This is a genomic window from Desulfomicrobium norvegicum, assembly GCF_900114595.1.
GTDB lineage: Bacteria > Desulfobacterota > Desulfovibrionia > Desulfovibrionales > Desulfomicrobiaceae > Desulfomicrobium > Desulfomicrobium macestii.
On record NZ_FOTO01000001.1, the window covers coordinates 572,483 to 630,153 of the forward strand.

46 protein-coding genes and 1 pseudogene (1 of these 47 cut by a window edge) are annotated in these 57,671 nt (G+C 60.8%); 18 read left to right on the plus strand and 29 right to left on the minus strand.

The annotated features are described in order from the left end of the window. Positions 1–346 precede the first annotated feature (346 nt). The 3 genes from BMZ24_RS02625 to BMZ24_RS19955 all read left to right on the plus strand — a co-directional run bounded on the left by BMZ24_RS02625 (position 347) and on the right by BMZ24_RS19955 (position 1,972). Positions 347–1,261: an AEC family transporter gene (locus tag BMZ24_RS02625; protein WP_092188978.1), complete on the plus strand. Its 915-nt coding sequence runs from the start codon at positions 347–349 to the stop codon at positions 1,259–1,261. A 254-nt stretch (positions 1,262–1,515) separates the two neighbouring features. Next, positions 1,516–1,833 (plus strand): DUF4143 domain-containing protein, encoded by a 318-nt coding sequence (locus tag BMZ24_RS19950; RefSeq protein ID WP_208599793.1) that lies wholly within the window; start codon positions 1,516–1,518, stop codon positions 1,831–1,833. Then, on the plus strand, positions 1,820–1,972 hold the full coding sequence (locus BMZ24_RS19955; RefSeq protein WP_208599794.1) for a hypothetical protein: 153 nt from the start codon (positions 1,820–1,822) through the stop codon (positions 1,970–1,972). Before BMZ24_RS19950 ends, BMZ24_RS19955 begins: the two co-directional genes overlap by 14 nt. A 179-nt stretch (positions 1,973–2,151) precedes the next feature. Here BMZ24_RS19955 and BMZ24_RS02635 read toward each other — a convergent pair whose 3' ends face one another. From BMZ24_RS02635 to speA, 8 genes are all read right to left on the minus strand, one after another. Continuing rightward, entirely contained in the window at positions 2,152–2,433 is a 282-nt protein-coding gene (locus tag BMZ24_RS02635; RefSeq protein ID WP_092188980.1) for a type II toxin-antitoxin system RelE/ParE family toxin, read from the minus strand. Next, positions 2,426–2,680 (minus strand): prevent-host-death protein, encoded by a 255-nt coding sequence (locus BMZ24_RS02640; RefSeq protein WP_092188982.1) that lies wholly within the window; start codon positions 2,678–2,680, stop codon positions 2,426–2,428. Before BMZ24_RS02640 ends, BMZ24_RS02635 begins: the two co-directional genes overlap by 8 nt. Positions 2,681–2,958: 278 nt before the next feature. Next, positions 2,959–3,696, minus strand: coding sequence for an amino acid ABC transporter ATP-binding protein (locus BMZ24_RS02645; protein WP_092188984.1), 738 nt, complete (start codon positions 3,694–3,696; stop codon positions 2,959–2,961). An 82-nt stretch (positions 3,697–3,778) separates the two neighbouring features. Next, positions 3,779–4,435: an amino acid ABC transporter permease gene (locus BMZ24_RS02650; RefSeq protein ID WP_092188986.1), complete on the minus strand. Its 657-nt coding sequence runs from the start codon at positions 4,433–4,435 to the stop codon at positions 3,779–3,781. A 77-nt stretch (positions 4,436–4,512) separates the two neighbouring features. Next, complete coding sequence (locus BMZ24_RS02655) at positions 4,513–5,298, minus strand: ABC transporter substrate-binding protein (protein WP_092188988.1); 786 nt, start codon at positions 5,296–5,298, stop codon at positions 4,513–4,515. 405 nt (positions 5,299–5,703) lie between these two features. Continuing rightward, positions 5,704–6,873, minus strand: a complete 1,170-nt coding sequence (gene nspC, locus BMZ24_RS02660) for a carboxynorspermidine decarboxylase (RefSeq protein ID WP_092188990.1) — start codon at positions 6,871–6,873, stop codon at positions 5,704–5,706. Next, positions 6,873–8,063 carry a saccharopine dehydrogenase family protein gene (locus BMZ24_RS02665; RefSeq protein WP_092188992.1) on the minus strand — a complete coding sequence of 397 codons (1,191 nt, stop codon included), beginning with the start codon at positions 8,061–8,063 and terminating at the stop codon, positions 6,873–6,875. Before BMZ24_RS02665 ends, nspC begins: the two co-directional genes overlap by 1 nt. Before the next feature lie 34 nt (positions 8,064–8,097). Further along, a complete protein-coding gene (gene speA / locus BMZ24_RS02670; protein ID WP_092188994.1) occupies positions 8,098–10,065 on the minus strand; it encodes a biosynthetic arginine decarboxylase in 1,968 nt (655 codons plus the stop codon). A gap of 216 nt (positions 10,066–10,281) precedes the next feature. On the opposite strand from speA, the gene BMZ24_RS02675 reads away from it, so the two are divergent. After that, the gene (locus BMZ24_RS02675) at positions 10,282–10,842 is read left to right on the plus strand and encodes a manganese efflux pump MntP (protein WP_092188996.1); all 561 of its coding nucleotides are present in this window, start codon (positions 10,282–10,284) and stop codon (positions 10,840–10,842) included. A 5-nt stretch (positions 10,843–10,847) separates the two neighbouring features. Here BMZ24_RS02675 and BMZ24_RS19370 read toward each other — a convergent pair whose 3' ends face one another. Both BMZ24_RS19370 and BMZ24_RS02685 read right to left on the minus strand, forming a co-directional pair. Further along, on the minus strand, positions 10,848–11,510 hold the full coding sequence (locus tag BMZ24_RS19370) for a hypothetical protein (RefSeq protein ID WP_143077820.1): 663 nt from the start codon (positions 11,508–11,510) through the stop codon (positions 10,848–10,850). Between the two features lie 407 nt (positions 11,511–11,917). Then, positions 11,918–12,511 (minus strand): hypothetical protein, encoded by a 594-nt coding sequence (locus BMZ24_RS02685; RefSeq protein WP_092189000.1) that lies wholly within the window; start codon positions 12,509–12,511, stop codon positions 11,918–11,920. Positions 12,512–12,645: 134 nt separating this feature from the next. On the opposite strand from BMZ24_RS02685, the gene BMZ24_RS02690 reads away from it, so the two are divergent. The 11 genes from BMZ24_RS02690 to BMZ24_RS02740 all read left to right on the plus strand — a co-directional run bounded on the left by BMZ24_RS02690 (position 12,646) and on the right by BMZ24_RS02740 (position 32,236). Continuing rightward, a complete protein-coding gene (locus BMZ24_RS02690) occupies positions 12,646–14,589 on the plus strand; it encodes an aldehyde ferredoxin oxidoreductase family protein (protein ID WP_092189002.1) in 1,944 nt (647 codons plus the stop codon). 271 nt (positions 14,590–14,860) lie between these two features. Continuing rightward, complete coding sequence (locus tag BMZ24_RS02695; protein ID WP_092189004.1) at positions 14,861–18,133, plus strand: PAS domain S-box protein; 3,273 nt, start codon at positions 14,861–14,863, stop codon at positions 18,131–18,133. Between the two features lie 75 nt (positions 18,134–18,208). Next, positions 18,209–19,297 carry an HD-GYP domain-containing protein gene (locus BMZ24_RS02700; RefSeq protein ID WP_092189006.1) on the plus strand — a complete coding sequence of 363 codons (1,089 nt, stop codon included), beginning with the start codon at positions 18,209–18,211 and terminating at the stop codon, positions 19,295–19,297. 24 nt (positions 19,298–19,321) lie between these two features. Next, positions 19,322–20,458 carry an FIST signal transduction protein gene (locus tag BMZ24_RS02705; RefSeq protein ID WP_092189008.1) on the plus strand — a complete coding sequence of 379 codons (1,137 nt, stop codon included), beginning with the start codon at positions 19,322–19,324 and terminating at the stop codon, positions 20,456–20,458. Further along, positions 20,455–23,931 carry an EAL domain-containing protein gene (locus tag BMZ24_RS02710; RefSeq protein WP_092189009.1) on the plus strand — a complete coding sequence of 1,159 codons (3,477 nt, stop codon included), beginning with the start codon at positions 20,455–20,457 and terminating at the stop codon, positions 23,929–23,931. The genes BMZ24_RS02705 and BMZ24_RS02710 overlap by 4 nt, the downstream gene beginning before the upstream one ends. Continuing rightward, positions 23,907–24,668: a UPF0280 family protein gene (locus BMZ24_RS02715; protein ID WP_244150269.1), complete on the plus strand. Its 762-nt coding sequence runs from the start codon at positions 23,907–23,909 to the stop codon at positions 24,666–24,668. Before BMZ24_RS02710 ends, BMZ24_RS02715 begins: the two co-directional genes overlap by 25 nt. Positions 24,669–25,081: 413 nt before the next feature. Next, positions 25,082–27,757: an intermembrane phospholipid transport YdbH family protein gene (locus tag BMZ24_RS02720; protein ID WP_092189011.1), complete on the plus strand. Its 2,676-nt coding sequence runs from the start codon at positions 25,082–25,084 to the stop codon at positions 27,755–27,757. A 1-nt stretch (position 27,758) separates the two neighbouring features. Continuing rightward, entirely contained in the window at positions 27,759–27,959 is a 201-nt protein-coding gene (locus BMZ24_RS02725) for a YnbE family lipoprotein (RefSeq protein WP_092189013.1), read from the plus strand. Positions 27,960–27,972: 13 nt separating this feature from the next. After that, positions 27,973–28,344 (plus strand): YdbL family probable chaperone protein, encoded by a 372-nt coding sequence (locus BMZ24_RS02730; RefSeq protein ID WP_092189014.1) that lies wholly within the window; start codon positions 27,973–27,975, stop codon positions 28,342–28,344. A gap of 312 nt (positions 28,345–28,656) precedes the next feature. Then, entirely contained in the window at positions 28,657–29,532 is an 876-nt protein-coding gene (locus BMZ24_RS02735; protein ID WP_092189016.1) for a DMT family transporter, read from the plus strand. 295 nt (positions 29,533–29,827) lie between these two features. Then, the gene (locus tag BMZ24_RS02740) at positions 29,828–32,236 is read left to right on the plus strand and encodes a PAS domain S-box protein (RefSeq protein ID WP_092189018.1); all 2,409 of its coding nucleotides are present in this window, start codon (positions 29,828–29,830) and stop codon (positions 32,234–32,236) included. Positions 32,237–32,275: 39 nt separating this feature from the next. On the opposite strand, the pseudogene BMZ24_RS02745 reads toward BMZ24_RS02740, so the two are convergent. The 6 genes and pseudogenes from BMZ24_RS02745 to BMZ24_RS02770 all read right to left on the minus strand — a co-directional run. Beyond that, positions 32,276–32,746, minus strand: a pseudogene (locus BMZ24_RS02745) (rhodanese-like domain-containing protein); the annotation flags it as partial. 107 nt (positions 32,747–32,853) lie between these two features. After that, positions 32,854–34,152 (minus strand): rhodanese-like domain-containing protein, encoded by a 1,299-nt coding sequence (locus BMZ24_RS02750; protein WP_092189022.1) that lies wholly within the window; start codon positions 34,150–34,152, stop codon positions 32,854–32,856. Positions 34,153–34,234: 82 nt separating this feature from the next. After that, the gene (locus tag BMZ24_RS02755) at positions 34,235–34,957 is read right to left on the minus strand and encodes a formate dehydrogenase subunit gamma (RefSeq protein WP_092189024.1); all 723 of its coding nucleotides are present in this window, start codon (positions 34,955–34,957) and stop codon (positions 34,235–34,237) included. A gap of 8 nt (positions 34,958–34,965) precedes the next feature. Continuing rightward, the gene (locus BMZ24_RS02760) at positions 34,966–35,721 is read right to left on the minus strand and encodes a 4Fe-4S dicluster domain-containing protein (RefSeq protein ID WP_092189026.1); all 756 of its coding nucleotides are present in this window, start codon (positions 35,719–35,721) and stop codon (positions 34,966–34,968) included. Continuing rightward, positions 35,721–37,910: a molybdopterin-containing oxidoreductase family protein gene (locus tag BMZ24_RS02765; protein WP_092189028.1), complete on the minus strand. Its 2,190-nt coding sequence runs from the start codon at positions 37,908–37,910 to the stop codon at positions 35,721–35,723. The genes BMZ24_RS02760 and BMZ24_RS02765 overlap by 1 nt, the downstream gene beginning before the upstream one ends. Before the next feature lie 95 nt (positions 37,911–38,005). Next, a complete protein-coding gene (locus BMZ24_RS02770) occupies positions 38,006–38,347 on the minus strand; it encodes a c-type cytochrome (RefSeq protein ID WP_092189030.1) in 342 nt (113 codons plus the stop codon). A gap of 266 nt (positions 38,348–38,613) precedes the next feature. Here BMZ24_RS02770 and BMZ24_RS02775 point away from each other — a divergent pair, with 266 nt between their 5' ends. Continuing rightward, positions 38,614–40,038, plus strand: a complete 1,425-nt coding sequence (locus BMZ24_RS02775; protein WP_092189032.1) for a sigma-54 interaction domain-containing protein — start codon at positions 38,614–38,616, stop codon at positions 40,036–40,038. Positions 40,039–40,194: 156 nt separating this feature from the next. Here BMZ24_RS02775 and BMZ24_RS02780 read toward each other — a convergent pair whose 3' ends face one another. The 9 genes from BMZ24_RS02780 to BMZ24_RS02820 form a co-directional block, all read right to left on the minus strand. Next, a complete protein-coding gene (locus tag BMZ24_RS02780; protein WP_092189034.1) occupies positions 40,195–41,514 on the minus strand; it encodes a (Fe-S)-binding protein in 1,320 nt (439 codons plus the stop codon). Positions 41,515–41,609: 95 nt separating this feature from the next. Continuing rightward, complete coding sequence (locus BMZ24_RS02785) at positions 41,610–42,524, minus strand: universal stress protein (RefSeq protein ID WP_092189036.1); 915 nt, start codon at positions 42,522–42,524, stop codon at positions 41,610–41,612. Between the two features lie 21 nt (positions 42,525–42,545). Further along, on the minus strand, positions 42,546–43,463 hold the full coding sequence (locus tag BMZ24_RS02790; RefSeq protein WP_092189038.1) for a CoB--CoM heterodisulfide reductase iron-sulfur subunit B family protein: 918 nt from the start codon (positions 43,461–43,463) through the stop codon (positions 42,546–42,548). After that, entirely contained in the window at positions 43,460–44,026 is a 567-nt protein-coding gene (locus tag BMZ24_RS02795) for a 4Fe-4S dicluster domain-containing protein (RefSeq protein ID WP_092189040.1), read from the minus strand. The genes BMZ24_RS02790 and BMZ24_RS02795 overlap by 4 nt, the downstream gene beginning before the upstream one ends. 18 nt (positions 44,027–44,044) lie before the next feature. After that, positions 44,045–47,473 (minus strand): FAD-dependent oxidoreductase, encoded by a 3,429-nt coding sequence (locus tag BMZ24_RS02800; protein ID WP_092189042.1) that lies wholly within the window; start codon positions 47,471–47,473, stop codon positions 44,045–44,047. 16 nt (positions 47,474–47,489) lie between these two features. After that, the gene (locus BMZ24_RS02805; protein ID WP_092189044.1) at positions 47,490–48,632 is read right to left on the minus strand and encodes a 4Fe-4S dicluster domain-containing protein; all 1,143 of its coding nucleotides are present in this window, start codon (positions 48,630–48,632) and stop codon (positions 47,490–47,492) included. Positions 48,633–48,652: 20 nt separating this feature from the next. After that, the gene (locus tag BMZ24_RS02810; RefSeq protein ID WP_092189046.1) at positions 48,653–49,078 is read right to left on the minus strand and encodes a hydrogenase iron-sulfur subunit; all 426 of its coding nucleotides are present in this window, start codon (positions 49,076–49,078) and stop codon (positions 48,653–48,655) included. A 10-nt stretch (positions 49,079–49,088) separates the two neighbouring features. Continuing rightward, entirely contained in the window at positions 49,089–51,098 is a 2,010-nt protein-coding gene (locus BMZ24_RS02815) for a CoB--CoM heterodisulfide reductase iron-sulfur subunit A family protein (protein WP_092189048.1), read from the minus strand. A gap of 21 nt (positions 51,099–51,119) precedes the next feature. Next, positions 51,120–51,389, minus strand: a complete 270-nt coding sequence (locus tag BMZ24_RS02820; protein ID WP_092189050.1) for a transposase — start codon at positions 51,387–51,389, stop codon at positions 51,120–51,122. Positions 51,390–51,844: 455 nt separating this feature from the next. Between BMZ24_RS02820 and BMZ24_RS02825 the strand changes: the two genes are divergently transcribed. Next, entirely contained in the window at positions 51,845–53,251 is a 1,407-nt protein-coding gene (locus BMZ24_RS02825) for a sigma-54-dependent transcriptional regulator (protein WP_092189052.1), read from the plus strand. Between the two features lie 147 nt (positions 53,252–53,398). Further along, the gene (locus BMZ24_RS02830) at positions 53,399–54,994 is read left to right on the plus strand and encodes an aspartate:alanine exchanger family transporter (RefSeq protein WP_092189054.1); all 1,596 of its coding nucleotides are present in this window, start codon (positions 53,399–53,401) and stop codon (positions 54,992–54,994) included. A 22-nt stretch (positions 54,995–55,016) separates the two neighbouring features. Here the strand turns inward: BMZ24_RS02830 and BMZ24_RS02835 are convergent, their stop codons facing one another. The 4 genes from BMZ24_RS02835 to wtpA form a co-directional block, all read right to left on the minus strand. Further along, positions 55,017–55,469, minus strand: a complete 453-nt coding sequence (locus tag BMZ24_RS02835; protein WP_092189056.1) for a PaaI family thioesterase — start codon at positions 55,467–55,469, stop codon at positions 55,017–55,019. An 87-nt stretch (positions 55,470–55,556) separates the two neighbouring features. Next, positions 55,557–56,597 carry an ABC transporter ATP-binding protein gene (locus BMZ24_RS02840; RefSeq protein ID WP_092189057.1) on the minus strand — a complete coding sequence of 347 codons (1,041 nt, stop codon included), beginning with the start codon at positions 56,595–56,597 and terminating at the stop codon, positions 55,557–55,559. Next, positions 56,594–57,385 carry an ABC transporter permease gene (locus tag BMZ24_RS02845; protein ID WP_225940185.1) on the minus strand — a complete coding sequence of 264 codons (792 nt, stop codon included), beginning with the start codon at positions 57,383–57,385 and terminating at the stop codon, positions 56,594–56,596. Before BMZ24_RS02845 ends, BMZ24_RS02840 begins: the two co-directional genes overlap by 4 nt. Positions 57,386–57,424: 39 nt before the next feature. Then, a protein-coding gene (gene wtpA, locus BMZ24_RS02850) for a tungstate ABC transporter substrate-binding protein WtpA (RefSeq protein ID WP_092189060.1) crosses the window boundary here: on the minus strand, positions 57,425–57,671 show its final stretch. Its footprint extends 731 nt past the window's final position; the window shows 247 of its 978 coding nt (coding positions 732–978); its start codon lies off the right edge, out of view; it ends in the stop codon at positions 57,425–57,427.

Below are 57,671 nucleotides of genomic sequence, written 5' to 3' on the forward strand. Positions count from 1 at the left end.
ATGATTTCATGAAAATAGCTCAAAACATTTAAACCGGATCATTTTAATATGATTAATACGCGCAGCAAATTGCACAAGAGCCCTGCACAAAATAGCGGCACCACGAATTCTGCACACCTGAAGCGGACTCTGCGCCCGAACAAGGCCGTCATCGAGCGTATCCGGATGGATGTATCGATAAAAAGGCTTCAAAAGCATAGATGCACATGATGCTTCTGGCCAGAAAAAAGTCTGAAAGGCGAAGCGGTGCAAATAAAATGAAAAAAGCAGGAAGGTTCCGGTCCTGAGCAATCCTTCTTTACAGCCGCCCTTAGCGCATCTACGGTACGCGCTGCGGAGGTGCCAGGTGAACGTTCTTCAGACCATCCTGCCGATTTTCATACTTATTCTGACGGGCTTCGTGCTCCGCAAGGCGGAATTTCCAAGTGCGGCCTTCTGGCCTCAAGTCGAACGCCTGACCTACTACGTACTTTTCCCGGCCCTGCTCGTGGGCAAGCTGGCCACTCTGCATATCGCAGATCAGCCGGTGCTGTTCATGTCCGTCACGCTGGCGCTGTCCATAACCGTGATCGCCGGGCTGCTCATGTTCATGCGACCGTTGGTGCAAAAAGACGGACCGGCCTTCACCTCCATCTTTCAGGGCGCCATCCGGCCCAACACGTATCTTGGCCTCTCTGCCGCCGGAGGTCTCTTCGGCGACGAGGGGCTGACCCTTTCCGCGGTTGCGCTCATGACCATCATCCCGCTGGTCAATGTGCTTTGCGTGCTGATTCTGTCCAGGCATGGACGCGACACCAGCATTCGCGGATTACGGGAGACGCTGGTGCAACTCGGCCGCAATCCGCTCATTCTGTCCTGCATCGCCGGTTTCACCCTGCAATTCTTGAACATCGGCCTGCCCGCCCCGGTGCTGGAAGGCTTGCACCTCCTGGGCAGCGCCTCGTTGCCGCTGGGACTTTTGGCCGTAGGCGCAGGGATGTCGTTCACGGCGGCTCTTCAAGGCTGGAAGGACATCGGCGTCGGCTCGGTCTTCAAGCTTCTGCTGCTACCGCTGCTTGCCTTCGGCATCGGACGAACCCTGGGTCTTTCAGGAACGCCCATGGGCGTCTGCCTGGTCTTCGCGGCCGTCCCGGTCTCTGTCTCCTCCTACATCCTGGCCCGGGTCCTCGGCGGCGACCACGACCGCATGGCCGCCATCATCACCATCCAGACCCTCCTCGCCCTGCTGACGCTGCCCCTCGTGCTGGGCCTGCTGCTTTAAACGGCTCATGCGCGGTCCGCGCTGAAGGGCGTGGGGTATTTCAAGGGATGGAAGAAGATGAACAAACCTGACGGGCGGCATCCCGAACCCAGGAATTTTGCGCTGGAAAGGAAGCAGGTGAAGCCGTTTTGTGTTTCGCGAACGAATCGAAGCACAAAAATCTATTTATCTGAATTCATTCAATTTTAAATTGAGTTCGCACTATAAAACTTACAATTGGACGAGCATCAACTTACAATTGGACGAACAAAAACTTGCAGTTTCAAACCCCCACCCCCTGGCCCAGGCGGAACTCGCCGGAAGAAAGTCCCCGCAGTTCCTACCCGCATTGCTGCAAAGGCCTGGCCTGCGCGCTACTCGGCCTGGGTGCCGACGCTCTCTGGAAAGACCGCGTCGTGATTGGCCGGATACTGGCAACATTCATCTGTCTGGAACTCAAACACCAGGCAGACTGGCTGGATGATGCGGTCTCGTTCAGGCATTTCCGGGACAAGGACAAGATGGAAGTGGATCTGCGGGGGGAGGATCGCCGGGGTAGAGATGAAGGTGTCATCGACCGTGACCGGCGATGATTTCAAGGGTCTGCGAAAACTCCAGCAGGCCGTGGAAAACCGGTTTGTGGCCGGGGTTGTGATGTACGACGGCGAGGCAGTTGTTCCCTTTGGAAACCAGCTTTATGCCGTACCGATATCGGGCCTCTGGGAGAAATGATACACGAGGAAAATCGAGGGTCAGACAATCGGAAATACTTTCTCTTGACCTGGGTCCTTTTGATGGGCGCCCCCGTGTTCCCTCAAACGACAGTGAGACCGGCCTCAGGAGGAACCAGCCCGGGCTACTGGCTCTAGGAGTATCCGTGAGACTGGGCAGCATCGACAAAACCGCCGTGATCAACCATAAACCTGATCGTGGGTCCCAATATTGACCGGGATGATCTCCTTGTCTTCAATCAGAAATTCGATGGTCAGCCTGTAGCTCATGGTGATGGAAATGGAATGAAGTCCGGCCAGCCGGCCTTGCAGTGGATGAATGCGAAGGGATGGGTGGAAAGGATTTGCCTCCATGAGGAACAGGCATTTTTCGTATTGGCCGAGGAGTTCCGGATGCGCCTTGAAGAATTTTCTCGCTCTCCGGGAGTAGCTCTCAGTAAAGATGATCGCAAATTTATTCATGGCCCAGGCTTTCGATGTGCTCGGCGACGGATCGATGAGCTATCGCGCCTTGGGCCTTGTCCCGCCGCGTTTCGAGCAGGGCCGCTTCGAGTTCGCACTCGCGCAGGTGGTTATACTGTTCCACGCTCATGACGACATACGCGTTCTTGCCACGCACGGAGATGGCCACCTCCGGAGCATGAACCAAACTTTCAGCGATACACGCCACGCCCCTGCGTTTGATTTCATTTGCTGTAATCACGGACATTCCGAACTCCTTTAATGCTTTGATAAGTACTTTTTTAGGCGCTATAAAAAGCACTGTCAACAATACTTCAAACCAAAGTAGATACATCACCTCGAGTTGTGGCCCTCACTCCGGCCTGCCAAGCATCCCATCTTCTGGGCAGCCTGTCCCTAACATCCTCGTATCCAAAGCCCCGCTCGACCGACCTACCCGACTCTTTTCAGACCAGGAAAAACTAGAAACTGTTTTTTTTCACAGCCAAGAGGTCTGCGCCCGACATGGACAGCCTGCCTCCGGGATTACAGTATCTGGCCGAGGAACTCCCTGGTGCGGGGCATCTTCGGGGCGTCGAAAAAGGAGTCCGGGCGGCTCTGCTCCAGGATCACGCCTTCATCCATGAAGGCCACCGAGTCCGCCACCTCGCGGGCAAAGCCCATTTCGTGCGTGACCACCATCATGGTCATGCCGTCGTCGGCCAGCCTGCGCATGACGGACAGCACCTCGCCCACCAGCTCAGGGTCCAGGGCCGATGTGGGCTCGTCGAAAAGCATCACCTCCGGCTCCATGGCCAGGGCTCGCGCAATGGCCACGCGCTGCTTTTGGCCGCCCGAAAGGTTCTGGGGATAGGCGCCCTCCTTGTCCCCAAGGCCTACCTTGTCCAGATAGTAGCGTCCAAGCTCCCGGGCCTTGGCCTTGGACATCCCGCGTACCTGAGTCGGGCCTTCGGTGACGTTGCCGAGCACTGTCATGTGCGGAAACAGGTTGAAGTGCTGGAAAACCATGCCCACCCGCGACCGCAGGGCGTTGATGAACCGTTCGTCGCCGTGGACGAGCTGCCCGCCAACGCGGATCTCGCCCTGATCGTAAGTCTCCAGATAGTTGACGCAGCGAAGCAAAGTGCTCTTGCCCGACCCGCTGGCCCCGATGACGCAGACCACGTCGGACGGCATGATCGCCATGTCGATGCCCCTGAGCACATGCTGGTCGCCGAACCACTTGTTCAGCCCCTGTATTTCAATGACCGGCGTCTGTTGCACCGCTTCCTCCCGTGGTTTGAAAATTTTCCGCTACCGGACTTGCGCCGTGACGCCACGCGCCAACTCCGCATTACGGCCAGGACTACTGCGTCGAGACATCGAGCCGGGCCTCCAGGGCCCGGAACAGCCAGCTGAACACGGCCGTGTAAAGCAGATAGAACACCGCCGCGAGAAGCAGCATCTCCATCATCATGAAATTGGATGATGCCAGCTGCTGCGACTTGAGCAGCAGTTCGTTGATGGTGATGGTACTGGCCAGGGATGAATCCTTGAGGGCGATGATGAACTGGTTGCCCAGCGACGGCACCGCGCGCTTCAGGGCCTGGGGCAGAATAATGCGCACCATGGCCCTGGAATAGGGCATGCCCAGGCTGCGCGCCGCCTCCATCTGCCCGCTTGAGATGGAGACGATGGCCCCCCTGAATATCTCGGCGATGTACGCGCCGTTGTGGATGCCAAGAGCGAGCACGGCCGAGGTCAGGGCAGTCAGCCCGGCCAGACTGCGCAGGCCGAAATAGATGAACAGCAATTGCAGCAGCAGCGGCGTTCCGCGCACCACGTAGATGTAGGCGCGGGCGGGAATGCTCAGCAAACGGCGCTTGGAGATGCGCATGAAGGCCGTGCCCAGGCCCAGGGCCACGCCCAGCACGATGCCAAGGGCCGAGACCTTGAGCGTCATCCACGCCGCCGGAAGAAAATAGGGAAGATACTTGGGCAGAGCCGCAAAGTCGAAATACATGCGAGTGTCCGATTTCTTGAAGGTTGGGACCGTCCGGGGCGTAATGCCCCGGACGCAGTGTCATTGCCGTGAGGCGTCTACTTGGTGGTAATGTCGGTGCTCAGCCACTTGACGCTCAATCGCGCCAGGGTCCCGTCTTCGTGCATGCCCCGCAGGATCTGATCGACGGCTTCAAGGAGGGTCTGGTCATTCTTGTTGAATGCCACCGCTATGTTCTCGCTGCGTAGGGGCGGGCCCAGAGGGGCGATTTCGAACCTGTCGGAATTCATGGCGTTCACGCCCACGACACGGTCGGTGATCACGCCGTCCACCACACCGTTCGACAGCTCGGTCAGCGTCTGGGTATCGTCCTTGTAGAGTTTGACCTCGCCCACACCGAGCCTGGCCGCGTCGTCGGCAAAGGTGGTGCCCGTGACCACCCCCACGATCCGGCCGCGCAGGTCTTCAGGCGAGGCAAAGGGTGAATCCTTTCCGACCATCATCTGCGCCCCGGAATAGTAATAGGGCGTGGAGAAGTTGACCACCTTGAGTCGATCCTCGGTCACGGCCATGCTGCCCAGGATGCCGTCATACACGCCGGAGCGCAGTCCCTCGATGATGCCGCTCCATTCCGTGGTCACCGGCTTGAGGGTCACTCCCAGGCGGGTGGCCACCTCGCGAGCCACATCCACGTCAAATCCCACCAACTCGTTGTTTTCACTATAGAAATTAAAGGGTGGATAGCCGCCGCTCATGGCAAAACTGATCTCGCCCGCCTCGCGGACACGTTCGAGGGAATCAACCTCCGTGTCGGAACAGGCAACGAGTCCAAGGAGAAAAAACGAGACCGCAACAGCGGCCAGCACACGCGTAACATTTTTCATGAAAGCTCCTGTGTTTTGATGAAATGACGCTCTTCCGGAAAGGAAATGTCAGGCTGAATCCCCAGCGATTCTCGTCGCGACATGGTCAAAATCAGAGAATCAATTTGGCTGCCGGAGATGAAAAGCCACGTCGAACCGAATGACAATCAGCTCTGTGCAGCATGCAAAGCATCGATGCTGTATTGCTGCATCGTCATAGCCGACACGAAACATGTTTCAGATTCATACTAAGTAAACACTATTGTGCATTGCCGAACAAGGGGGGAGCGTGGGGATGTTTCGGGTACACGGGAGTACCCGAGAAAAACAAAAAAAAGGAAGATTTCGAATTGTCATGAAAAAAGCGGGAGCCCGAATGATTCGGATTCCCGCTTTTTGGTGTCGGTCCCAAAGACGTTCAGGCTTTCAGGACAACCTGCCCTTGAAATCCTCGTATCCGAAGCTCCGCACCACCCGCATGGACCCGTCCTCGGGTTCGAAGGTGGCGATGGAGGGCAACTGGATGCCGTTGAAGGTATTGGTCTTGACCATGGAGTAGTGGGCCATGTCCGTGAAGACGAGGCGGTCGCCCGGTTCCAGGGGCTTGTCGAAGGAGTATTCCCCGGCCACGTCGCCGGCCAGGCAGGACTGGCCGCCCAGGCGGTAGGTGTGAGCCTTCTCGCCCGGCAGGCCGGAGCCGACGATGTACGGGCGATAGGGCATCTCCAACACGTCGGGCATGTGCGCCGGGACGGAAGTGTCCAGAATGGCGATAGGCATGTCGGCCTGGGTCACGTCCAGGACCGTCGAGACCAGGTAGCCCGTGTTCAGGGCCACGGCCTCACCGGGTTCCAGATAGACCTGCACTCCGTGACGCTGCTTGAACTCGCTGACGAGCCGGCACAGGAGATCCACGTCGTAGTCGGGACGGGTGATGTGATGCCCCCCGCCGAAATTGACGTACTGCATGCGTCCGAAGAATTCGCCGAAGCTCTTCTCCGCCGCCGCGATGGTCCGCTCCAGGCAGTCCGAGTTCTGCTCGCACAGGTTGTGCCAGTGCAGGCCCGTAACGCCGTCCAGCAGGTCGGGGCGGAAGTCAGCCCGGCGCACGCCAAGCCTGGAGCCCGGAGAACACGGATCATAGATGGGCACGGCCCCTTCGGAATGCTCCGGATTGATGCGTACGCCAAGCTCGATCTCACGCCCAAGACGCGCGGCCTCGGTTGCGATAAGTCCCCGGAATTTTTCCAGCTGGGCGAAGGAGTTGAAGACGATGTGATCAGCCGTAGTGCACAGGTCGAAGATGTCGGACTGGGAATATCCGGCCGCGAAGGCATGCACCTCACGCTTGAACTCTTCCCGCCCGAGCCGGGCTTCATGCGGCGAACTGGCGCAGACGCCGTCGAGCACCTGGCGCAGCACCGGAAACAGGCTCCACATGGCAAAGCCCTTGAGCGCCAGCAAAACCTTGCATCCGGTGCGTTCCTTGACCTGCGCCAGCACATCCAGATTGCGGCGGATGAGCCCCAGGTCGACCACGAAGGAAGGCGTGGCGACCTGGCGGGGATCAAACCGGTACGAAGTGCGTCCGTCCATCACAGATCGACCACCACCCAGGGCAGGCCGTGGACGTTCAGCTTCTCCATGAACGGATCGGGATCGAGCTGCTCCATGTTGAAGACGCCCTCGCCGCGCCACTTGCCGGTCATCATCATCATGGCGCCGATCATGGCCGGCACGCCCGTAGTGTAGGAGATGGCCTGGGAGCCGACCTCGCGGTAGGCCTCTTCGTGGCTGCAGATGTTGTAGATGTAGGCCTTGCGTTCCTTGCCGTCCTTGACGCCCTTCATGACGCAGCCGATGCAGGTGCGGCCCTTGGTCAACGGTCCGAGGGAACCCGGTTCAGGCAGCACGGACTTCAGGAACTGCAGGGGCACGATCTTCTGGCCCTTGTAGTCCACGGGCTCGATGGAGGTCATACCTATGCCCTCCAGCACCTTCAGATGATTGAGATAGTTCTGGGAGAAGGTCATCCAGAAGCGGGCGCGCTTGAGGCCCTTCAGATTCTGCACCAGGGATTCGAGTTCCTCGTGGTACATGAGGTAGCAGTCCTTGGGGCCGATGCCCTCGGGAAAGTCATAGCTCATGCGCCAGGACAGGGGATCGGTCTCGACCCACTCGCCCCGCTCCCAGTAACGGCCGCGCTGGGTGATCTCGCGGATGTTGATCTCGGGATTGAAGTTGGTGGCGAAGGGCTGGCCGTGGTCGCCGGCGTTGCAATCGATGATGTCGAGCTCGTGGATCTCGTCGAAGAGGTGCTTCTGGGCGTAGGCGCAATAGACGTTGGTCACGCCGGGATCGAAGCCCGAGCCGAGAAGCGCCATGAGGCCCTTCTCCTTGAAGCGCTCCTGATATGCCCACTGCCATTTGTATTCGAACTTGGCCTCGTCGAGGGGCTCGTAATTGGCCGTATCGAGGTAGTCCACCCCGGTCTCAAGACAGGCATCCATGAGGGCCAGATCTTGGTAGGGCAGGGCCACGTTCAGCACCAGCTTGGGCTGAAAGGATTTGATGAGAGCCACGGTCTCGGCCACATTGTCGGCATCGAGGACGGCCGTTTGGATCTCACGGCCGATCCGTTCCTTGATGGACGCGGCGATGGCGTCACACTTGGATTTTGTCCGGCTGGCCAGCATGATCTCGGTGAAGACATCGGGAACCTGGGCACACTTGTGAGCCACGACATGGCCGACACCGCCGGCGCCGATAATGAGCACTTTGGACATGGCGATCCTCCTTTCAGGTAAGGAATGTTTCAGATTACAACCCGCTCGACAACCCGCCGCTGCAGGCATCGGGATTTTCGCAATCCCGCCCCGCGTTCAAATAGGTGTAGCCGCGCATGCCCCGTTCGTAGGCGCGCATGATCATGAAGCGCTCCTGGGGGCTGATCTTGCCCGTGCGCACCCCCTGCTCCGCCACCTTGCGAAAATTCTCCAGAACCTGCTTGGGTTCGAATTCCACATAGGAAAGCACGTCGGCAACACTGTCGCCCTCAAGCTCGCGGATGAAGTCGTAGGTGCCGTCTTCATTGATGCGCACGCTGACCACGTTGGTGTCGCCGAAGAGATTGTGCAGGTCGCCCAGGGTCTCCTGATAGGCCCCGACCAGAAACGCGCCCAGATAGTAGGGCTCGCAAGACTTGACCGAATGCAGCTCCAGCACGCGCTTGACGCCGTGAATGTCGATGAAGCTGTCCAGCTTGCCGTCGCTGTCGCAGGTGATGTCGGCCAGGATGGCCTGCTCTTCGGGACACTCGTCAAGCCGGTGCACGGGCATGATCGGGAAGAGATGTCCGATGGCCCAGGCGTCGGGCAGGGACTGAAACACGCTCATGTTGCAGTAATAGATGCTGGCCAGGGCCAGATCCACGTCCTTCAGGGCGGAAGGCGGATTCTTCATCTCGGGCAGTTTCTCGGCGATATTGCGGATCACGGCCCAGAAGATGGTGTCGCTCATGGCGCGCTGACGCAGGCTGCACTGGCCCAGGCGGAAGAGCTGACGCATCTGGTCCCGGTAATAGATGGCGTCGTTGTAGCATTCCTGAAGATTCTTGAGCGACAGGGAGTTGTACACTTCCAGCAGGTTGTGGATGGCCTCGGGGTCTTCCTCATCCAGCACCTGGGGCACGGTGCGGTCTTCCAGACGGCTGACATCCAGCACATTGAACAGCAGAACCGAATAGTAGGCCACCGTGGCCCGGCCGGATTCGGTGATGATGTGCGGATGCGGCAGATCGTGCTCGTCCATCGTGGCCATGACCGACTCGACGATGTCCGTGCAATACTCTTCCAGGGAGTAGTTGCGGCTGCTGGCGTAATTGGTGTGGGAACCATCGTAGTCCACGGCCAGGCCGCCGCCCAGGTCCAGATAGCCCATGGCGCAGCCTTCCTTGACCAGCTCCGCGTACATGCGCGTGGCTTCGTGGACGGCGGTTCGGATGTCGCGGATGTTGGGAATCTGCGAACCGAGATGAAAATGCAGGAGCTGCACGCAATCGAGCATGGACTGGCCGCGCAGCAGGTCGAGCACATCCACGACCTCGGCCGTGGACAGGCCGAAGATGGACAGGTCACCGGCCGACTCGGCCCAGTGGCCGCCCGCCTGGGTCGAGACCTTGATGCGCACGCCGATGCGCGGCTTGATGCCGAGCGCCTTGGCCCGATCCATGATAAGCGGCAGTTCGCTTGGCATTTCAAGAACCAGGAAGCACAAAAAACCCATCTTGCAGGCGTAGAGGGCCAGATCGATGTAATCCCGGTCCTTGTAGCCGTTGCAGACCAGACAGGCCTTGGGATTTTTCAGGAAAGACAGGGCCGCGATCAATTCGGCCTTGCTGCCGACCTCGTAGCCGTGGTTGTAGCGATTGCCGACCTTGGCGATCTCTTCGAGAACCTGCTGCTGCTGATTGACCTTGACCGGATACACGCCGCGAAATTCGCCGTTGTATTGCAGGGTCTTGATGGCCGAGGCAAAAGAATCGTGAAGCAGGGAAATCTGCGCATCGAGCAGATTCTCGATCCGAAGCAGTACCGGCAGGCCCAGACCGCGTTCCTGCAGGCCGCTTATGATGGAGGGAATGGGCACGCAGACACCCTTGCCCGGAAAGGGCGTTATGCCGAGCTTGCCGTCGGGGGTGATCTTGAAATATCCCCCGCCCCAGTTGTCCACGCCGTAGAGTTCCACGGAACGTTCCACGGTCCATTTTTCGAGATTCCGAGATCGCATCAAAATCCTCCACCGTCTTACCTGAATGATACAAGCCCAGCTAGAATCCGGGCCAGCGCACCCCCTCTAAACAGCGGGGGGCAGGCCGTCAATAAATCTTGTGCGCCGTCGGCACCGCGCAACTTGCCAGCCTCTGTAACAGGCTCAATTTCTACTTTGCCTTGCGCCGCGCCTTGGGCTATCTGCCTTTTGCCCCTTCACCCGCAGGAGAACACAATGCCTTTTGTTGAAATCATGGCCGTGGCCATCGCCCTGGCCATGGATGCCTTTGCCGTTGCCATCGCTTCGGGCGTGGCGCTCAAGGTCGTGACCAGGCGGCACACCTTTCGTCTGGCCTGGCACTTCGGACTATTTCAGGCCGTCATGCCCATCATCGGCTGGTTTGGCGGCTATGCCGTACGCGAATATTTTCTGCGCTTTGGTCACTGGATCGCCTTCGCCCTGCTCCTCTATATCGGAGGGCACATGCTCTGGGAAGGGCTGCACAAGGACGAGGACAATGTCTGCCAGGACCCCACCGTGGGCACAAAACTGATCATGCTCTCCGTGGCCACAAGCATCGACGCCCTGGCCGTCGGCTTCACCCTTGCCATGCTGGGCCTGTCCATCTGGGTCCCGGCGGCGATTATCGGCGTGGTGGCCCTGCTTTTCACCGCCGCAGGCCTGCATCTGGGCAAATATCTCGGCTGCGAGACCCGCCTCGGCCAGTACGCGGAAGTGCTCGGCGGCGGCGTGCTGCTTGCCATCGGCTGCAAGATCCTGTGGCAGGCACTCTGAGACCGTTACGCCATGCATGCATATTTTTCAGTGTACAATTTGTGAATCTTCTTCCCGACATCGAAAGGAAGTCGCATGGATACCGGAAACAGCTTGGCGTGAAAAATCCGCAACCCGGACTTATCGTCATTCGCCACTTCCTGCATTCTCAAAAATGACTTGCACTGCTTGATTCCCTCTTCAGACGTGGCACGGCCACATGCGTCAGAAATAAAAATATCATCCTGTGTAAGATCTACAACAAACTCGAAGAAACATGCAAAAATGTTCTTATAAATCAAAAAATTTGATTTATACTCAGGAGCAACTACGACAGAATTTATATACAAATAATACATCCTGGATTTTTCGTAACAATCTATATCGTCTGGAGTTATCTTTGTTTCATCAAAGTCAATTCTGAGAGCATCCATAAAAGTTCTTTCTTTCAGAGGGAACATGCCTATATATGCAATTACCTTATTTGATTCTGTTTCTTTTGCAACACAATAAATTTTATTATTCTTATCGTTCCAGCTCTTAATCCTAGACAATGGAACAAGATGCTCTTCTTCATATACAACACGATCAAGTTGCACAAGTTGCACTATATCATCCTGAGAAGCTCCACAATAAAAAACGATATGCTTGTTATCAAAGCACAAATTAAAAAATCTGGTTTTTTGCATAACAACGCCCTCCGCAAAATTTATTAATTATGATTCAAAAAAAATTATTAAATTTTATACAAAAATTCCAGAATGCTATTTATTTAATAAAATTCAGAAATTATACCAAAAAAATAAATAAAAATATTTATATCTTTAAAACAGTATTTTTTTGACTGCGATCCATACACCACCTCAATCTGCTTGAATTCACCAACCTGTACATTTTTTGCTCGGTATGCTCGTATTTCTACTCATCAAGAACCTGAAATGTAATATGTAGCACTACCAAAATATGAACACCCATAATACGTACCGGTACGTATTATGGGTGTCTTGAATCTGCCGCAGGCGTGCCCGCCGCGGGGCCTCAAACCAAGCCGGGAAAACAGCTCTTTCAGCCTTGAACGACGAAAAATCCCGAACCTTCACTCCTTTCGGCAATCTCCGAAATCTTTCCTGATCCGTTTCAATTCGCGCTTATAGCCCTTGGCATCGCCGTAATCCACGAATCTGCCGTAGCGCGCGTGCGCGGTTTTCGGAAGACGGGAATGCCTGATGGGGCACCAGTACTGTTCGGTGCGCCCGGCGATCTCGCGCAGGTAGCCCATGAGACCGTTGAAATAACCGCAGTAGAGGCAGTTGCACTTCTCCACCCAGTTCAAATATTTGAGTTTATGACGATCGAGAATGATGTAGTCCCGCCGCCTGACGCGCGGGATGCCGTAGACCGGAAAGCAGATGAGCTGGTAGAAATAGACGAAGAAATCCAGAGCCACGGCCGGGATCAAGGCAAACCAGATAACCGGGATGGTCAGAATCTTGAAAAATCCGGATTCGTAGACATAGGATGTCCAGCGCGTGGCCAAGGCGCGGTGGGCCTCCTGGGCCTCGCGGCTGAAGCGGACCCGGTTCCTCTCCACCGTGTAGCGAAATTCCTCCTGCTTGGCCGCCAGGTCGCGCCGAAGCTCCTGTTCAAACTCCTCCATCCTTTCACGGATTTCTCGGAACGTATCTCTCATTGGCTCTCCTTGTGATTTCCAAGCACCTACATGCTCCACGTTCGCTCCACAACCAACGAACGAGCCCGAACTAGGCAACGCGCCTGATCCGAAGTATGGAGAAACCACACCCCAACTCTTGCCAAGGAGGACTCATGCACGGCTGGACCGGACGCATTCTGGATATCGACCTCTCGACAATGAAGGCCCGTTCAGGAGAGCTGCCGCGCGAACTGGCCATCTCCTTCCTGGGCGGCCGCGGCCTCAATTCCAAGACGCTTTTCGACCGCGTGCCCCCCGGCACGGACCCCTTGAGCCCCGAAAACGTCTACTGCATCGCCCCTGGCCCGCTGTCCGGGACAATTCTGGGCATGACCAGTCGCATGGAAGTCTCCACCCTCTCACCCTATTCGGGCATCCTCGGCGACGGGAACGCAGGCGAACGCTTCGCCACGGTCATGAAGCGCGCACGGGCCGACCAGATCATCATCACCGGCCGCGCGCCAAAACCCTGCTACCTGCTGGTCACGCCGGAAAGCGCCGAGCTGCACGACGCCGCGCACCTGTGGGGCAAGGGCGCCTGGGAAACGACCGATCTGCTCCTGGCCAAGCACGGCCAAAAGGCCTCCGTGGCCTGCATCGGTCAGGCGGGCGAAAACCTGGTCCGCTTCGCCTCGACCATCGTCGACAAATACGCTTCGGCCGCGCGTGGCAGCGGCGCGGTGCTCGGCTCCAAGAACCTCAAGGCGGTCGTTGTCGTCGGCAACCATTCGGTAAGTCTGGCCGACCCCGGGACCTTCAGGGACTTGGCCGCCCTTGACCGGGAATTCTTCGCCAAGGACGAATTTCAGCGGAACGTGGCCGCCAAGTACGGCTCCCATCACGGCATGAGCGACTGGCGCCCCGGCTTTCGCAATTACACCAAGTACCTGGAGCCGGGCGAGGTGCCGCCGCAACTGCGACCCGAGGCCTGGAAGAAATACGAGATCGGCCGCACGGGCTGCGGGAACTGCTCCGTGCGCTGCAAGAACGTGTACGAGATCCCGGACGGCTCGCGCAAAGGCGAACACGGCGAAGCGCTTGAATACGAGTCCATCTTCTGCATGGGCACCAACTGCGGGGTCTGCGATCCCGTGGCCATCATGGAGATGAGCAATCTTGGCGACATCTACGGCCTCGACGTCATTCCGCTGGGCAACACCATCGCCCTGGCCAAGGACCTCTTTGCGCGCGGCATCCTGACCCGCGAACAGACCGGCGGTCTCGACCTGTCCTGGGAGAACGCCGCAGACCAGATCGAGTTGGTGCATCTGACGGCCTTGCGGGAGGGCTTCGGCAATATCCTGGCCGAAGGCATGCTCTCCATGGCCAAGATTCTCGGCCCCGAGGCCATGCAGTACTGTTACCACGTCAAGGGCCTGAGCCGCGGCCCCTACCCGGCCGGACTCTTCGCCTTGGCCCACGCCACCTCGACACGCGGCGCCGACCATCTGCGCGGACGCAGTTGGGCCTACGGCGAAAACGATCCGGACCTCTATCCCAGGCTCCAGGCTTCCGGAGCCATGCATGCGGACATGGACGACCCGGTGCAGGCCATCATTCTCTCGGAGCGGGTCTGCACCCTGGCCGACTCCGTGGGACGCTGCAAGGGAGCGGTCAATTCCTGGGCCAACGCCCTGCCCCTGGCCTGGAAGCATCCTCTTTTCGAAGGACTGGCCCGCCTGATGAGTTCGGCCACCGGAGAGACCTTTTCCGAAAAGAGCCTCGTTGACGCAGCGGACCGCATCTACACGCTGGAAAAAGCCTTCAACGCCCGCCGGGGCATCACCAGCGCCCACGACTCCATCCCCCTGAACCCGGACCACCATGGCCCGGAAGAAATGGAAAAGGAGCGTGCCAGGCACCGGGACCTTCTCCGCCGCTACTACGCCCTTCAAGGGCAGGACGCGCAAACCGGCATCCCCACCCGGGAACGCATGGAAGAACTGGGCCTTGGCAGAGAAGGAGCGCGTCTGCACGACGAGGGACCCTACCCCGAGTGGACCGGGCCGACTCTTTGGCCGCTTCACGCCTATCCCCACGGAGGCAAGCGGGCCTGATAGGCAGTCAACTCGGATCTTCAACAACACTAAATGCTTGACTGCCTTGGGTAGCAAAGGCAGACAATGTCATACCACGCATTTGTCCGGGTGGCCCGGCGCAGCCTGGGCGTCAGACACGCCAAACCCTGACGCCCGAACCCGAAGACCTGGGCATCCTTCTGAAAAGAGGCCCAGGATCGGCCCCATTTATTGCTTCCGGGGCAAATCTCGTGCTAGAGACATCCATGGCCGAGTCATACGGCCTGTATCTTCATCCCCGGAATGGCTCATGCGTTTCATCCTTGCCCTGCTCCTGCTGCTGACACTATGCGGCCAATGCCCGGCAGCAATGCCCTCGTCGGACCTGAGTCCGGAAGAGAGAGCGTGGCTGGCCGAGCACAGGGATTCCCTGCTTCTCTCCTTCGACCGCTCATTTCCCCCTCTGGAATTCGAAAAACCCGGCGGCGAATTTGCCGGCCTGAGCGCCGATATCATCGCGCGGATCGAAGAATTCCTCGGCATCACCTTCCGCAAGCAGGGCGTGCCCTGGACCGAGGTCCTGCAAGGCCTGCAAAACGGGACCACGGCGCTGGCCCCGGCCATCGTCAACACCGCGGATCGCTCCGAATACACGTATTTCACCCGACCCTATGCAACAATTCCGCATGTCATCGTCACCTCCCGCCGCGTCAAGGGCCAGTTGACCCTGGATGACCTTGACGGAATGCGCGTGGCCGTGGTTCGGGGCTATGCTTCGGCCGGCATGGTCCATGAGGCCGCCCGAGACCGGTTCAGCGTGGTGGAGGTGGAAACCATCCGCGAAGGCCTGCGCGACGTGTCCTTCGGGGTGGTCGACGCCTTTGTCGAGAATCTGGCCGTGGCCGCCTGGTACATCGACCAGGAAAAACTGCCCAACCTGCGCGTCGCGGGAAGCCTGGAGGCGACCCAGGAGCTGTCCATCGGCGTCAGCAGGCACTATCCGCTGCTGGCCAGTTCCGTAAGCAAGGCTCTGGACTTTATCAGCGAATCCGAAAAGAAAGGCATCATCGATCGATGGCTTCAATTTCCGACATTCTTTCCTGACAAGCAGACCCTTGATGCCTTGAAGCTCGCGGCTCTTTTCACGGCCATCATCCTGTTGGTGCTTGCGGGAATCGCGTGGGTCCTGAGCCGCAAGCTGCGCAGGAAAATCCATGAACTAAGGCGCACCGAGTCCGCCCTGACGGAACAGGTGGACCGTTTCCGGCTGGCCCTTGAGACCACCCAGGCGGGATTTTGGGAGAATTATCCGTCAGAGGGTCGGGAAATGCACAGCCAGGAATGGTACTCCATGCTCGGATACTCGCCCCGGGCCGTGACAGGCGGCGTGGAGGACTGGACCAGACTCATCCATCCCGAGGATCGCGAAAAAGCCATGGGAGCCTTTTCCGCCTACATTGATGAAGGTGGCAGGGGCATGTACGAAGCGGAATACCGCCTGCGCGCCAAGGACGGCTCATGGCGCTGGATTCTGGGCAAGGGCCGCGCCGTCTCCTGGGACGACGAAGGCCGCCCGACCCGCATCATCGGTCTCAATCTTGACGTCCAGAAAAGCAAGGAAGCCCAGGTCGAAATGCAGCGCGCCCAGGCTCTGAACAAGGCGCTGCTCGAACAGACCACGCAATTCATCGGCCTGCTCGACCTGAAGGGCAACCTCCTCGTCGCCAACCGCACCAGCATCAAATGGGCCAAGGCGAAACCGGAGGAGGTTCTGGGCAAGCCTTTCTGGGACGGGCCCTGGTGGCCCGACAAGAAAAAGGCGGAATCGTTTCTTTTGAATCTCATCGATCAGGTCAAAAAGGGCCAGACCGTGCGCAGTGAGGTCGTGCATGTCGATACCGAGGACAAGGAAACATACATCGACTTCACTATGTCTCCGTTCCGCGACGAGAATGGTCAGGTCGTCAATTTCATCGTTGAAGGCCGCGACATTTCCATGCTCAAGAGAAAACAGATCGAAATCGCGGAGAGCGAGAAGAGATTCCGCACAATCTTTGAACACGCGCCCTATTCCATGTCCATCAATCGCCTTCCGGACGGAAAATACATGGACGCGAACACCGCCTTCCTGAACAAGATGGGCATCAGCAAAACCGAGTTGCTCAACCTCTCTCCCAAGGAAATCGGCGCATTGCCGGTTGAGCACCAGGAAGAGATATTCATGAGCCTCAAGGGCAGCCGCAACATCCACAACCTCGAAACCCGGGTGCAAAGGCCCAACGGGAGCACTGGGCATCTTCTCTACTCGGGCGGGCTCATTACCTTGGACGGCGAGGACTGCATCCTGTCCATGACCGTGGACATCACGGAACTCAAAGAAGCCCAGGAAGCCCTGCGGCGTTCAAAGGAAATGTTCTCCCGCCTGTTCCAGCTCTCTCCGGACATCATCACCCTGGCCAGAAAGGAAGACGGGATACTGCTGGAGGTCAACGAAACCTTCACGCGCACCACCGGGTATTCCCGGGACGAAGCCCTGGGGAAAAGCACCCTGGAACTGAAAATCTTCTCTTCGCCCGAAAGACGGACCGACTTCGTGCAAGCCCTGCTCCGTGACGGCCAAGTGGAAAACTTCGAATTCGACATGCGCCACCGTGACGGGCACATCATGCAATGCTCCACTTCGGCCAGGTTTATGAGCGTCGACGACACACCCTGCATCCTGGCCATCACCCGGGACATCACGCACGTGCGGGCCATGCAGGAGAGCATGATCCAGTCCGAGAAAATGCTCTCGCTCGGTGGCATAGCCGCCGGCATCGCCCACGAAATCAACAACCCGCTCGGCATCGTGCTCCAGGCGGCCCAGACCATCACCTTGCGCACCAGGGCCGACTTCCCCAAGAACATCGAGGCGGCGGCGAAGATCGGCGCCAACCTTGACCACGTGGACCGCTACCTGAAGGAGCGCAAGATCGACGTCTTCATCCGCGACATCCAGGGCGCGGCGGTCCGGGCGGCGGAGATCATTCGCCACATGCTCGACTTCAGCAGACGCAGCGAGTCCAGGCGCTCGGTCTGCGACATAAAAACCATCCTTGAAAATTCCCTGCGACTCGCCTCCAGCGACTATGATCTCAAAAAGAACTACGATTTCAAATCCATAAAAATCGTGAAGGACCTGCCCGAAGAACTGCCCTGCCTGCATTGCACGGAAACGGAAATCGAACAGGTCCTCCTGAATCTGCTGCGCAACGCGGCCCAGGCCATGGCCGAAGCCAAACCGCCCGTTTCCGATCCCTGCATCAGCATCCGGGCCAGGACGCTGGGGACGGGCCTGCGCATCGACATCACCGACAACGGGCCCGGCATCTCCCCTGAGAACCGCAAACGCATCTTCGAGCCGTTCTTCACCACCAAGATCGCCGGAGCGGGGACCGGCCTCGGGCTGTCCGTGTCCTACTTCATCATCACCAAGGGCCACGGCGGAGCCATGTACGTCACCGCCCCTCCCGAAGGAGGGACCATGTTCAGCATAGAATTGCCCGGACCGGCCGAATCGGTGAAAAACGAGTCGCATGCCTAGACGGACGGCAGGATTTCAACATATCAAGGCGGGCATGTCAGACATCATGAGCAGGCCGGCAAGGCGGGAAAACCCATGAACATCCTGGTTATAGACGACGAAGACGGACTGCGCCGCTCCCTGTGCGCCTACCTTGAAGACCTTGGATACGAGACCCTCGACGCGGCCAACGGACGCGAGGGTCTCGACGCCATGCGCAAGGTCCTGCCCGAGCTGGCGGCCGTCATCGTCGATCTGAACATGCCGGTCCTCGATGGTTACGGTTTCCTCCGGCAGGCTCAAATCGAGGCGCCGGAACTGCCCGTCATCGTCCTCTCGGGCGTGGGCGTGGTCGACGACGCGCTGCAGGCCGTAAGGCTTGGCGCGTGGGACTTTTTGACCAAGCCCCTGCACAATTTCAGCATCCTCGACCATACCCTTGGCAAGGTCATCGAAAAAGCCAGGCTGATCCGGGAAAACAGGGAATACCAGACCAACCTCGAACAGCTCGTGCGTCAGCGCACCGCCGAACTGGAGCGCACCCGGCGCCAGATCATGCACCGGCTGAGCCGCGCCGCCGAATACAAAGACAACGAGACCGGCCATCATGTCATCCGGGTCGGAGAAATCGCGGCGGTCCTGGCCGAGGCCCTGGGGCTGGACGAGTCAAGCTGCGCCAACCTGCGCGACTGCGCCCCGCTGCACGACATCGGCAAGATCGGCATCCCCGACGAAGTGCTTTTAAAACCCGGCAAACTCGACCCCGCCGAGTGGAAGATCATGCAGCAGCATTGCATGTTCGGCTGCGAGATCCTGGGCCCCCTGACCAGCAAGGAAGAGGCGCATTCGAGCTGTGAGCAGTGGGACAGAAAGGATCTGGACGGCAACGAATTGCTCGACCTGGCCCGCACGCTGGCCCTGCTCCATCACGAGCGCTGGGACGGCAGCGGCTATCCCTTCGGCCTGTCCGGTGAAGACATCCCCCTGGCGGCGCGCATCGTCGCGGTGGTCGACACCTACGACGCCCTGGCCAGCGAAAGGCCATACAGGGAAGCCTTCCCCGAGGAAAAATGCCTGGCCATCATCCGCGAAAGCTCGGGCAGTCATTTCGACCCCGAAGTCGTCGAGGCATTTTTTGCCAACATCGATAGAATCCGGAACATCCGCGTGCGGTGGCAGGACTAGGATCCGCATCACAAAGAAGAAATCATGATTGTAAGCCAGATGAGCGTAAACTCCAAAGGAGAGTGGGAAGCCTCTTCCGCAAAGGCCCACGACCTGGACGCCGACCTTGCGCTGGTGTTCTGGTCCGACACGGACGAGACCGCCGTCGCCGCCGCCGTGGAGGCCCTCAAAACCCATTGCCCACGGGCGATCCTCATGGGCTGCTCCTCCGGAGGAGTCGTCTCGGGACGGACATTCCTTGAAAACGCCATGGTCGCGACCCTGGTCTCTTTCCAGGAGACCAAGCTTGAATCCACGGCCACCCGCCTGAAGGACCACGCGGACATCCGTGACATGTGCCGCCATCTGGCCGCAAGCCTGTCCCACGCCGGGCTGACCCATGTGTTCGTGCTTTCGGACGGGCTGGTCATCAACGGCTGCGCCCTGGCTTCCGGACTTGCGGAGTTCCTTCCGCCGGGCGTCGGAATCACCGGCGGCCTGGCCGCCGACGGCGAACGTTTCGAGCGCACCGCCATCATGCACGGATCGGTGATTTTCTCCGGCGGTGTCGCCTGCGTGGGCTTCTACGGCGAACGGCTCGACATCGGCGAGGGTTCGCGCGGCGGCTGGCTGCCGTTTGGCCCTGAGAGGCTGATCACCGAGTCCCACGGCAATGTCCTGCTGGAACTCGATGGAGAATCGGCCCTGAAACTCTACGAACGCTATCTGGGCAAACACGCGAAAAACCTTCCCGCCAGCGGACATCTCTTTCCCCTGTATCTATGCGAAGCCGGCGGCTCGAACTGGGTGGTGCGCACCATCCTCGGCCTGGACCGGGAGCGCGGCGCCCTCTTTTTTGGCGCAGAGATGCCGCTTGGCGCAACGGTCCGCCTCATGCGCGGCAACATGGACAACCTCCTGGACGGCGCGCGGAAAGCCGCCGAGCTTGCCCGGAGGGGTGACGGGGACGCACTGGCCATGCTGGTCAGCTGCGTAGGGCGCAAGATGCTGCTCAAACAATTCGTGGAAGAGGAGATTGACGCCGTGGCCCGAGTTCTTGGCCCCCGCACGACCCTGACAGGCTTTTACTCCTATGGCGAAATAGGAAGTGACGAAGCTGGAACGACCTGCTGCCTGCACAATCAGACCATGACGGTTACCGTGCTGCGGGAGCAGGAATGAGCATGCACCGCCTTTTACAGCGCCAACTCAAACGGGCCCGGATCAATCCCTCAGAATTGCCTACAGATCTTGAACCCTTCATGGCCCTCATAGAGGACGCCTACCGTCAATTCGACGAAGAAAAGGAAGTTCTGGAAAGGGCCCTGGAAATCAGCTCCGCCGAACTGGTGCACCGCAACGAAGTCATGCGCGCCGTGTTCATGGCCCTGCCGGACGTATTCCTGTGGATCACCCGCGACGGCCTGATCAAGGATTGTCGCGGCGGCCTGCATGCCCTCTTCGGGGTCGAGCCGCTCAGTCTCCTGAAAAAAAATCTGCGCGAAATTCCGGACATCGCCGATCCGCAGGCCTTCTCCCTGGCCATGCGCATGCTGGCCGAGACCTCGTTCTTCCAGGCCGAATACTCAATTCAGTCCGCGGGCCGAACCCGGCACTACGAGGCCCGCTTCGCCAATCTCGAGGACGACCTGATCCTGGTCCTGATCCGGGACATTTCCGACCGAGCCCAGGCCGAGGAAGCGCTCCTTGGAATGCAGCAGCGCCTGGACCACATCATCGAATTTCTGCCCGACGCCACCGTGGTGGTCGACAACGAACACCGGGTCATTGCCTGGAACCGGGCCATGGAAGGCATGACCGGGGTGCCCAAGGAAGAGATCCTGGGCAAATCGGGCTATGAGTACGGCACTCCCTTTTACGGGCATCCGCGGCCCATTCTCCTGGACTTCATCGGCAAGGATCCAAGCCGGGACTACCCCATGTACCAGCCCACCCAGAGCAACCTCGAAGGGCTGGCCACGGAAATCTTCGTCCCGCTTCTTCACGGCGGGCGCGGGGCCTACGTCTGGGCCAAGGCCTCGGCGCTGTACGACAAGGACGGCAACATCGCCGGAGCCATCCAGACCATCCGGGACATCACCGACAAGAAACGTGTCGAGATCGGCACCCAGGTTCTGTACCTGGTTTCCACCGCCGCCAGCACGCCCCTGGCGGACAAGGAGCTTCTGGCCAAGGTCTTCGACATCCTGGCCGAGCACCTTGAGGTCCAGGTCATGTTCGCCTCCATCCTTGGCGCGGAAGGCGCGAAGCTCACGTTCCCGTTCTTCATTCGACAGGATCTGGCCAGACACGAGACCATGAAGCATCTTTCCATGCTCTCCGCCAACGCCATGAAATCACCATCCCTGCAAATCACGGACACCCCGCCCGAGGGCCTGCGGGACGGGGAAGCGCAATCCACGTTGTGGTTCACCTCGCCCCTGCGCTACGGGGACCGGCTGCTGGGTTCCGTAGTCTTCGCGCTTTCCGAGAACAACCATTTCGTCCGCGACAAGGACACGCACGTACTCGCTTCGGTGGCTGACCATCTGGCCCTGGCCATCTCACGCAACGCCACGGAAAAAGCGCTGCGCCAAAGCGAGAAAAAGCACCGCGCCATTTTCGAAAACGCAACCGAGGGCATCTTCCAGATCTCCCTTGATCACGACCTCCTGAGCGCCAATCCGGCCATGGCCCGCATTTTCGGCTACGACGACATCGGCAGTCTGATGACCGACGCCCAGGGCTTCCTGCAACGCGTCATCTCCTCCGCCGACCGGGTTCAACTGCTGAGCCGGGCCTTGCAGCTCGGCACCGCCCAGAATTTTGAACTCGACGCGTTCATGAAGGGCGGAAAAAAAACCTGGATCTCGATCAACATGCGCACCGTGAAGCGCTCCGACGGGTCCATCAGCCACCTCGAAGGCTCCATGCGCGACGTGTCCAAGCGCAAGAAGGCCGAACGCAGACTGGCCATCCAGAAAGGCCTCTTTCAACAGCTCTTCGACAATTCCCCGCAAGGCATCCTGCTGCTGGGCAAGGACGGAGCGCCCATGGACATCAACCCGAGCTTCACCAGCCTCTTCGGATACACCAGAAGCGACCTCCACTCCCTCTTCGAAATGCTCCTGAACCCGGACAGCCTCGACGAAAGCTTTGCCTTCATCTCCACGGTGCTGAGCGGAACCTCGGTGAGCACGGAGACGCAACGCAGAACCAAGGACGGACGGATCATTCCCGTCTCCATGCTCGGCTATCCCTATGTGCTGGAAGGCACGATCTCCGGGGCGTTCTTCATTTTCAGCGACATTTCCGAACGCAAGAATTACGAAGCGCAGCTGACCAGACAGGCCCTGCGCGACAATCTGACAGGACTGCCCAACAGGGTGCTCTTCATGGACAGGCTGAACCGGGCCATGACCAGGCAGCAGCGCAACTCCGAGTATCGTTTTGCCGTGCTCATGATCGATCTGGACAGCTTCAAGCGGGTCAACGACACCCTCGGCCATCAGGCCGGAGATCACCTGCTGCAGGAAGTGGCCGCGCGCCTGACCCAGTGCCTGCGCACCATGGACACGGTGGCCCGCATGGGAGGAGACGAGTTCGCCGTGCTGCTCGAAGACTTTCAGAGCAATCAGGAAGCCATCGGCATCACCCGGCGGCTTCTGGAGACCATCCGTCGGCCTCTCAAAATCCAGGATCGGGACGTGCTGGTCAGCGCCTCCGTCGGGGTGGTGCTGCAGACCGTGCGCTACACCTCTCCCAACGACCTGCTGCGGGATGCCGACATCAGCATGTACCGCTCCAAGGAGCTGGGCAAAAACCAGTTCAAGGTCTTCAGCAAGAGCATGTACGAACAGGTCGTGCAGACCGTGCAGCTCGAAAACGACCTGCGCCAGGCCCTGGTCGAAGATGAATTCGAACTCTTCTTTCAGCCCATCTACGCCTTGCGCGGGCAAACGCTCCGTGGTTTCGAAGCGCTCATCCGCTGGAACCACCCGCTACGCGGTCATCTCGCCCCGGGAGAATTCATCCCCGTGGCCGAGGAAACCGGACTGATCACCGAAATCGGCAAATGGGTCATGCGCCGCGGCTGCCTGATCCTGGCCGGATGGCAAGCTCAATTTCCCGGTCTTGACATCAGCATGTCCCTGAACCTTTCGCCCAAGGACCTTCTGCAGGCGTCACTCATCCCCGTCCTGACGGAACTGCTGCACGAAACCGGACTCAAGGCGCGGCACATCAAGCTCGAAATCACCGAAACGGCGGTCATGGACAATCCCGAGCAGGCCACGTCCAGACTGGAGCGATTGCAGAAGATGGGCTTTCAGATCGCCATGGACGATTTCGGCACGGGATATTCGTCCCTGTCCTACCTGCAACGCCTGCCCATCGACATCCTGAAGATCGACCGCTCCTTTGTTCAGACCATGCTCGAAAACCCCAACAACCTTGAGATCATCAAGGCCATCATCGGGCTGGGAAAAATCCTGGATCTGCGCATCGTGGCCGAGGGCGTGGAAACGCAGCAGCAGCTTGAATCCCTGCAGGAACTCGGCTGCGACCTGGCACAAGGCTATCATCTGGGCAGACCCATGTCCAAGGAGCAGACCGAAACGCTGATGGCCGCATGCGGCGCGAATCCCCCGGCATGACCCGCCCTGCCCACCTGTCCCCCTTCCGCACCTACCGCGCCTCCCGGCGTGACGACCTCATCTCCTTCCAGCTCGTCATCGAGGAAACGGATCTGTGGGTCGCGGCGCGGGAAGACCTCGGCGGAGCCATGGCCGACCATGTTCGGCTCCTGCGCGGACAGATCAAGGCCTACGCGGCCGTGCACCCCGAATTTCTGACCTCTCTTGAACCCCTTGAAACCGGCCCGAGCGCTCCGGAAATCATCCGCCGCATGTGCCATGCCGCGACCCTGACCGGAGTCGGCCCCATGGCGGCCGTGGCCGGAACCCTGAGCCAGATGCTGGCCGAACGCTTCCGGGAACGCTCGCCTGATCTGTTGATCGAAAACGGCGGAGACACCTACCTTTGCTCCACCCAGGACCGGCACATCGGCATCCTGAACATGCCGGACCAGGCCGTGCGCCTGTGCGTCCCGGTGGCGGCCAGGGAGTTTCCCTGCTCCTTTTGCGCGTCTTCGGCCACGATCGGACATTCGCTGAGCTTCGGTAAGGCCGACCTTGTCGTGGTCCGCTCAAAAGACGCGGCCCTGGCCGACGCGGCGGCCACGGCTCTGGCCAACGCCCTGACCGGAGCCTCGGCCATGGACGCGGTTCTGGCTAAGGCCCAAGGCTGGGAGTCCCTTGGCCTCGACGGCGTCTTCACGCAATGCGAAGGCAAGATCGGCGTGTGGGGCAAGATGCAACTGGCCGTGATTTGAGAGACTAAAAATCACTTCCCATCTGGACAATGCCAGCCGCCAGGCTTATAAAGGAATCAAGGATTGTTCGTGTTAACCTAAGCGGAGGTAAGACCATTGGGCCATACATCTTGGACGAAAGGTTGCTGAGGGTAGCGTCGAAAAAAAGGCCTGAAGAGGCGGGGGACTTTAACCCATCAGCCCGGGCAAACCAGACGGAGAGACCGTCACCAAACGCTACGAAGAAAAGTTTTTAAGGGTTCAAGAATCTTAAAACCAACAGTACGACGAAACGATCTAGTCAGAAATGCCTTGAAATGACTCGCCCCGCTTCACCATGAAGCGGGGCGTTTTTTCTTGAAACGCCCGAATCTTCCCGAAAGACCTCAAACACGCTCTTTGCCTTTGTCCGGTCCTTTGCTAGACAAAGAATCATGTCCACTGCAAACGGCCCCGCGCCGGACAACGCGACCCCGCACGCCAATGACCAGCCCGCCAGACCGGCTCCCTCCCGTTTCCTGCGCGGGTTGCTGTTTTTCCTCACGCTGTCCTGCCTTGTCCTTGCCGTTCTCTGGATCGCCCTGCCCCGCATCGCCCAGGAACTTTTCGTGCCCGCGCTGGCCAGAACCCTGCATGCTCCCGAGCTGAGCATGGACATTCGCGGGGCAGGCTTTTCGGGCCTTGATCTGGGCGAAATATCCCTGTCCAGCGATGCGGGCCTCGCCGCCGAGGCCGTGCTCATCGACTGGAGTCTGTCCGGGCTCTTGCGTGGCCGAATCGACAGGATCAGGATCCTGGGCCTGTCGATCCGGGTGCAAAAAAATGTCGATGACTGGGACATTCCCGGTCTGCCCCGGCTTCAGAAATCATCCAGCGCGGAATCCGGGACCATGTTCCTGCCCTGGGTGGACGAAATGTCCGTTGAAGGCCGCATCAGCCTTGAAGGACCGGGCCTTGGGCACTCGTTTCCTTTCAGCGTGAACGGCGGCCTTGATGAAGATGCAGGCATCGTCCTGAATGCCGAGACCGCGCTGGCCGGGCAAAGCGTGAACCTGGCGCTGAAGGGGAACCTGCGGCAAAACGATTTCCGGCTGACCTGCGTCCTGCCCCCGGCCTCCATCGCGGCCCTGGCCGGGATGGTCCCGGGCCTCGACGCCCTGCCTCTCGCCGGAACCGTGCGGGCCGAGGCCCACGCATCCCTGCCCCCGAACCAAAAGCCCGTTCTTGAAGCCCGGCTTGGCCTTGACTCCCTGCGAACCATGCTTGGCGACACGCCCCTGGCCCAGGACGGCAACGCCACTCTCGACCTTGCCTGGCAGGAAGAACCGCGCCTTTCCATTTCGGCCCTGAGCCTTGACGCCCCCCTGCCGCTGACCCTGAGCGTCGCCGACATCCGGGCGAACCTTGAAGAGATGTCCTTTGGCTGTTCCTGGGACCTGACCGCGCAGGCCCTGCCGGGCTTCGCTTTTTCGTCTCCTCCGCGTCTGGCCGGAAGCTTCGAGCTCAAAGCCTCGAAGCAGGGCTGGAACATGCGCGCCACGGCGGCCCTCGACGCTCTTGAAGCCCGCCCGACCCAGACGCCGGAACTGGTCCTTGCCCTGGACACGACTACCCTGACCCTCGACGCCGCCAAGGGCTCCTCCGGCACGCGCGTTGACGGGTCCCTGGCCTTGGGCAGATTGCGCGTGACCCGGGAAACCCTGGGCGCGACCCTCTCGGACCTGAACATGACCGTTAACGCCACCGCCGCTCCAGATGTGAGCGGAACGATACGCCTCACCGGAGCGCGCCTGGAGGCAAAACAGCCCGGCATGGCCCTGACCACGACCCGCCTTGACGGACAATGCGCCTTTGCCCTGGCCGAGCAGCTTACCTTGAGCGGCGTCATAAACGCTGCAGCACGCGCCGGCAGCGGGGACACCGTGGCGCTCATGAACCTGCGCCTGCCTCTGGCCTGGCCCGAACCGACGACGGCGTCCGGCAGCGTGGACCTCGATCTGAAATGGAAAGGGAAAGGACTGGCAAAAATTTCATCAAGGATCGCGCAAGATTTGCACGGCGCGAGCCTCGACGGGAATCTCTCGGTGCTGCCGGTGGCGGTTCGGGCGCCCCTGAAGGGACGCATCGACGCAAAAAACATTTCCGGCTCCTGGATCGAGATGAAGGCCGCCCAGACCATCACCATGCCCGGCAAGCTGACGAGTCTCCTCCCGGCGCTGGGCGATCTGTCGGGCAGCGCCCGCCTGGATGCCACCGCGCGCCTGGACATGAGCAGTGGAGCGCCCATGCTCCCCGCCGATCTGAAGCTCACCGGACTGTCCCTGGCGCACACGACAAGTGAACTCACGTTAAGCGGCGGGGCCGTCGAACTGGCCTTTTCCAACCTGCTGAACATGCGCTCCGACCCGGACGGGCGCATGAACTTCGAGCGCCTGCAACTGGGCACCATCATCCTTGAGCAGGGCGACATCCATTTTCAGGTCGAAGCCCTGCACAGCATCCTGGTCGAAGGCTGCCGCTTTGAGTGGGCCGGCGGCCGCATCGGCAGCCAGGCGTTCCGGATCAACCCGAACGTTGAGGATTACACCGTCGAACTCTACTGCGACCGGGTCGAGATGGCGCAGGCCCTGGAGCAGTTCGGCATGACCCAGGCCCAGGGCGGGGGCACCGCCAACGGCCGCATCCCGGTGCACTGGGCGGACGGGAACCTGACCTTCGACAACGGCTTCCTGTATTCCACTCCGGGCGAAAAAGGAGTACTGCGCGTCAAGGGCACGGAGATCCTGACGGCCGGCATTCCCCCGGGGACGCCCCAATACGGTCAGCTGGACCTGGCGGCGGAGGCCCTGAAGGACTTCACCTACGACTGGGCCAGAATCCGCATCAACACCCAGGAAAGGGAGCTTGTCGTCTCCCTGGAGCTTGACGGCAAACCCGAAAAACCCCTGCCGTTCAGCTACAACCGCGACATCGGCGGCTTCGCACGGGTCGAGGCCTCTTCACCGGGGTCCGTATTCCAGGGCATCCGCCTGGACGTAAATTTCCGCCTGCCCCTGGATCAACTTTTGCAATACCGACAGCTCCTGGAACTGATGAAAAACGGAGGTTAACGTGCGAATTCCCTTGATGGCCCTGGCCGCGATGCTGCTTCTGCAAAGCGCCTGCAGCACCCGCCACGAGGTGCAGATGGCGCCGGTGGAGGTCAAACCCATCCACATCACCATCGATGTCAACGTGCGGGTCCAAAAGGACCTGGAAGACTTTTTCAGCGACATCGACAAGGCCGACCAAAATCTGAACCCAAGCAACTGAACTGGAGTCCCATATGCGCAAAATGAAGCACCTCATACCGATTCTTCTGGCCCTTTTATGCGTCATGTTCTGCGTACAGGCAGGATTCGCCCAAGGCATCAAGGACAGGATGCTCGCCCGCCTGCCTGTCATCAACGAACTCAAAGCCCAGGGCCTCGTTGGTGAAAACAACCAGGGATTTCTGGAATTCCGCTCCGGAAACAAGCCCAGCGCCGACGTTATCAACGCCGAAAACGCCGATCGCCGGGAAGTGTACAAGGCCATCGCCGCCCGTCAGAACGCTTCCCCCGCCCTGGTAGGGCAGACCCGAGCCGCGCAGATCGCCGAGAAGGAAGCCCCGGGAACATGGATCCAGAGCCCCGATGGGGCGTGGAAAAAGAAATGAGCCGGAGATAAGAGTGCTCTGAAAATGAACCGGTGTGGACTGACGCGGAAGGAAACGGACTGACGCGGACAGGCATGGACCGACACAGACGAACACGGACAAACACAGGGTAATACAGGCGCGGCCATTATTCCTTGTCCGTGCCTGTCCGTGTTCGTCCGTGTCGGTCCGTGTTCTTCTGCGCCCCCCCTTTAAAATCCACCCACGCCTACCCCCGACCCTCCACCCCCGCCTTGACGGAGCCGCCCCCGGCCCGCTACAGCCTCCATCCAGCCCGAAAGACATCACCCGCTTGCCGCACAAGGAATCCCCATGAACTCCAGAACCATACGCGCCAATCTCTTCCTTTTGCTGACCGCCCTGATCTGGGGCGCGGCCTTCGTGGCGCAGCGCATGGGCATGGACCACATGGGCCCCCTGACCTTCAACGGCATCCGCTTCGCGCTGGGCGCCCTGGCTCTCCTGCCCCTCATCGCGAATATGGACAGAAGACGCACCACCGTCGCCCCGCCGCTGTCCACCCTGATCCGCGGCGGCCTGCTCATGGGCGGAGCCCTCTTTCTGGGCGCGTGGCTACAGCAGTTCGGGCTGTGCTACACCACGGCGGGCAAGGCCGGGTTCATCACCGGACTGTACGTGGTCTTCGTGCCGCTGATCGGCATCTTCCTCGGACACCGCTACGGCATCGGGACCTGGGCCGGAGCGGGGCTGGCCATCGCCGGCATGTACATGCTGAGCGTCACCGAGAGCATGACCATGGACAAGGGGGACGCGCTGGTCCTCATGTCGGCGTTTTTCTGGGGCGTGCATGTGCTCCTCATCGGCAAGCTGACCGGCGGGCTTGCGGCCGTGGACGCCATAAAGCTGGCAGCCGTCCAGTTCGCCTTCTGCAGCCTGATCAGCCTGGCCGGAGCCGCGGCCTTTGAAGAAATCACCCTGGCCGGTCTCTGGGCCGGCATCGTCCCCATCCTCTACGGCGGACTCATGAGCGTCGGTGTGGCCTACACCCTGCAGGTCGTGGCCCAGCGCGACGCCCGCCCGGCCCCGGCGGCCATCATCCTGAGCCTGGAGGCGGTCTTTGCCGCCGTGGCAGGCTGGATGCTGCTGGGCGAAATTCTCACCACTCAGGCCCTCATCGGCTGCGCGCTGATGCTCGGCGGCATGATCTGGTCCCAGGCCAGACCATGACGGCAGCGGAAGCAAAAAAACGCCTGTCGAACCGCCAAGGCATCCCACCAGGATCAAATCCCGCCCAAAGACTTCCATAAAACATCACGCCGGCAGCATCCCGTTTTCGGCGCAGCCCTCTTTCCCGGACGGCTTTGGTTGTATTGGCCGAAAAAAGCTGTCATGTTCTTCTTCAGCACCAATCCTTGATCCCAGATTCAGCGCCTCCGTAATGCACAGTCAGTCACGCGCGGTGCCGCAAGAACAACAGACCAGTTCTGCCTGATCACAGCGACTCTCCGGAGCAAAAATCCATATGACGAACACCCTCCCCGCCGACGAGCTGGATAAACGACTCGCCGCCGCCCAGGCCGCCCTTGAAGACAGCGAGGCCAGATACAAAAACCGCTTCGAACATTCTCCGGTCGGAGTGTATCGAAGCTCCCTTTCGGGCAGGTTCCTGGAACTCAATCCCGCCATGGCGGAAATGATGGGATATGACACAGCGCAGGAAGCTCTTGCCGATCTGACGGACCTCTCCCGTCAGCTCTACGTCGAATCCTCTCGCCGCCGGGAATTCATAGATCTGCTGCAAGCTGACGGCGTGGTCAGACATTTCGAATTTCAGGCCAGAAAGAAAAACGGCGAAGTCATCTGGATTCACGAAAACGCAAGCCTCGGCAGTCACGATTGCCCTGAAGAATGGGTTATCGACGGTTTTGCCCAGGACGTCACTGCTCGAAAATCGGCCGAGGAGACCTTGCGGAAAAACGAGACCCTGCTGCGCTCCATAACCGCCAATGTTCCCGGCGCGCTCTACCAGTTCACCCGCAGGGGGCCCCTGGCATACGAAATTCCCTTTGTGAGCCAGGGTGCGGGTCGGCTACTCGAATGGCCGGACGAATCCCTGCGCGACACCTCCGTTCTTTTTCAGAACGTCTTCCCGGAAGACCAGAGCAGGCTCTTTGCCTCCATCGAGCAATCGGCCCTGTCCATGAGCCCCTGGAAGGAAGATTTTCGCATCTTCACCCGCACCGGGGCGACCAAATGGATCCGGGGAGCATCAAACCCCCAGGCCATGCCGGACGGGAGCATCACCTGGTTCGGCTTCATGCTCGACATCACCGAACAAAAGCGGATCGAGGAAGCCCTGCGCGAAAGCCAGGAGCACCTGCAGGCCATTTTCAGAGTTGCCCCCACGGGCATCGGCGTGGTCAGGAACCGGGTTCTGATCCGCGTCAACCAGCGCGTCTGCGAAATGACCGGACACACAGAAAAGGAACTGCTGGGCCAAAGCGCACGCATGCTTTATCCCGCGCAGGAGGATTTCGACTTTGTCGGCCGGGAAAAATACAGGCAGATCAAGGCAAAAGGAACCGGCGAGGTCGAGACGCGCTGGCTCAGAAAGGACGGGACCATCATTGACGTGCTCATGGCCTCTACTCCCCTTGACCCGGAAAACCTTTCCCTGGGCGTGACCTTCACCGCCACGGACATCACCGAACGCAACTCGATCCAGGCCAAGCTGCGCACCGCCAATCGGGAACTGCTCGAAGCCACGGCGCGGGCCACGGAACTGGCAACCCAAAGTCAAGCCGCCAACCGGGCCAAGAGTGAATTCCTGGCCAACATGAGTCACGAAATCCGCACCCCCCTGAACGGAGTGCTGGGCACGCTGCAACTCATGGAAACGACCAGTCTGGACGAGGAGCAGCGCAGCTTCGTGTCCATGGCCATCAACTCCTCCACCCGGCTGACCCGCCTGCTTTCAGACATCCTGGACATCTCGCGCATCGAGTCCGGAAAACTGGTACTTTACGAGACCGAGTTCGAAATTGGCGCGCTCAAGGATTCCGTACTCGAACTCTTTGCCCCCATCGCCAGACAAAAAAAACTGGACCTGAACTTCCAGCTTGCCGAAAACGTGCCGCCACGGTTTGTCGGAGACGAGATGCGCCTGCGCCAGATTCTCTTCAACCTGGTCGGCAACGCCATCAAATTCACCGAGCACGGCCGAATCGCCGTCGAGATCTCCGCCCTGCCCAGCAACGCGCAAAAAGAATGTCGCCTGCTGCTCTGCGTCTTTGACACGGGAACAGGCATCCCGGATGACCGTCTCAAGGACATCTTCGAACCCTTTGTACAGGTTGACGGTTCCTTCGTCCGTCAGCACCAGGGCGCGGGGCTTGGCCTGTCCATCGTAAGGCGCCTGACCCTGCTGCTGGGAGGCAATCTGGCAGTGGACACCGGCCCCGGCGAGGGAACCGCCATATGCCTGTCCCTGCCCCTGTCGATCCCGAAACCTGCCGAGCCCCAGATCCAGGCTCCTTCGGCAGCCAACTCCCCACGCCGGATTCTTCTGGCCGAGGACGACGAGGTCAATCTGCTGACCAGCCTCAAAATGTTGCAAAAACTCGGGCACACGGTGACTGCGGTCATGAACGGACAGGAAGCCCTGGACGCCCTGGCCCGGCAGGACTTCGACCTGATCTTCATGGACATCCAGATGCCTGTCCTGGACGGCGTCGAGGCGACCAGAATCATCCGCAAGTCAAGGGAGCTTGGCGCCAAGGCCGCAATCCCCATCGTCGCCATGACCGCCTATGCCATGGCCGGAGACAGGGAGACCTTTCTTCAGGCCGGCATGACCGACTATCTGGCCAAGCCGGTAAGCAGGGAAGCCCTGATTCAGGTCATCGAAAAGACAATGTCCGCCGGTTCCTGACAATCCGAATGAAAACAGAACCGGCATTGCTCCCTTTCAGGGAGTCCGCCCCTGCCAGGCCTGATACCCGCCCGGGTAGCGAAAGACATTCGTGTATCCCAGACGCACGGCCCAGGCTGCGGCGATCCCGCTGAGCAGTCAGCGAAATCCCCGGCAATAGACCACGATGATCCTGTCCTTGTCCGCGCCCAGGACGTCCTCGAAGGCCTGCCGCCGGGCAGGAGGCAGGTCGCCCCGGTCCGAGAGGTCAACGGGCAGACTGACCGCACCGGGCATGTGTCCTTCGGCGTACTCGTAGGAAAAACGCACATCGACCAGCAGCACGCCTGGCTTGACGCGCAGCATCTCGCGCAACCCGGCGGTGGTGACCATCCTGTAGCCGTCGCGCTCGGCCGCACGCGCGGCCTGCTCATAAAGCGGGGAGCCGGTTTCCTGATCGGCCAGCCCAGTCGAGACGCAGCACAGCGCCGTCAGCACGGACAGACACAAGGCTCGTCGCAGCAGATGCATGATCCTCACGGCATTTCCCCCTCCCTGCAAACTTTAAAGGCCGCCCTCACCAATGCATGACGAAGGCGGCCAACGGGTGACGCATTGCGAACAGAGACCAGGCCCCGCTACTTCTTGATCTCGAAAGACCCGTCAGGGGCGAAACTGACATTGGCGTCAACGTAGTAGACGTCCTTCAGGTCAGGCCGCATGGCCTGGAACATGTAGAAGGCTTCGCCGCTGCGTGCGCCGGTGGAGCAAATGAACACGAGGGGCTTTTCCGCCGAGAACTCGTCTATTTTCTTCTCGAGCATGTCCACGGTCATGTTCACGGAACCGGGGATATGCGCGATGGCGAACTCCGCAGGTGCGCGCACGTCGATGAGCCGGATGCTGTCCACATTGTTCCGGGCCAGTTCGGTGAAGACATCGTTGTCGATGGTCCCTTCGGCAGCACCGGCCTTCAATGCTCCGGCCGGAGCAGCGGCCTTGGCCGGGGCCGGGGCCGGCGCGGCCTCCTGGGAAGCCCCCTCGGCGGTCCAGACCTTAAGGCCCTTGGCCACCCATTCAGGATCGCCACCCGCATACACGGCCACATTGGTGTAGCCTAGGGCTTCCGCCTTCCAGGCCGACTGGTGACTCAAGGGACATTCCACTCCGCCGCAGTAGAAGATCAGCTTCGCGCTCTTGTCGGCAGGCAGAACCTCGGCGGCCATCTTGTCGAACTGGCTGTCTGGCAGGCTCACGGCCGTGGGGATGTGCCCCTTGTCATAGCGGGGCTGCTTGGGCCGGGCGTCGATGATCATCACGTCCTCTATGGGTGTGGCCGAAAGCATGGCGTTGGCCACGTACGGCTTGACCTGATCGAGGGTCAGCAGCCGATGAAACGGTTTGGTCACCTTGGCCGGGTCGAGCACCGGAAGGGGCGTACGCACATCGCGCGCCGTCCACACCGTGTAGCCCAGGGATTCCCACTCCGGGTCACCGGCGGCATATACCTTGACGTTGGTGTAGCCCAGGGCCTCGGCCTTCCAGGCCGACTGGTGGCTCAAGGGACAGGCCAGTCCGCCGCAGTAGAAAACCAGCAGAGTGTCCTTGTCCGCAGGCAGGACCTCGGCGGCCATCTTGTCGAACTGGCTGCCGGGCAGACTCACCGCCGTGGGGATGTGCCCCTTGTCGTAGCGGGGCTGTTTGGGCCGGGCGTCGATGATCATGGCCCCCGTCGACGGGTTCTGGTTCAGCATGGCCTCAAAGACCAGAGGTTTGACGAACTCGATGTCCACCAGGGTGTGGTAGGGTGTGGGCACCTTGGCCGGATCGAGCTGGAGAGCCGCGCCCTTGTGACCGCGCGCGCCGGAACAGCCGGCGAGCAGCCCCAGAAGGAGCGCCACCACAAGAACATGAAGAAGGGATGATTGTCTGCGCATTGCCTTGCTCCTCATCTGATTGGTTGCATTAAAAGTTGAATTTACCGTACGGACAGCCGCCGCGCCTCTTGAAAGCCCGTGACTAGCCGTCTTTGTCCTTTTCGGCGGCCACCTGCGCGTACCACAACGAGTGATGATGCCGCACGTAGTGTTCGGACACGTTGCCGGTGAACATGGACTTGAATGCCGGGCGCTCCTCGCGGGAGATGGCGGCCATGAAGATGTGCACCAGCAGGCCCGCGAAAACCAGACCCACCGTCAGGTAGTGGATCACGCGGGACCAGGCCGCCGGGCCGGGGTTGTCCATGGATATGGTTGAAAAGAACATGACCAGGCCCGTGGCCACGATCACCACCCCGCCCACCACCGAGGCCTGGGCGAAGAGCTTCTGCCCGAAGTTGTAAAAGCCCTGGGGCGGCAGGTCCGGGCTCAGCCCGAAGCGCTCAATCCCTTTGCGACCCAGGGTCATCTTCAGGGTCATCTTGAGCAGCCACTGCATATCGCTGGCCGGAGACACGGGAAAAACCTCCTTGAGGAAGGACCAGGTCGCGCGCGGCTTGAAGAGGATGTAGGCCAAAAACGCCCCGGCCCAGACCAGGCCGAGGTACTGATGCACCAGGAGCAGGTTTTCCCCGCCGCCGAAAAGGCTGCGCATCAGGTTCGGTAACCACGCGCCAACGGGGTTCAGCTCTTCGTTCTTGATCAGCCCCAGGCCCGTCAGCAAAAGGGCGAACCAGCAGAAGGCGTTGAACCAGTGCATGAAGATGGAGAGCCGGGTATGTCTGTGGATCATTTTTTCACTCATGGGGCACCTCAATCCTTTCCCGGGGCTGACGATTCATGTTCGCTCTCCTCCCTGTCCGGAGAAAAAATCTGCTTGGCCCACATGACCGCGACACCCAGGGCGCTGAGGCCCACCGCCACCTTGACCACCGGGTTGACCAGGGTGGCCATGGTCGTGAACGCACCGGGGAATTCGACCTCGCCCACCCAGTCCGTGGGCGCGGTGGCAGCCACGTAATACATGTTTGGTTTGGTATCGATGCCCCCCCTGGCCAGCACCCGGACGGAAGGCTTTTCGCGCAGCAGTCGGGAGGCGTCGCTGTCCGGGTCGTTCAAGTCCCCAAAAACCCGGGCCTTGGTCGGGCAAGTGTCCACGCAGGCGGGAAGAAGACCGCGCTCAAGTCTGCCGGAACTGAAACAGAAATCGCACTTGTCCGGCACCCGCCTGTCCGGATGACGGAAGCGGGCGTCGTAAGGACAGGCCGTGATGCAGTTGCCGCACCCGATGCACAGCGCCTCGTTGACCCGTACGATCCCGTTCTGCGTGTCCTTGTAGGTCGCGCCGCTGGGGCAGGCCTGCACGCAGGTCGGGTTGTCGCACTGCATGCAGCCCCCAGGCTGGAAATGGGTCCGGGTCTGGGAGCCCTGGGAAAAGTCGGGGATGGTGTGCTTGATCCAGTTTCGCCAGTATCCGCGGGGCACGTTGTTCTGCACCTTGCACGAGGCCATGCAGGCCTTGCAGTCGATGCACATCGAGGAATCGATGACCATGGCGTATTTCTTCATCAGCCCACCCTCCTCGTCACGGTGACCAGGGTTTCATGCATGGCCATGTTTCCGGAAATGAAGTCCGCGTGATCTTCGAGCACCTCGGCGATACTCGCACCCCTGTTGTGCACCAGAGGCAACTCCGGAGACAGGGCCCCGAACCCGGTGGCCATGTACACGGTCTCCTCTTCCATGCCCTCGAAAAGCCTGAGCGCAAGCGTAACAGTTCCAGCCGCGCTCGCCACTTCGACCATTTCCCCATCCACAAGGCCCTGCCTGGCCGCCGACCGGGGATGCATCCACAGGGTGTTTTCGTCCTTGAACTGGATGAGCAGGGCGTTGTTGGTGTTGCTGTGGGTAAAGAAGGCCGTGCGTCCCACCACCAGCCTGAAGGCGCCCTCCTTGCGGCGCGGAGCCTTGTACACGGGCATGGGGTCGAGCCCTTCGTGGGCGTAGCGCTGGTTGAAGAGTTCGATCTTCTTCGCCTGGGTCTTGAGCGGCGAGTCAAAATAGATGCCGTAGACCTTGCTCGGATTGTAGTACACGCCGTCGGCCTTGATGGCCTCGAAGGCTTCGGGGATGCTCTCCAGCTGCAATTTGCGGTACTCGTCCAAGGTGAAGTCGAAACTCTCCGGGAAGCCCAAGCGTTTGGACAGTTCCGTACATATCCAGAGCATATCCCGGCATTCGTGCATGGCCGGGACCACGGCATCACGCCACACGGCGCAGGCGCAGGCCGAGGAGCCCTGCAGGGCGGAGACGGGGTCGTTGCGCTCCAGGAAGCTCGGCGAAGGCAAGACCAGATCCGAGTACCAGGCCGTGTCGCTCATGACGATATCCGCGTTGACCACGAAATCCAGGTGTTTGAGCATCTCCAGGGTTTTGTTACGGTTGGCCGCGGTCTGCATGAAGTTGGTCTTGAAGGTGAACCACCCGCGGATGGGATAGGGCTCCTCCTTGATGATGGCGTCGCGCATGAGCTTAAATGAACCCTCGTGGTGGATGAGACCCGGAGCCATGCCGTGATCGATGCGGTCATCAGGGTTGTCGTCGTACCAGGGCACGTCGAAGTACGGGGCGCGCACGCCCACTTCCCGCGACGCGAGGATGCCGCCGGGCCTGTCCCAGTTGGACAGGAGGGCGTTGGCGATGGCCATGGAACGGCGGATCTGCGTGGAGTCTTCGTAGTCCGAGCTGCGACGGCCGGGATAGATCATGGCCGCCGGGGCCGCCGCCGCGATTTCGCGGGCGATGCGCCGGATGTCTTCCGCCGGAATCCCGCATTCCCCGGCCGCCCACTCCGGCGTGTACTGCCGCACATGGGCCGCATACTCATCCAGCCCGAAGAGCATCTTCTCGGCAAAGGCCGGGTCGTAGAGCCGCTCTTCGGTGATGACATTGGTCAGGGCCAGGAAAAAGGCCATGTCCGTGCCGGGACGGATGGCGTACCACTCGTCGGCCAGGGCCGCGGTCTTGGTGTAGCGCGGGTCCAGAACCACGATCTTGCAGCCGTTCTTGCGGGCCTCCATGAGATCGATGGTGTCCGGGGTGATGATCGCCTCCAGGGGGTTGGCCCCGGAGATGATGATGTACTTGGAATAGAGCACGTCGGCGTAGGGAGTCTCCCCGAAGGTGTCGAGGTACGCCCGGTTCTTGCTCAGCAGACAAAGCGTCTCGTGCGAGGTCACGTTGTAAGAGCCGAAGACCTCGGCGAAGCGGATCAGGAACTGGGACTGCATGTCCGAGCCCGGAGAGAACATGACCCCGCAGCGGGTGTATTTCTCCGCGATGCGCGTGAACTGCTCCGCTGCATGATCGAGGGCCTGTTCCCATGTCAGCTGCTGCCATTTGCCCTCCCCGCGGGCGCCCTTGCGCAGGAGCGGGGTTTTCAGGCGGTTGGGGTCATAGAGGTGATCCACGGCCGCATTGCCGCGCGCGCAGAGCATGCCTCTGGATTTGAGGAATTTGGGGTTGGGGTCGAGCTTGACCACCCGGCCGTTCTGCACCCTCGCGATCATGCCGCAGCGGTTGAAGCACATGTCGCAGACCGTGTAGTGCGAGGTGACCGGAGCCTGGGGCGCCGCTCCTGCGGCATGGGCCGTGGCCAGATGGCCCTTCAGCGCCGGGACGCCGGCGGCGGTGGCCGCCACCGCCGCCGACGCCTGAAGAAATCCGCGTCTGGAGAGTGTTTTCGCTTGGGTTTTCATCCCGTGTTCCCTTTTCGAGCTGTCGGTGGCGGGTTTCAATATTCCTGCTCCTTCATGCATGTTCAGGCTTTGTGGCCGCGTCTAAAACCGCTTGATCAGCCGCACTTGGCCGGGGTCGGGGAGTCCTTGGCGCCGTCATGGACATAGCGAAAGATGTCCTGACGATCCTTATCGGAAATCTTGGACCACTCGTCCTTGCAAGGCAGGTCGCCATAACTCTCGAACACGGCCTTCCACTCGGCCTGGGTCTTGGCGTCGGGCCCGAGGTAATGGGCGGGCTTGGCCCCAACGGGATTTTCCATGTGGCACGGACGGCAGTTCTGGCGAAACAAAAAACGACCCTTGCGCGCGTTGCCCACTTCACTGGCGACGGAAATACCTACATAGGATACCAAAATCAGGGCGGCGGCGATGCCCACGAAAGTCTGCTTCTTCATGATGAACTCCTCTTGGTAATTGTCATGGATGATTGTCTCCGGTGTGACTGAGCAGTATAGAGCAGAACGCATACCAAAAGAGTAGGAATTGCCGAAGGCTAGTTCTCCCTTGAATTCATTGAAAAAATACAAATGAAAAAAACCGGGACGTCAGAAGTGGGCATTGACAAGTGATTAATCACATATCAACTGTATAAATGTTTTAAACAACTAATTCAGCACCGCTTACAACACCCGATTCGCGCTAACGCAGCCCCAGGAGACTCATGACCCCCCTCTTCCAGATCCCTCAAAAGCCCCAAACCGGCCTGCCCGCAACGCCCCCGCTGGAGGCCCACTGGCACGAAATTGTGGACCTCATGCAGGAAGGGCTCCTGCTGGTGGATCCGGACGGCTCCATCAAGATGGTCAACCGGGCCTTGGAAGAAATCACCGGATACAGCCGGGAGGAGCTCATCGGCGCCAACTGCTCCCTCTTCAAGTGCGACGCCTGCCGCCGGGTCCGTTCCGAAGCCCGCGAGGCCTGGTGCAAGCTTTTCGAACAGGGCGTCTTCGTGCGCCGCAAGTGCAGCATCATGCGCAAGGACGGCACCTACGTCCCCATCCTCAAGACCGCCTCCATTCTGCGCGCCGAAGACGGCAGCGCGGTCGGGGCCGTGGAGACCATGACCGACCTCTCGGAACTCGACCGCAAGGAAAACGAGTTGCAGCAGCTCTCGCGCATGCTTGAGGAAGAAACCGTATTTCACGGCATGGTCGGACATTCGCCGCAGATGCGCAGGGTTTTCCACCTGATCGAAAAGGCCGCGCAAAGCGACGCGCCGGTGTTCATCTGTGGCGAATCAGGCACGGGCAAGGAACTGGTGGCGAGGGCCATTCACGATCTGGGCCCCAGAAGCGACCAGCCTTACGTGCAGTTCAACTGCGCCGCCCTGAACGAGGCGCTCCTTGAGAGCGAACTCTTCGGGCACGTCAAGGGTGCGTTCACCGGAGCGTTCAGGCATAGGCAGGGCCGCTTCGAGGCCGCCCATGGAGGCGATATCTTTCTGGACGAGATCGGCGACCTGCCCATGCCGGTTCAGGTCAAGCTCCTGCGCGTGCTGGAGACCAAGACCTTCGAGCGGGTCGGAGACAACCGGCAGCTGTCCGTGGACGTGCGCATCATTACCGCCACCAACAAGGTTCTGCCGGAGCTCATCTCTCTGGGGCAGTTCCGCGAGGACCTCTTTTACCGTATCAACGTCATCCCCGTACACCTGCCATCCCTGCGCGAACGCAAGGAAGACATCCCCCTGCTGGCCGACTACTTCATCCAGCGGCTGCGCATGAAGAGCGACAAGGACATCAAGGGATTAAGCCCCCAGACCCTGCACCTCTTCATGGACTATTCCTGGCCGGGCAACATACGCGAACTCAAAAGCGCCCTGGAGTACGCCTTCGTGCTGGCCGACCACGGCCACATCGAGCCCGAGCACCTGCCGCACAACATCGCAACGCCCACCCTCGCTTCCGAAAATCCGCGCCCAGTCAACTTAGGTCAGGATACGCAGAAGCAGCAGCTCCTCCAGGCCCTGCGCCAGGCCGGTGGCAACAAATCGGAGGCGGCCAGGATACTGGGCATCAACCGCGTCACGGTGCTGAACCGCATGCGCAAATACGGCATCGACATGCCAAGGGTCATCCAGTCCTGAAAGAGCTGAAAAAATTCCGCCCAAGGCAAGAATTGGTTCTGCCGGCAATACAGGACCCAAAAATGTCAAAGGCCGAAACTTGAACGACAAGTTTCGGCCTTTCTCTACTTGATACGCCATCCAGGGGCCTGAAATCACATCAAGAAAAAACCCGTCCTAGACTGCAATTTCAGGATGAAAAACGTTTATATCCTTCAGATCATCCCCCAGATAAGTCCGCTCGTTGGGCCCGAGGATGCCAAGCGAGAGGCAGATCAGGGTCCACAGGTGCACCACTCCGTAATGTCCTTCGTAGTGTTCGCTCAGTTCATGAATCTGGGCATGACAGTTGTGACAGGCGGCGATGCAGTAATCGGCTTTGGTGGCCTTTATCTGCTCGTCCTTGGTCAGCCCGTAGGCCAGGCGCTGATCCTTGAACCCCGATTGCAGGAATCCTCCGCCACCACCGCAACAGTAGTTGTTGGAACGATTCGGGTGCATGTCGATGAAGTTTTCTTCGCCGACAACTGATTTCACGACAAAACGCAGGTCATCGGCGATGGCGTCTCCATAACTTTTCCTGACGATCTGACACGGGTCCTGCACCGTGAATTTTATCTTGAGATCCTTGTTCCATTCGGAATTGACCTTGAGTTTGCCTTCCCGAATCCATTTTGCATAATATTCATAGATGTTTTTTACTTCGAATCGATGCTCGATACCAAATTTTTCCAGTCCGGCCCGGACTGAGTATGTTACGTGGCCTCACTCGGTATTGAGAAAGACCTTGCACCCCAGCTCGCTGGCCTTGTCCGCCGATTGACGCGTCAAACGCTCCCAGCTCTGGTTGTCCGCCAGAAACATGCAGTAGTTCTCCCCGGCCCAGCCCCTTGACCCGTAGGTCCAGTCCGCCCCGACCAGATGCAGGATTTTCCACAAGGGGAGCAGCTCGTCGGGCTCGGTCACGGGCTCGCGCGAGTTCTGGTTGAGGAAGAATTCCGCGCCTTCCTTGTCGATGGGCGCTTCCATGTCCTCGAATTCGGGCTGCGCCTCCCGGCATTCCGTCAGGATGTCATCGACCACGAAGGCGAAATCATCCGGCGCGGTGCCCATGGCGCTTCCGCTCTCGTTTTTGAGCGCCATGTCGCAGGAGCCCATGATGCCCTTGGGGCGCGTCTCCCTCGGCCAGGCGGCCCTGGCCTCGTAGACCAGACGGGGAATGTCGATCTTCATGGGACAGGCGTAAATGCAGCGCTGACACATGGTGCACATCCAGACCCAGGGCGTGGACAGAACTTCCTCGTCCATGCCGAGCGCCGCCATGCGCAGGAACTTGCGGGGGTCCATGCCTTCCAGGCCGGAAGCCGGGCATCCGGACGAACATGCCCCGCAGGTCAGACACATGTTCAGGTTCCCCCCCTCGGGCAGAATTTCCCGGACTGTTTCCATGAAGGTACTTTTCCCGCGACCAAGCTCGATTATCTTTCCGTTCAACATCCCGGTATCCCCCGAAATGAATGGTTACCCAAGCGGCCGAAGCGCAGGCGGAGACGGCCGGGCCAAGCCGTCCGCCCCCGTGTGCGCCCTTAGAGCTAGACGGTGGCCGCGACATCAACCACCTGACCGGTCTGATCGTACATCAGCCCGCAACGCAGGTCGAAGTGGCGGTTGACGCTCATGGTCGGACACGGCGCATTGACCGAGACCTGCACCACGGTGGAGCCGAGGAAGGCTTCTTCCGGGTCGTCGGCCTTGGAATGGTGAGCCATGATGATCAGATCCGCGCCGATCTGTGTGGCCATGTTCAGGATCTCCATGGCCGGCCGACCGAAACGACCCGCATAGACGCAATCGTCGATGCCCTGGAGCCGGTCGCCGTATTCGGCTTGCAGCCTGGCTTCGACATCGGCTCGGCCCTGCGGCGAATCCGTCGAAGTCTCGCTGACATTCATGAGCGTGAGCCGGGCCTTGTACTGCCTGACCATCTGGCCGCCGTAGCTGACCGCGCACTCGGACTGATCGGAGAAGTCCGTGGCCACGAGGATGTTGGAGAACGCCGGATCCTTGCACTCCACGGCGCGATGCACGATCATGACCGGACAGCGCGCCTTCTGGCTGACCCGTTCCAGGGTGCTGCCGGCCATGCCCCACATCTGGGCCCGCTTTTCCTCGTATTCCTTGGTGTGCGGCCCCATAACCACCAGGTCGGTGTCCTTCTTGCGCGCCAGGCGCAGAAGCTCGTTATGCGGAATCCCGGCCACGACCTGCACCGCGACGCTCGGCAGGTCGGCCAGCAGGGAAGCGTACATTTCTCGGATGCGCGCCTCCAGCCGGGCCGTCTCGCCCGAGGCCTCCAGGGTCTCGATGGAACCCCAGCCCTGCTCCATTCCCGCCACGTGGACCAGATAAAGATTGGACTCGAACTTCTTGGCGAAACCCACCGCGGATTCAACCGCGCATGCATCCACGCCGCTGGGCGTCACGCCTACGATGATGTCCTTGAACATAACTACCCCCTTTGTTTTTAATCAGGTTTCGCGGGCAAGCGTCTCGTCACCTTCGCCTGGCGCTTCGTGCCGCCAGGCCCGGGATCTGATCCCGGCGCGCATGCTCCCATCCATGCTCATGTTCTTGTCCAGCAACACGGAGGGTTCCTCCAGGCCGAACGCCAGGCCCATGAGCTGGGTCAGATACAGTATCGGCACATGGTGCCCCCCGGCCGCCGAATCGTGCTGATATGCCTCCAGATTCATCTGGCAGAGCGGACAGACCGTGGCCACGGCGTCGGAGCCATCGGCGGCTCCCAGAATGGCGGCCACGGAATGCATGGCCACCTCCGGATGCGTGACCATGAGGGAAGCGCCGCAGCATTTGTTGCCCATGTCCCACGGCAGCGGCTTGGCTCCCAGGGCCGAGAGCACGTTGTCCATGCTGACCGGGTGCCGGGGATCATCGAAAACCTCGTAGGGACGCAGGATCTGGCATCCGTAGTATGCGGAGACGCGCATCCCTCCGAGATCGTTGATGATCCGTTCCTTTATGGGATCAAGCCCGATGTCGTTGACCAGCACGTCCAGAATGTGCCGCACCCCAACCGTGCCCCGATAATTCAGGCCCGACGCGCCAAGGGCCTCATTGACCCGCGCGTGCAGATCCTTGTTGCCGACGACTTCGCGGTTGACCTTCAGGAGATTGAGGTAGCAGGCGCTGCACGGGGCGAGCACGTCCAGCCCCGGTAGCTCCTGCTCAGCCAGGGCGAGATTGCGGGCCGGGAGTGCGTAATTCATGAGCGCGCTGACCGGCTCGGCCGCGCTGGCCCCGCAACAGGTCCAGTCCGGTATGTCAACGAGCTCCACCCCCAGCGCGGCCATGACGGCCCGCACGGACACGTCGAACTCCCGGGCGCTTTCCTGCAGCGAGCAGCCTGGATAGTAGGCGTATTTCATGATTCCTCCTCCATCTCGCGCACCTTGGCGAAAAGCTCCTTCAGCCGCCCTTTCTGGGCGCTGCTCGGCGGGTGCAGCTTGCCGGCCCGCATCATGCGCACCCCCAGAGGCAGGTAGTGCAGCGGCAGGAGCGGGTCGCGGCTTTTCAGGAAGTAGCCGGGCATGAGGCTCGTCTCCTGCACACGCCCGTACTTCTCCACGTTTTCCATGAATGCGTCGTAAAACGCGCTGTTCTTCCTGATCTTCCACGTGCCCCGCTGCCGGGCCAGCCGCTTCAGCGCCCCCATGGCCCGCGTCAGCTTCAATCCGCGCGGACAGCGCAGGGTGCACATGTAGCAGGAAGAGCACATCCAGAACGTTTTGCTTTCAAGAATCCTGTCCAGCATTCCGAACTGCACCATCCGCCACATCTGCCGGGGCGTTATGTCCATGGCGAAGCCGTTGGGGCATGACGCGGTGCATGTTCCGCACTGCATGCAGGCCCCGATCTCGCCGCGCAGCTCTTCAAGAATCTCCCGGGTAACGGCATCCGGGCTCCATGCGTGTGCTTGCGTCTGGTTCATGATCCACCTCCCCTTGGCCTAGGCCAATTGTTCCAGGGCGGCGTCAATGACCGCCATCATCGGTCCGTCATGGAAGCCCTTGATCACCGTTGCGCTGTTGGGGCAGACCGCCGCGCAGGCTCCGCAGCCCTGACAGAGCATCTCATCGACCAGTATGAGCTCGTTCTCCAGATCCACGGTGCGCGCCCCGTAGGGGCAGGCCGCCACGCAGGCCTGACAGAGGGAGCACAGGGACGGCCGCACCGTGGCCACCAGGGTCTCCCGGGCCACCTTGCCCGCCGAGAGGATGCGCAGGGATTGCTGGGCCGCCGCCTTGGCCGAGGCCACGGTTTCGGCCATGCGCCGGGGCGAATGGGCCAGCCCGCACATGTAGACTCCCTGCTTCAGGAAATCCACGGGCCGCCATTTGCTGTCCGCCTCCTGGAAGAATCCGTTGGCGTCGGTCTTGACCCCGAAGATCTCCACCAGATCGTCCACATCGTTCGGCTCCACCCCGCTCGACAGGGACAGGATGTCCGCGTGCACCTCTATTTCATTGCCCAGAATCGGGTCCAGGGCGGTGATCACGGGCTTGCCTTCGACAAAGCGCACCTTGGGCGGTTTCTCCAGATCGTAACGGATGAAGATCACTCCGGCCTTGCGCGCCTGGGTGTAATAGGCCTCAAGGAAGCCCTGGGCCATGATGTCGCGGTAGAAAACATAAATGGGCAGGTCGGGGTTGCGCTCCTTCATGGTCAGCACGTTTTTCAGCATCTCCGGACAGCAGATGCGGCTGCAGTAGTTGCGCTCGCCTTCCTTGCGGGACCGCCAGCACTGAATCATGGCCACCGCGCCAAGGCTGCCCACGTCAAGCGCGCCCGTGGCCAGTTTCTCCTCCAGCCCGAAGTGGGTCATGACCGTCCTGTGCACGCAGAATCCGCTCTCGTAGATCTTGGCCTCATGACCGCCGGTGGCCAGAATGGTCACGCCGTGTTCCAGCGGGAAGATGCCATTGTCGCCGCTTATGGCGGAACGGAAGCGTCCGGCGCTGCCTCGGGAAAGAACCACGCGCGCGTCCTTGAAGACCTTGATGCGCGGGTGCTTTTCGACCTGGGCGACAAGGTCCTCCATGTACTTGCGCGGGTCCGTGCCATCGAGCTGGGTGTGCAGGCGCAGGGCCATGCCGCCGAGCTCCTCCTCGGCCTCCACCAGACAGACACCGAAGCCCTGGTCGGCGATGGCCATGGACGCGGTCAGACCGGCCAGGCCTCCCCCCACCACCAGCGCCGAGCGCGACACGTCCATGAGCACGTCCGGCGGCGTGGGATCGACACCCTGCAGTTTGGCCACGGCCATGGACAGGCTGGAGAATATCTCGCGCGCCACGTCCACGGCGTCGCGCCCGTTGAAGGTCGGGGTGTGCACGTCGACCACATCCATGAGCGCCGGGTTGAGCCCCACGGTGCGGGCCATCTCCTTCAAGCGCGGAATGTAGGCGTAGGGCATGCAGGCCCCTATGAGAATGCGGTTGGGTTTCTTCTGTTTGACCGTTTCAAGGATCTGCTTCCAGCCGGCTTCGGTGCAGGCCTGGAACACGGGAAGCACCGTGCCGACCGAATGGACCCGGCCCACGGTGTGCGCCAGCTCGTCCAGGTTCACCGCCTTGCCCAGGGTCGGACAGGAGGTGCACACGGCCACCAGGGTGCGCACCGGCTCGCGGGAAACATCCGGATAGTCCGGCTCCGCGGGCGCCGGAGCCGCCCCCAGCACGTCGTAGATCTTGATCATGCGCGCCGCCGCCTCGGACGCCGCACCGGCCTGCATGACCGACTCGGAGATGTCGCGGGGCTCGCCGAACGATCCGGCCGCGAACACGCCGACCCGGCTGGTCCGCTCCGGGGCATAGGGCTGGGTCTTGCAAAAGCCCCACTCGTTGGTCTCGATGCCAACCGTGGCGGCGAACTTGTCCATACCCCTCGGGGGCCGGGCGCCCACGGCCAGGACCACCATGTCGAATTCCTCCGAGCGGCGCGTGCCGTCATCGCTCAGCGATTCGAGCAGCACCCCGCCGCCCTCGGCAGGCACGACCGAGTGCGGCCGGTTGCGCACGAAATGCACGCCCTGCTGCACGGCCTTCTGCCGGTAATCGTCCCAGCCTTTGCCGAAGGTGCGCATGTCCATGTAGAAGATGGTGGCATCCACTGCCCCGCCCGTGACCTTCTTGGCCAGCATGGCCTCCTTCATGGAAAACATGCAGCAGACCGAGGAACAGTAATCGGCGTTCTTGCCCACATCGCGCGAGCCCACGCACTGAATCCAGGCGATCCTGTTCACGGGCCTGCCGTCACCCGGCCGCGTCAGCCTGCCGCCCGTGGGTCCGGTGCCGCTCAGCAGACGCTCGAACTCCACGGCGGTCAGCACGGCCGGATGGCCGTACCCCCAGATATCCCGTCCGCCGTTTAGGTCCATGTCGGGATTGTAGCAGTCGAAACCTCCGGCCAGGATCACCGCGCTGACCTGCAGCTCTTCGGTGGTGTCGGACATGATGCGCATGTAGTGCTTGTCCAGCCAGGGCACGAACTTCTTGGACGAGAGCGGCTTCATGAACAGATCCCGCGCCCCGCGCCGCACCAGATCGGCCGCAGCCTCTTCCTGCCCGGCGGCGGCCAGGACGGCCACGGGCATGCCGGGACTGAGTTCCTGGGCGCGGGTCATGACGCGCTGGGCATCCACGCCCTGCAGATTGAGCCCCACGAGCACGAAATTGATCGACGCGCCGGACTCAAGCAAATCCAGGGCTTCCTGGCCACCGGCCGCCTCAAAGACCGGGAATTGCAGATGCTCAAGGCTTTCGCGCACCGTGGAGCGGGTCTGCTCCTCCTCGTCCGCCACCAGAATGCCGAACCGCGCGCGCTCTTCGAACTTGAGGTCAATGGCCCCTGTCGGACAGACTTCGTGGCATTTCCAGCAGCGGATGCAATTATCAAGATCCAGGACATAATGATTGGGAATGGCGTGCGGCACCGGCAAATAGACAGCCGAGCGCTTCGTCAGCCCGGCGTTGAATTCGCTCGGGACCTTGACCGGGCAGACCTCGGAACATTTCCCACAGCTGACGCACTTGTGCGGATCGACCAGTGGGGAGCGCCTGCTCAGGCTGACGAAGAACTTGCCGGGTTCACCTTCCAGGGACGCAAGCTCCGTTGAAAGCATCAGATCTATATTTTCATGAAACATGCCTTTGCGCAGACAAAACTGGCTGGACGCATCCCGGCTCATGAGCGGAAGCATGCGGCACATGCCGCAGTGATCCGAAGGGAACTGGTAATCCAGCTGGCTCAGGATGCCGCCATGACTGGGGCGTTTGTCGATCAGGGCCACCTTGTGTCCGGTCACGGCCAGATCAAGAGCCGCCCGGATTCCGGCGATACCCGCGCCCACCACCAACGCGCCGTATTGTTTCCTCATTGCCTCCTCCTCGGATTCAAGCCAGGTGCGAAACCGTATCCTGATATTCGTCCTCCCTGAACACCGTCAGGGGCGGAGCCTGGTCCAGACTGAGTCCAGGCTGATAGTCGAAACTCTTCTGCGTGCGGGCGGCCACGGTGCGGAACAGCTCCACGACCTCCACCCCGTTGGGGCAGGCGTTGGAACACTGGCCGCAGCCCACGCAGGCCGTACTCATGTGCGCCATGCGCGTGAGATGGTAAAAGACGGTGTCGGTAGGCAGCTTGAGGCTGCCCTTGCGTTTGGCCCAATCCAGATATTGCCAGGGCTTGTGCTCGAAGACGTCGGTGTTGAAGACGCACTCCTTGCAGTAGCAGACCGGGCAGGCCACCCGGCAGTTGTAGCAGTTCACGCAGGAGCCCAGATACTGGGCCAGCTTCTCCAGCGTCGAGGTCCGCTCCTGCACGTCGGCGTACATGGCGTCCCGCGCCGCCTCACGCTCACCGACCAGGGCGGCGACGGCGGCCTCGCGTTTCCCGTCGGGTTCCTGGGCCTGCAGCCCCATGGCCCCGAGCAGGGCTTCGCCGCGAGGACTGGCGGCCATGATCTGGATGCCTGAAGAGATGTCGCCCCCGAAAAGGCCGACGACAATGTCCGTGCCTTGCGGCGTGGGGTGCTCGCAGACCTTGCAGGCTCCGGCCAGCTCGACGGAAGCGGGCTTTTGGCCCTCGGCCAGGGCCTTGTGGAATTCGGCGCTGGCGGCCATGGGCTCGCGCTCGCCGAGAAAATCGCGATAATGCATGTTGTCGTAGGCTCCCGGACAATCCATGCCGATGAGGATGACCTCCTCAAGGGAGCCCTGATTGAGCTTGACCAGTTCCATGAAGGCCCGGATCTCGCAGGGGCGCATGACCACGGCGAAGCGTTCCCCCGCCGAACCCTTGCTCAGCCGCGAGACGAGCTTCGCGCTGCTCATGGGAAAGGCCGGAGCCAGCGGGTCGGCCCGATCCAGCTGGGCCGGATCGGTGACCAGGGTCGGCATAGGCATGCCGCCGCCGAAGAGATGCACGGGGACCATGATGCCGGACAGGGATTCGTCCGCCAGCAATTTCCTGAAAAAATCCTGCAGGGCCGGAACCGGGCCGTGTTCGCCAACTTCAATTCGTACCGTGGTGGCCATGATTACTCCTCCCCGTCCGCTTAAAGGGCTGCCATGCCGCGCACGTCCAGCGGGCCGAGCTCTCGGATTTCATTGATGAAATTATTGACCGTGGCCGCAAATTCATTGCCTTCGCTGGCCCCGACCCAGGTCAGGCGCAGCCGCCGTTCGTCGATGCCAAACTGCGGCAGGATCTCGTTTAAAAGCTTGACCCGCCGCCGGGCCTTGTAGTTGCCGTTTATGTAGTGGCAGTCGCCGGGATGGCAGCCGCTGACGAGCACTCCGTCGGCCCCGGACAACAGGGCCTTGATGACATATTTGGGATCGACCATGCCCGTGCACATCATGCGCACAAGGCGGACATTGGGCTGCTGCACCATGCGCGAGGTTCCGGCCAGATCGGCGGCGGTGTAGGTGCACCAGTTGCAGACAAAAGCCAGAATGGCGGGTTCAAATTCCTGGTTCATACAATCCTCCTCACGCCTCTGCTCGGTTCGCGGTTTCGTAAATATCTCCAATCAGGGCCATTATGTCCGGCTTGCGGTCCAGCAGACCGTCTATCTCGTTGAAGACCTGCACCTGGCGGAAATGCTTGATCTGGGCCGCTCCGCTCGGACAATGCCCGGCGCAGCTGCCGCAGCCCTTGCACATGGCCTCGTTGATGACCGCTATGTGGCGACGCTCGTCGAACTCGATGGCCGAATACGGGCACAGCCCGATGCACATCTTGCAGCCGACACAGATGTCCGGATTGATCCAGGAGGTCGTGGGGGAGATGGACACCACCCCGCGCGCGGCCAGGGCCAGGGCCTGCGCCGCGCCGCCCGCGGCATGGGCCACGGCGTCGGGAATATCCTTGGGCCCCTGGCAGGTTCCGGCCAGATAGATGCCGTCCGAGGCCGTGGAGACGGGACCGAGCTTGGGGTGCTCTTCAAGGAAAAATCCGTCCCGGCCCTGGGACACGCCGAAAACACGGGCCACTTCCGTGGTGTCCGCGCGCGCCTCCATGGCCGTGCACAACACGACCATGTCCACGGGCACACGCAGACGAGTCCCGAGCAGGGTGTCCTCGCCCACCACGACCAGCTTGCCGTTTTCCTGGACGACTTCAGAAGGTCTGCCGCGCACGAAGGTCACCCCTTCGTCCTGAACGCGGCGGTAGAATTCCTCGTATCCTTTGCCGAAACAGCGCATGTCGATGTAGAAATTGTAGACTTCCGCCCCGTGCCCGACCTTGTCCTTGATGAGGTGGTCGTACTTGAGGGCGTACATGCAGCAGGTACGCGAACAGTACTCGTGGTAATTTTTGTCGCGGCTGCCGACGCAGTGGATGATGGCCACGCTCTTCGGGGCCTCGCCGTTCTTCATCAGGATCTTGCCGCCGGTGGGGCCCACGGCGTTGTTCAGACGCTCGAACTGCAGGGCGGTATAGACCTCCGGATAGCGGCCGAACCCGTATTCGGTCATGGGGGTCGGGTCCATGGTGTCGTAGCCCGTGGCCAGGATCACGCTGCCCACATGGTAGACTTCCCGGCGGTCCTGCTGGGTGAAATCGATGGCTCCGGTGGGACAGGTCTTCTGGCAGACGCCGCACTTGCCCTTGGTGAGCATCTTGCAATGCTCGGCGTCGATGACCGGGGTGCTTGGCACCGCCTGGGGAGAATTGCGGTAGATGGCCCGGCGCATGCCGAGACCCTCCTCGAATTCGCTCAAGACCTTGGTCGGACATTTTTCCAGACACGCCCCGCAACCCGTGCAGATGTCCTCGCGAACGTAACGAGCCTTGCGCCGCACGGTGACGGTGTAGTTGCCGACAAAGCCCGTGACCTCCTCCACCTCGCTCCAGGTCAGAAGGTCAATATTGGCTTCCTGGGCCACGGCCACCATTTTCGGAGTGGAAATGCAGGCGGCGCAGTCCAGGGTGGGAAAAGTCTTGTCGAACTGGGCCATGTGTCCGCCGATGGACGGGGACTTCTCGACCAGGATGACGCGATGCCCGGAGCGGGCGACATCGAGCGCGGCCTGGATGCCGGCGATGCCCGCGCCCACGACCATGACGTCGGGCACGACGGCCACCTCGCGGGAATGAAGCTCCTGATGCCTGCGCACCCGAAGCACGGCTGCCTCGACGATATGCTTGGCCTTGGCCGTGGCCTCGGCCTTGTCACCGGTCACCCATGAACAGTGCTCGCGGATGCAGCAGTGCTGCATGAGGTAGGGATTGAGCCCGGCCCGGGCACAGGCCTTCTGGAATGTCTTCTCATGCAGGCGCGGCGAACAGGAGGCCACAACCACGCGGTCCAGCCCGTGTTCGTTAATGTCCCGGATGATCATGTCCTGGCCGGGATCCGAGCACATGAACTGGTAGTCACGCGAAACCGTGACGTTCTTGAGCCCCCGTGCAAAAGCGGCCACGTCCGGACAATCCACCTTGCCCGCGATGTTCGAGCCGCAGTGACAGACATACACTCCTATCCTTCTGGCCATGTCATCCCCCTTGTCCCTCGATCAGCGAAGACTTCCGCCCTTGTTCAATTCCAGGGTCAACTCGCCCACCAGACGCTTGAGCTTTTCGTTCTCGGCAGCCAGGTCCGACTGACTCGGGGCTCTGGGCTGCTCCTCGAAAATGAGGTGGCAGTGCTCCAGGAAATGTCCCCGCCATTTATAGTACAGCCCCGGTCGCAGCTCATGGTTTCGGCAGATCTCGTTCACACACCCGCCCATGAGCCCTTCGAGCACGATACGCGCCTTGGTTCTTGCGTCCCATTTGCGTTTCATCCTCCACTCCTCCTCGCAGGGGGCACCCTGTCATCAGATCATCAATGACCTCTTGCCGGGAAGGCGAGAACGTACTTTCCGCGCCATGCGCCAGCACAAAATTCAAATTCAACCTATATTGCGATGTAAAAGAACTCCGCTGCAGAGCGCCCTTGCTCTCTCATGTTGTCCGTAAAAACACTTTGCGTGCCGAATCATTCATTCCAAAATAATTCAAGCAAATGGATAAAAAACAGTACGCAATTATGAAAGGAGAGAAGGTGAGAGACAAATGAACTTTGTCTTGGGACAAGAGAAGTGTCTTACTTGACGAGACAGCAAAACAGTGTAGGTGAGAGCCATGTCCTTGCACCGGTCGGAGCAGGCCCTTCCGGACCGGACGACACTCACCTTTGCGAAGCCCTAAAAAGCCTGATTATCGTCTTGCCAGACAAGACAGCACTGCGGGAGTCTTCATGAGCGACATTCTGATCATCGATGGCGATGCGGCATTTTGCCAATCGCTGATGGCGGAGCTGGCCAGGCACAACCTGCACGCGGCCCACAGCACGACGCTGTCCAAAGGTCTTGCCATGCTGCACGTGGGCGAATTTTCCCTGGTCCTGCTCGGCGACGAGGCCGGCAGCAAGAACAGTCTGGAATTCCTGTCCACCCTGCGCGAGGTGCCGTCGCGCCCGGAAATCATCGTCATGTCCAAAAGCCGCGACCCGGACGCGGCCGAGGCCGCCATCCGCGGCGGGGCCTGGAATTTCATGCCCAAACCCGTGAACATGCAGCGCCTCATGGTCCTGGCGGAGCGGGCCCTGGAATACCATCGCGAGCGGCCCGCCAAGTGCGCGCCGGTCTCCCTGCGGCGCGAAGGGATCGTCGGCAACAGCCGCCTGCTCAACTCCTGCCTCGACATCGTGGCCCAGGCCGCATCCACGGATGTGAACGTGCTCATCACCGGCGAAACAGGCACCGGCAAGGAGCTCTTTGCCCGGGCCATCCACGCCAACAGCTCGCGCGCGGGCAAGCCTTTCGTGGTGGTCGATTGCGCGGCAATGCCCGAAACCCTGGTGGAAAGCATGCTCTTCGGCCATGAACGCGGCGCGTTCACCAGCGCGGAGAACCGCTCCATCGGCCTCGTCAAGCAGGCCGACGGCGGGACCCTGTTTCTGGACGAGGTCGGAGAACTGCCCCTGTCCACCCAGAAGGTCTTCCTGCGCGTGCTCGAAGGCCGCAGCTTCCGTCCCGTGGGCGGGGCAAAGGAGATCACCAGCAATTTCAGGCTGGTGGCGGCGACCAATCGAAATCTTGAGGCCATGGTCCGGGCCGACACCTTTCGGCGGGACCTGTTCTACCGCCTGCGCGGGATACGGCTTGAGCTCTCCCCCCTGCGCGACCTGCTGGACGACCTGAACGATCTCATCTGTCACTTCGTGCGCCGCACCTGCAAACGGCTGAACATAGACAACAAAGGCTTCTCTCCGGACTTTCTCGACACCCTCATGCAGTACGAATGGCCGGGAAACATCCGCGAGCTGGTCAACGCCCTCGATCAGGCCGTGGTCCGGGCCGGGACCGAACCCATCCTCTACCCCCAGCACCTGTCCAGAAACATTCGCGCCAACGTCGCCCGGCTCCTGGTCGCGGAGCTGCCCGAACTTGAAAACAGGACGCCACCGCTCACGGACGGGGAGGCTTTCCCGAGCCTCAGGGAGTATCGTGAAAAGCACATGGCCGAGCTGGAGACGTGGTATCTCAAGAATCTGATGCTGGTCAGCAAGGGCGAAATCGCAAACGCCTGCCGTCTCTCGGGCCTGTCCCGACCCAGGCTCTACGCACTGCTCAAGCAAAGGGGCGTTGAGCGCGGTTCTTGACGATTTACCGACAGCTCCGATGCGCCCCCGCGACGTCACGTGCCCTGATTCCTCCGGCGCTACCCGCCACTTTCCGCTTGCAATGCGGGACAAAAAGAGTAGTGCCTGCGCCTATTGATCGATCAAACAATCTTTTGGAGGTTCCCCATGGAGCTCCTGCATAATCCCATGTTCCTGCTGCTTGCCGTCATCCTGTCCGGGCACCTGCTCGGCAAGGTCAAGATATTCTCCTTTTCGCTTGGCTCCTCTGGCATCGTCTTTACCGGCCTTCTGGCCGGATTCGCGGGCTTCAGCCTACCTGGTGTGATCCAGAGCCTCGGGCTCATCCTGTTCATCTATTCCGTGGGACAGCAGGCCGGACCAGGCTTCGTGCACTCCATGAAGCGCGGAGGGCTGGCCCTCAGCATCGGGGCCATGGTCATGATCGCGACGGGCCTGCTCACAGCCCTCGGCTGCAAGGCGTGGTTCGGATTTTCCAAAGAGATCACCGCCGGGCTCTTTGCCGGAGCTCTGACCTCCACGCCGGGCCTGGCCGTGGCCGTGGAACTGGCCCACGACAGCGCGGCCCCGGCCGCATACGGCGTGGCCTACACGTTCGGTGTTGTCGGCGTGGTACTGGTGGTCAAGCTCCTACCGCGGATCATGCGCGCGAGCATCGGCCAGGAAGAGGAAAAACTGGAGCAGGAAATGAGCAGTCTGCATCCGCAAATCGAATTCACGCATCTTGAAGTCACCAACCCCAATCTGTGCACCGGGCCGCTATCCCAGGTCCTGCCTGCACGCATGGCCGAGGTGACCATAACCCGCGTCCTGCGGGCAGGAAGCGACAGCCCGGAACTGGCCGTGGCGGAAACAATCCTGAACATGCACGACACGGTGCGGGTGGTGGGGACCTCCGAGGCCCTGCATCAGGCCGAAATCGTCATCGGACCCGTGGTGGAGGCCGACCTGGCCTTCAATTCCGTGCTCATAAAAAAGGAAATCCTGCTCTCCCGTCCCGAGGTGGCCGGCAAGACCCTGCGCGCCCTCAATCTGAGTCATGTCTTCGGGGTGCAGGTCTCGCGCATCACCCGCAACGGTTTCGACTGCCCGGCCGGCTCCAATGTACGCCTGCGCCAGGGCGACGTGCTGCATGTGGTCGGCAATCCCGAGACCGTGGAAAACGTCAAGAAAATGCTGGGTGACGACGTGCGTGCGCTCTTCGCCACCAGCGTAATGGTGCTCCTGTCCGGATTGTTCTGCGGGCTGGCTTTCGGGGCGCTGCCCCTCTATCTGCCGGGACTTGGAATCTTCACTCTCGGCGCCACCGGCGGGGTGCTGCTGGCGGGACTTGTCTTTGGCGCGGTGCGCCAGGTCGGGTCGGTCATCACCGAACTCCCGAGCACGGCCAACGCCCTGATCCGCGACCTCGGCCTTGGACTTTTCCTGGCCGTGGTCGGAACCGCGGCCGGAGGCACCCTCGTGCCGACACTGCGCGAATACGGCATGCCCCTCTTTCTGGGCGGAGCCATCATGACGCTTGCGCCCATGCTCATCGGCGTGCCCATCTGCTCCAGAGTGCTGCGCATTCCGTTCCTGCGCATGCTCGGCGTCATCACCGGCGGCATGACCTCCACCCCGGGCCTGGCCGCCGCCGCGTCCCTGAGCGACACGCCCTATGCGGCCACGGCCTACGCATCGGTCTATCCCATCGCCCTGGTGGGCATGATCATGGCCTCGAAGATCATCATGCTGCTAGGCTGACACCCGTGTCCATGGGCCGGAATCAATCCCGGCCCATGGTGGCGGGCATGGGCGCGGCCACGACCTGTCCCCGGGCACGCAACTCTCCAAGGGCCGATATCTCCACCTCGACCACGATCTTCCTGCCCCGCCGCTCAATGACCCGCGCCACCAACTCAAGCTCCGGCCCGAGCGGCGTGGGCCGCAGAAAATCCACATGCAGCGAGGCCGTCACATAGCGCTGGGGCCGGCCGTCGTCCCCGGCCGCCGAGGCAGCGGCCGTGGCCACGCCGTGACAGTCCACCAACGAAGCGAGCATTCCACCATAAACGAATCCGGGCAGCGCGATATGCTCCGGCCGAGGCATAAAACGCCCCACACCCTGCTCTCCATCCCAGTGAGTCTGGATGTGCAGGCCCTGGGCGTTGTTCTTTCCGCAGCCGTAGCAATGGCTCAGGTCTTCGGCATAGCGGTGCTGAACGGGAATGTCGGTCATGAAATCCTCCTTTGGAAAAAAGAATAGGTCCTATAGGTCCCATGAGACCTATAGGACCTATTCTTCTTGCACTGCAAGGGCGTTTGGTCAGGCGTCCGGCATGAAATGCAGGCTTTCGCAGGCAAAAGTCAGCCAGACTGCCCGCCCCGGCTCCAGCCTGCCCTGCTCCGGAAACTGCCGGTCCAGGGCGGCGGTGAAACGCGAATGCCCGCAGGACACTTCCGCGAACCACGAAAAGCCTTCGTGCCGCACCCCCTGCAACGTTCCGGGCAGGCTCAACCATCCTGGCGCGGCGCGATCGGTGAACGAAACAAACACGTCCTCGGGCCGCAGGGCCACATGCCCGGGAACTGAAGCGCCTGGCACGGCAAAAAGCGCATCCCCGCCCAGGCGGCATTCCCCCTGGCCCTCCACGGAAAAAATGTTCTTCATGCCCACGAATCCCGCCACGAACGCAGTGGCCGGCTTGCGGAACACATCCCCGACAGTCCCGACCTGTTCCAGGCGGCCCTCCCGGAGCACCGCCGCGCGGTCAGCCAGGGTCAGGGCGTCCACAAAATCGTGCGTGACCATGAGGAAGGTCAGCCCCGAATGCCGATGCAGATCCTTGAGCGCCGCGCGCAGGTCGTCTCGAAATTGCGGATCAAGGGAAGACAGGGGCTCGTCGAGCAACACCACATCCGGCTTGCAGGCCAGGGCGCGGGCCAGGGACACGCGCTGCTTCTCGCCGCCGCTCAGGTTCACGGGCAGACGTTTGGCCACGCGGGTCAGGCCCAGGCGCTCCAGCAGCGCAAGCGCCATGCGCCGCCCCTCGTCCTTTGCGATGCCGTGATAGCGTTGCCCGTAGGTGACGTTGTCCAGCACGCTCAGGTGAGGAAAGAGGGCGTTGTCTTGGTAGACGAGGCTGACATTCCTGCGCTCGGGAGGCAGCCCGCCCACCTCCTGCCCGGCGACACGTATGCTGCCCCGCGCATGCTCCACCAGCCCGGCGATGGATTCAAGGATCAGGGTCTTGCCCGAACCCGTCGGCCCCATCAGCGCAAAAAATTCACCCGGCGCGACCTGAAAGCCGACATCGCGCAAGCTGAATTTCCCAAAACAAAGGGCCAGGGACTCTACGCGAATCATGCATCCCTCCTCTGGGGCCGGGAGACCACGCGCAAGGCGATGAAAAAGAGCAGGCTGACCACGATGAGGATCACGGCCACGGGTTGCGAATATTTGAGTCCGTAGGCGGTGAAGCGCTCGAACATGAGCACCGGTGCGATCATGGGATGATAGGCGACGATGACCACGGCTCCGAACTCGCTCAGGGCCCGGGCCATGCACATGATCATGCCGACCAGCATGGCGCGGCGGCACAGGGGCAGGGTCACGCGGAAAAAGGTTGCGCCGGGGCCTGCGCCAAGGGAACGGGAAACCTTCTCCAGACGAGGGGCAACGCTCTCGAACCCGGCCTTGGCCGTATTTATGTAAAAGGGCAGGCCCACGAAAAAAAGCACCACGGTGATGCCCGTGACCGTGCCCATCATCTCGATGCCCATGCTCGCGAGCAGGCCGCCGAACCAGTTGTTCCGGCCGGCCAGGGTCAGGAAGGCGATGCCGATGACCGGGTGCGGGATCATGATGGGCAGGTCGATGAGGCTCTCCACGATCTTCTTCCCCGCGAACTCACGTCTGGCCAGAATATAGGCCAGAGGCGTGCCCATGATCAGCGAGAGGACGGCGGCCATGGCCGACGCTCCCATGGACAGGCCCACCGAACGCAGCACATCGGGATCGCCCAGGGTCTTCCACATCTGCTCGGCATCCGGAGAAACCACGGTCCGGGCCAGAGGGGCGACGATGAAGACCAGGACCAGAATGCAGGACGCGATCAGCCAAAACTGAAATACACGGCCGGGAAGGCTTCCCAAAAAGCCTCCCCGGCCGTGCGTCGCAACCGGGACTCCCATCTATTTTGCGACCTTGACCAGCGCCTTCAGGCCCTGCGGGAGCGCCTCGTGCATGGCGTCCGTTCCGACGCTGGCCGGAACGATGGGCGGCTGGCCCTGCGCCTTCAGAATCGCAAGTCCGCCCTTCTCGTCCAGCAGATAGGCCAGAAATGCCTCGGCCGCCTCGGGATTGGCCGCCGCCTTGAGCATGGTCACGCCGTAGGTGATGGAACTGCCCGTAAGCTCCATGAACGTGCCCGGTTCCTTG

Excerpts from the sequence above, each read along its gene's own strand:
- BMZ24_RS02635 (WP_092188980.1), bottom strand. The coding sequence starts at position 2,433 with ATGAATAAATTTGCGATCATCTTTACTGAGAGCTACTCCCGGAGAGCG.
- BMZ24_RS02640 (WP_092188982.1), bottom strand. The coding sequence starts at position 2,680 with ATGTCCGTGATTACAGCAAATGAAATCAAACGCAGGGGCGTGGCGTGT.
- BMZ24_RS02650 (WP_092188986.1), bottom strand. The coding sequence starts at position 4,435 with ATGTATTTCGACTTTGCGGCTCTGCCCAAGTATCTTCCCTATTTTCTT.
- BMZ24_RS02655 (WP_092188988.1), bottom strand. The coding sequence starts at position 5,298 with ATGAAAAATGTTACGCGTGTGCTGGCCGCTGTTGCGGTCTCGTTTTTT.
- nspC (WP_092188990.1), bottom strand. The coding sequence starts at position 6,873 with ATGGACGGACGCACTTCGTACCGGTTTGATCCCCGCCAGGTCGCCACG.
- BMZ24_RS02665 (WP_092188992.1), bottom strand. The coding sequence starts at position 8,063 with ATGTCCAAAGTGCTCATTATCGGCGCCGGCGGTGTCGGCCATGTCGTG.
- speA (WP_092188994.1), bottom strand. The coding sequence starts at position 10,065 with ATGCGATCTCGGAATCTCGAAAAATGGACCGTGGAACGTTCCGTGGAA.
- BMZ24_RS02675 (WP_092188996.1), top strand. The coding sequence starts at position 10,282 with ATGCCTTTTGTTGAAATCATGGCCGTGGCCATCGCCCTGGCCATGGAT.
- BMZ24_RS19370 (WP_143077820.1), bottom strand. The coding sequence starts at position 11,510 with ATGCAAAAAACCAGATTTTTTAATTTGTGCTTTGATAACAAGCATATC.
- BMZ24_RS02685 (WP_092189000.1), bottom strand. The coding sequence starts at position 12,511 with ATGAGAGATACGTTCCGAGAAATCCGTGAAAGGATGGAGGAGTTTGAA.
- BMZ24_RS02690 (WP_092189002.1), top strand. The coding sequence starts at position 12,646 with ATGCACGGCTGGACCGGACGCATTCTGGATATCGACCTCTCGACAATG.
- BMZ24_RS02695 (WP_092189004.1), top strand. The coding sequence starts at position 14,861 with ATGCGTTTCATCCTTGCCCTGCTCCTGCTGCTGACACTATGCGGCCAA.
- BMZ24_RS02700 (WP_092189006.1), top strand. The coding sequence starts at position 18,209 with ATGAACATCCTGGTTATAGACGACGAAGACGGACTGCGCCGCTCCCTG.
- BMZ24_RS02705 (WP_092189008.1), top strand. The coding sequence starts at position 19,322 with ATGATTGTAAGCCAGATGAGCGTAAACTCCAAAGGAGAGTGGGAAGCC.
- BMZ24_RS02710 (WP_092189009.1), top strand. The coding sequence starts at position 20,455 with ATGAGCATGCACCGCCTTTTACAGCGCCAACTCAAACGGGCCCGGATC.
- BMZ24_RS02715 (WP_244150269.1), top strand. The coding sequence starts at position 23,907 with ATGCGGCGCGAATCCCCCGGCATGACCCGCCCTGCCCACCTGTCCCCC.
- BMZ24_RS02720 (WP_092189011.1), top strand. The coding sequence starts at position 25,082 with ATGTCCACTGCAAACGGCCCCGCGCCGGACAACGCGACCCCGCACGCC.
- BMZ24_RS02730 (WP_092189014.1), top strand. The coding sequence starts at position 27,973 with ATGCGCAAAATGAAGCACCTCATACCGATTCTTCTGGCCCTTTTATGC.
- BMZ24_RS02735 (WP_092189016.1), top strand. The coding sequence starts at position 28,657 with ATGAACTCCAGAACCATACGCGCCAATCTCTTCCTTTTGCTGACCGCC.
- BMZ24_RS02740 (WP_092189018.1), top strand. The coding sequence starts at position 29,828 with ATGACGAACACCCTCCCCGCCGACGAGCTGGATAAACGACTCGCCGCC.
- BMZ24_RS02750 (WP_092189022.1), bottom strand. The coding sequence starts at position 34,152 with ATGCGCAGACAATCATCCCTTCTTCATGTTCTTGTGGTGGCGCTCCTT.
- BMZ24_RS02755 (WP_092189024.1), bottom strand. The coding sequence starts at position 34,957 with ATGAGTGAAAAAATGATCCACAGACATACCCGGCTCTCCATCTTCATG.
- BMZ24_RS02760 (WP_092189026.1), bottom strand. The coding sequence starts at position 35,721 with ATGAAGAAATACGCCATGGTCATCGATTCCTCGATGTGCATCGACTGC.
- BMZ24_RS02765 (WP_092189028.1), bottom strand. The coding sequence starts at position 37,910 with ATGAAAACCCAAGCGAAAACACTCTCCAGACGCGGATTTCTTCAGGCG.
- BMZ24_RS02770 (WP_092189030.1), bottom strand. The coding sequence starts at position 38,347 with ATGAAGAAGCAGACTTTCGTGGGCATCGCCGCCGCCCTGATTTTGGTA.
- BMZ24_RS02775 (WP_092189032.1), top strand. The coding sequence starts at position 38,614 with ATGACCCCCCTCTTCCAGATCCCTCAAAAGCCCCAAACCGGCCTGCCC.
- BMZ24_RS02785 (WP_092189036.1), bottom strand. The coding sequence starts at position 42,524 with ATGTTCAAGGACATCATCGTAGGCGTGACGCCCAGCGGCGTGGATGCA.
- BMZ24_RS02790 (WP_092189038.1), bottom strand. The coding sequence starts at position 43,463 with ATGAAATACGCCTACTATCCAGGCTGCTCGCTGCAGGAAAGCGCCCGG.
- BMZ24_RS02795 (WP_092189040.1), bottom strand. The coding sequence starts at position 44,026 with ATGAACCAGACGCAAGCACACGCATGGAGCCCGGATGCCGTTACCCGG.
- BMZ24_RS02800 (WP_092189042.1), bottom strand. The coding sequence starts at position 47,473 with ATGAGGAAACAATACGGCGCGTTGGTGGTGGGCGCGGGTATCGCCGGA.
- BMZ24_RS02805 (WP_092189044.1), bottom strand. The coding sequence starts at position 48,632 with ATGGCCACCACGGTACGAATTGAAGTTGGCGAACACGGCCCGGTTCCG.
- BMZ24_RS02810 (WP_092189046.1), bottom strand. The coding sequence starts at position 49,078 with ATGAACCAGGAATTTGAACCCGCCATTCTGGCTTTTGTCTGCAACTGG.
- BMZ24_RS02815 (WP_092189048.1), bottom strand. The coding sequence starts at position 51,098 with ATGGCCAGAAGGATAGGAGTGTATGTCTGTCACTGCGGCTCGAACATC.
- BMZ24_RS02820 (WP_092189050.1), bottom strand. The coding sequence starts at position 51,389 with ATGAAACGCAAATGGGACGCAAGAACCAAGGCGCGTATCGTGCTCGAA.
- BMZ24_RS02825 (WP_092189052.1), top strand. The coding sequence starts at position 51,845 with ATGAGCGACATTCTGATCATCGATGGCGATGCGGCATTTTGCCAATCG.
- BMZ24_RS02830 (WP_092189054.1), top strand. The coding sequence starts at position 53,399 with ATGGAGCTCCTGCATAATCCCATGTTCCTGCTGCTTGCCGTCATCCTG.
- BMZ24_RS02835 (WP_092189056.1), bottom strand. The coding sequence starts at position 55,469 with ATGACCGACATTCCCGTTCAGCACCGCTATGCCGAAGACCTGAGCCAT.
- BMZ24_RS02840 (WP_092189057.1), bottom strand. The coding sequence starts at position 56,597 with ATGATTCGCGTAGAGTCCCTGGCCCTTTGTTTTGGGAAATTCAGCTTG.